The following is a 50,579-nucleotide window of genomic DNA, read 5'->3' as shown; positions in this document are numbered from 1 at the left end:
ACGTCGCTCGAGAGCTCTTCAAAGCCCTCACCAGCCCAAACGCCGCTAACAACGAGGTTCCCGTTGCTGCTTGACAAACATAGGAGCATCGGAGCGGTTCAGGGCGATCACACCGCGCTCACCCTCAGAACCAATGTAGACAACGGGCTGATCGATGATCGCCGCATCGGGCCGTACCAGCCAAAAGCCGGTGTAGTCACCCGTCCCGGTCGCGCCGAAGAAGCGAAACTCGCTGCCATCGACCTCTTGGTTGCCGGTCCACAGCCGGAACCACCACGCCGTCCGATCGGACTCCTCGAACTGATCGTATAGCTCGAAGTCACAGCCGCGGGCCTCGTCGGTCTCTTCGTCCCACTCCCACTCGAAGCCAACCTGGGCCACCTCGGCCAGGGCAGTCGGCAATACGAGACCTTGAGATATGTCCGCCACCCCAAAAGATTAAACGATCAACGAAGGCTGCTGGAGACGTAGTGCTTCAAGCGCGGGAGCGCACGAGGATCGCCTGATCCCGCTAACAGGCGCTCCAGCGTGCCCAAGGTCGTTGCGCCCGTCACCATCAGCCGAGCCAATACCGACAGTTCCGCCGCCCGCACCACCAAGATCTACCGATCCGACCTCATCGTGGTCGGCGACATCGGCCTGCTCCCGCTCAGCCACAAGACAACCGAAGCCTTCTACCACCCGATCGATGCCGCCTACGAACGCCACCTCTCGCCACCCTCAACATCCATCCCTCCAGGTTCGACACGATCATCGGAAGACCATGGCCACCGCCACCGTCGCTCGCCTCATGCGCCACGCGCGCATGGTCGAGACCAGCGGTGAATCCCACCACCGGGCCGAAGCCCTCACCAGCAAGGGCGTCATCCCCCTGACCTGACCACCCGACAGAACCGTTCACGCCCGCCAACCTGGAGATCTCATAGCCACCACCCCGGACCGGGGTGGCCGCCCGCCTCCACAAGATCATGGCCGTCCACATCCAGTGATTAAGCCCGCATTACTAGACATACTGGACTCCAAACGACTCCCGCTCTCCTAAAGCGGGTGCCGCAGGTTCGAATCCTGCCGGGGGCACCAGGTTCGACCAGCAGCAAAGCGTCCTTGACCAGCGGAAACGCGAGTCAGGGACTTTTTGATGTGTCCGGTGGTGTGCGACTGTGGGTGATCACTTGCGGGTGATCGTGCCAAATACGTGCGCACGGCTGACGGCATGCAACACTCTTGCTGAGTCCCTCCATCAACCACTTGTGATCATCGCCCTCTCGCTAATCCTCACGGGAGTCCGCAATGTCCGATTCCGCAAAAGTGCTTCAGAACGACCCCCGTTCGCCGCTAAACACGCAGGTCAGCGAGAGTGCTCCCCGCGCACGCGGGGATGGTCCCGAGGTGACCGTCATGTTCACGCCGCCCGCGGTGTGCTCCCCGCGCACGCGGGGATGGTCCCGGTGATCCGCTGACGCTCGGGAGAAGCTCGCCGTGCTCCCCGCGCACGCGGGGATGGTCCCGACACCTGCGTGGTGTGCGGGGTGCACGTCGGGTGCTCCCCGCGCACGCGGGGATGGTCCCTTGTTCGGGCGCCCGTAGTGGGCGGTCAACTTGTGCTCCCCGCGCACGCGGGGATGGTCCCGGCGCCGGACACACCTCTTGATCGTGGCCGCCGTGCTCCCCGCGCACGCGGGGATGGTCCCATCGCTCCTCCGATACACCACCTGGGCCGACGGTGCTCCCCGCGCACGCGGGGATGGTCCCGTCGCCAGCTCGGGATGATCCTGGAAGGTATCGTGCTCCCCGCGCACGCGGGGATGGTCCCCTGTTGGCTTCGGTCTATGGCGGTATCCAGGTGTGCTCCCCGCGCACGCGGGGATGGTCCCGATCCACGCGGCCAAACAGAAGGGGATCACCCGTGCTCCCCGCGCACGCGGGGATGGTCCCTTGGCGTGCCACAGCCACAGGAGCCGCCACTGGTGCTCCCCGCGCACGCGGGGATGGTCCCTGCTCGAACGGCATCGCGTTCGCCGTAGGTGAGTGCTCCCCGCGCACGCGGGGATGGTCCCGGGCACGTAGCGCTCTGTGCAGCTATTCAGCGGTGCTCCCCGCGCACGCGGGGATGGTCCCGACCACGTAGTCCGGCCGAAGCTCCTTGATCAGTGCTCCCCGCGCACGCGGGGATGGTCCCAACTTTGATCTTGGCGCACACTACTCAGGACAGTGCTCCCGGCGCACGTGGGGATGGTCCCGACTTACCGATTACCCAACCGATCGCATAGAGGTGCTCCCCGCGCACGCGGGGATGGTCCCACGTCCGGCGCGCGGTCGGGGTGGGTGTCGAGTGCTCCCCGCTCACCCGGGGATGGTCCCTCCTCCCCCGATCGAGAGATCAAGAAAGGACCGTGCTCCCCGCGCACGCGCGGATGGTCCTGCACGCAGGATCCGTCGCGGAGGGGTCCGGGAGTTGTTCTCCGTGCACACGGGACAGCCACATCTTGCGGGGAGTGGAGCCAAGTTGCCTGCCACCCCGCCAATGATGCAGCCTGGGACGACTGAATCAGCAGCTTGATAACCAGAATGTCCGCTATGCCCTTTTCTATGGAAGTGCTCAATTCCGAGCCCAATCGCGGACAACGTCGCAGGTCAACGAGAGTGCTCCTCGCGCACGCGGGGATGGTCCTTCTCCGGTGTCACGGTGCGCGGAGACCTGTTCGTGCTCCCCGCGCACGCGGGGATGGTCCCGGGATTCGAACCCGTGAGTGTCGGCTTATGAGGTGCTCCTCGCGCACGCGGGGATGGTCCCAGCCCCTTCAGGTCGCACACCAGCGGGATCCCGTGCTCCCCGCGCACGCGGGATGGTCCCGAGACGTCGGCGAACCGATCCAGCGTGATCGGGTGCTCCCCGCGCACGCGGGGATGGTCCCAACACGCCCGAGGCGCAGAAGAGGCTGGTCGAGTGCGCCCCGCGCACGCGGGGATAGTCCTGCATGAAGGATCCGTCGCGGAGCGTCCGGGGGTGTTCTCCGTGCACACGGGGACAGCCACATCTTGCGGGGAGTGGAGCCAAGTTGCCTGCCACCCCGCCAATGATGCAGCCTGGGACGACTAAATCAGCAGCTTGATAACCAGAATGTCCGCTATGCCCTTTTCGATGGAAGTGCTCAATTCCGAGCCCAATCGCGGACAACGTCGCAGGTCAACAAGAGTGCTCCCCGCGCACGCGGGGGTGATCCCCCGGCTGCCGAGCATCCTTTGCGGCACGGGTCGTGCTCCCCGCGCACGCGGGGGTGATCCCGAGCGCGGGGCCAAGGCCCAGGCCAGCCTCCTGTGCTCGCCGCGCACGCGGGGGTTATCCCGCCTTCCGGTGCCGTTGCAGGCCGGGCACTCCGTGCTCTCCGCGCACGCGGGGGTGATCCCCCTTACCCCGGGCTCTGGCCCTTGGGAGTCCGGTGCTCCCCGCGCACGCGGGGATGGTCCCTCGGCCCGCGTAACGAGCTGCGCGAGCATTCCGTGCTCCCCGCGCACGTGGGGATGGTCCCTTGTCGATAACGCCAAGTTGAGCGGAGTCGACGTGCTCCCCGCGCGCGGGGATGACCCCACGGGCGACGTAGAGTCGCGCGGGCATCGTGATCAGTGTTGGCGGATGTTTCAGTTCCGCTGGAACAAGGTTCGGCACAACCGGGCCTTGAAGCCCTCGAACCGGGCGCATGGTGCGCGGTGCACCCTGCGGTGCTTTCTGCTCGCGTGGTGCTTGTGGCGTTTGTGATGGCGCTTGTTGACCTTGGCGTGCTTGGGCCGGAGCTCCTGCTCGGGTACAGGCCGGGAGATCCGCTTCGGCACTGGACGATCGCGCGTGGCGGCAGGGGATGGACTGGCCGATGGGGTCACAGTGGGCGTCGAAGGGGGTCGATCTGGTGCGACTGACATGGCTGCCAGCTTCGGGTGGGTCGGTTGCTGGGGCTGTTGAGCGACCTGGCCCAGCGAGTAGCCGAAGCCGCCACTGAATCCCATGGTCGCGGCGAGAGCGAGCGCCATCCATGCTGCTCGCCACCTTCGGCGTGGTCTGGCTGGTGTCCTGCGGACGTACGCACACGGTGGAAGAGTGTTCACCATCACCCCCGAGATCATTAACCGACAGTAAGTAGACGGTCACGCTGAGGGGTTGGTTGCGAGAATCGCGGACAGAATCAAGTGATCTACGGTTGCCCAATCTGATCTGACCGTCTGCTTATGGGAGCGAACCCGCGGAGCATGCGCTGCGTACGTCCTGGCGTCTCAGCATCTCAAAGCCGGGAAATGACAATGCTGGTGCGTTATGCGCCCCTCGCGGGAAAGGCGTGGCTGAGGGACAATCCGGACGTCCTCGTACGTACTGGAGACCCGTCATGACAACCCCGCCGTCGCCGACCCCCCAGGCGTCACCCGATCACCCGCCGGCCGACCGCCCGGCCCGCACCGACACGGCCCCGGCACCTCCTTCCCTCACGCCACCGGCGATGGCGCAGCCGCCCGACTGGGAGTACTCGGGGATCGATCCGAAGCTGATGCACGACTTCGAGCGCGACCTCGGCCAAGCGGAGAACATACTCGGCCGCCACGAGCCACAGATCCGCTGGATGCTGGAGAACCTCGACCTGGACACCTCGCGGCTGAACGCGATGCGGGAGCTCAGCAACTGGATTGGCGCCAAGCGGCCGGAGTTACGGCGGCGCAACGAGACGATCCAGGCCGTGACCACGGAATGGGGCACAGATACGACCGGCGGGCTGCGCCCGTTCGACGAGACGATGTACAGCGGGGCTTCCGGCGATCCGGACGTGTACGCTGCCGCGCTCAAGCTGGGTGAGGTCAGCCGGAACGGCGCGGTGGACGAGAAGACCATCGCCGAGTTGGAGAAGCGGGCGGGGGATGAAGGGTTCGCCACATCTCTGATGTATGCGCTGGGTACCGAGCGGTTCCGGAATCTCATGGCGGCGCTGGTGTACCAGAAGGATTCCAACAAGCGGCGCTTACAGGCGGCACTGGGCAAGGCGCTCGGTACGGCCAGCCCGCGGTTGAACACGTCATGGCGCAAGGAGTTGCTGTCGAATCTGCGAGTACCGGTGGATCAGCACGCACTCTCCGCACTCCTCCCCCACGGGACTTACGAACGGGATTTCCTGGTGGCCGCGGCCAGGACGCTGGAAGGTCTGGACCGCAAGACCTGGAATGATGCCGCTTCGGTGGGCATCCCACAGGATCCTATGATCGGCGTGATGACGGCCCTGGCCAACCACCCGAAGGCGGCTCAGGACTTCTTCGCCGGAGATCCCAGCATCATGAAGCGGTACGTCACCGAGCGGCCGATGTACGACAACGGAGCAGCTTTCGGAAAAGCGCTCGAAGCCGCGACCATGACCTACCGGGACCACTCCGGCACACCGCAAGAGCCGTCGCCCGGATTCATCTCGGCCAAGATAGCTTCGGAATTCATTCACTGGGAGGGCCAGCGTGTCCTGGCAGGCACCGAAGGCCCTTCCTTCGCGACAACCGGCACCACCGCGCGCATCCTGGCCGCCTACATCAACGACGTCAACCGCGTCGCCAAAGCAACTCGTGATGAGGATTCCAGCGTGTTCGGCGCCCACCGCGCGAATCTTCCACCAGAAGATCAGGTATGGGGAGCGCAGTTCAGGAAAGAGGATCTGCGCAAGGCCATGGAGGATGCGTTCAAGCACGACCCGAACGCATTGGGCACCGTCACGGCAGCGCAGACGGCATGGACAAAAGGCCTGCTCAATTATGCCGCTGCACAGGTGGCCGGCGGCAAAGGTGAGTCTGTTCTCAAGGCCAGCGCACAGGAAGCCGGGGCGGGCTTCGGGCTGATCACCGATGCCAGCGGGCTCGCCAAGATCCAGCAAGGCAAGGAGCTGGATGAGGCGCAGGAGCGGAGCATGAAGCTATTCATGGCGGTGGTCAACACCGGGCTCGCGATCCCGCAGACGGCCGCCGGAGCGGTAACGGCCGGCACTGTGGGCGCATGGAACAGCATGATCGAAGACGCCGCCAGGACGACGGAGAACGCCGACAAGGCAACATACAACGCCAACACAGCCAAGAGCCAGGCGAAGTTCTTGCTCGATCAGATCGCCGCCGATGCCATGCTCAAGAACGGGTTGTTCGGCAAGCCCGATCCGCCTGCCAGTACGCATCCGTGGAGTTCCCTGGAAGGTGCAGAAAAGGGAGAAGCCCCTCGGAAGTCACCCAACAACTTCTTGAAAGATGACGGGAACTCGCTCATGACAGTCCGTGAAATGACGCCGTACGATGACGACATCCACCCGCGGCTCGACGCCTATGAAAGATGGCTCTACGACGGTCTTGCCGGGCCTCCCTGGGAAAAGATCTCCGGAGACCTGGAAACGGGTTTCGAAAGAGGGTTCTCGGAGTTCAAGGCATCATGAGGCCATATCTCGCTCTTCCTGTCGCAACGCTGAGCGCACTGTCCCTGCTGGCTGCGTGTTCGCAAGATGAGCCTCCAGTGAACACGACACCACTCCCATCGGTTGCGGCTCCGCCATACCTCTGCGACTACATTCCACTCGACGCGGTGCGACTGATGACTGGCGTGCAGGACCCCGTGGTGAAGGGACGCTTCACCACGTCAGCAAACGAAGGCGAGAGCTCCGGCGGATGTTTCATCTACCAATCGAACGGGCCGAAAGTACTGGACGTGACCCTGTCTCCCGATGGCTCAAAAGAAGAGGTCGAGTGGGTGATCAGCAAAGGCGCCAAACCCCTACCGGAGATCGTTCCCGGTGCGATCGGCCATTATGGGCAGGACGGCAGCGCTGACAACACCCAAGCGTCCGCAACTCTGGTGCACGGCCTCGACCAAGTGATCGTGGAACTGTGGCGAGGCGTCAAAGGGCGGGACAACACCGCCGACGTGGTGGCCTTGATGAAGCTTGTCGGGCCGAAGCTGATCGTCGAGGCCAAGCCGAAGGACTGAGCCGATGCCCGCGATGGTGAGCAACCCGCTGCACGAGGCGCTCCAGCACGCTATCCGCACGGTCGGCCCGATGATCGAGCAGATCAATTCTGACGTCGAGAGGCCCTGCCGGATGTTCCGTTCCGGCAAGGTCTGGACCGGCCCCACCGCCAAGCAGTTCGACGCCCAACTCAACCTGTTCAGTACGCGAGCCCGAACCTCCGGACAGGCAATCATGGACGAGTTACGGCAGTTGCTGGGCCGTACTCCGAGTGAGGTGACCAAGGAAGAAGCTGACTCCATCAGGCGGAAGTACGGAATCGCATAACGCCAACACGATCACGTCCCCTGCCTATGACCAGTAGAAACCCGGGTGGCTATGCGCGAAGATCGAGTTTTGGGCGGTTGGGGCCGATCATTGACGCGTGATCACGCAAAATGTGCGCGCGGCCGGTGGCATACAAGACTCCACGCCACGCCTCGGACAGCCAGACGCGATGTCTCGCTGTCATTACGCCAGCCCTACCGGAAGTCCACAATGTCCGATTCAATGAAAGTACTCAAAAACGCCCTTGGCAGCTGCTAAATGCCCAGGTCAACGAGAGTGCTCCCCGCGCACGCGGGGATGGCCCCACGCTGGTGTTCTCGTTCCCGATTAAGGCTCCGTGCTCCCCGCGCACGCGGGGATGGCCCCGCGGATCCGGGATCTACGGAGCTGGACCGGCGGTGCTCCCCGCGCACGCGGGGATGGCCCCTTCGGCAACAGCGAGTCGTTCCGGTCCAACCTGTGCTCCCCGCGCACGCGGGGATGGCCCCGCACGGCAGGCATCGCCGCACCGCACACCGCGGTGCTCCCCGCGCACGCGGGGATGGCCCCCACGACTGCCGCGGTTCGAAACTGCCGCGGTAGGTGCTCCCCGCGCACGCGGGGATGGCCCTTCCTGGCGGGGGACCACCTCCAGATCGGGAATGTGCTCCCCGCGCACGCGGGGATGGCCCCTGGACGAAACGGCCCATGGTCTGGTTGGTCAGGTGCTCCCCGCGCACGCGGGGATGGCCCCCTGCCGGCCGAGGCCCGCGCCGCCGTGGACGAGTGCTCCCCGCGCACGCGGGGATGGTCCCTCGACCACCTGCTGGCCGAGTTCGCTGACGTCGTGCTCCCCGCGCACGCGGGGATGGTCCCGGCGGCGCTTTCACGCCGACCCTCGACTCGACGTGCTCCCCGCGCATGCGGGGATGGTCCCGCCGGTAACCGCGAGGCGAACAAGCCTCAGCAGTGCTCCCCGCGCACGCGGGGATGGTCCCAACGCGATCGAGGAGGGGATCACCCTCGAAGCGTGCTCCCCGCGCACGCGGGGATAACCTTGCCCAGGCACTCGGCCCAACGCAGGCCAGGACTTCACTCCAAGGCGTCAGAGATTCGGCGCTTGGCGATCTCGTCTTGGCCGACGATGCACTTGGCGTAGACGCGCAATAGCACGTCCACGCTGTGTCCTGCCCACTCGGCGACCTGGGGAGCGGGGACGCCGGCGTTGAGCCAGGTCGAGACGCAGGCATGGCGTAGGTCGTACGGCCGGGCCGCCAAAGGGGAGGCGAACTCCTTGTCCGTGAGTGCCGTTTTTCTCGCGGCCTTCCAGGCGCGTCGGTAAGTGATGAATGGAAGCTCTCCACCCTGCACTCCGTAGAAGACGCGTCCGTCCGGTCCTTTCCCAAACTCTGCGAGATGCGCCCGAAGGATGCGGACCAGCGGTGGAGGGATGGGCACCGTACGGGTGTGGCCTTCGGCGCGGTGCTTGAGCGCGCGTTCCTGCCTGGCGGTGCCGGTGTCGGTCCATTCCCGTCCGGAGTAGGGCGCGGCCTTGAGGAGGTGGAGCTCTCCCCAGGCGTTTGCCGGCTCCTCCATCTCGCTGGACTCCGGGTTCTTGACGAGAGGCGGGAGGGTGATGTTGTCGCGGCGCAGGTTGATGGCCTCCTCGGGGCGTAGGGCGGCGTAGTACATCAAGGCGAAGAACGCGACGAGGCGCTCGCCGCTTGGCTTCTGCGCCTTCACGGCGGCGAGCAGCGCCTTGGCCTGTGTGTGGTTGACGACGCTGCGGCGGTCCACTTCGTAGGTGCTGGCGGGTGGCTTCCACTTCAGCGTCTTGAGCGGGTTGGCGGGCAGTAGCTTGAGTTCTACGGCGTAGTCGAGGGCATTGGACAGCAGCATCCGGTGTTTCCGCACCGTGTTGGGTGCGGCGCGCTGGCCGTTCAGAAGGGACGTGGCGGCGTCCAGGAGGTCGCGAACGAGGCCGGGGTCGTCGGTGAGGGCGGAGACGGGCTTGGTGTTGTGTGCCAGCCAGCGCAGGGCGGTTCCGGCGTCCTCGGGCGCCTCCTTTCGTTGCTTGCTGTTGCAGGTCCAGCGGTGCATGGCGGTGCGGAGCTCGCGGTCTTCGGGCTTGCCACGCGTCGTGTTGTACATGGCCGGCGTGGCGGCGGTAAGCGCCCGGGCGATGTCCTGGCGGTACTTCGGCGCGGCTGCCTTCCACTTCATGTCCACGAACTTGCAGACGAAGTCGTACCAGCTCATCTCTGCCTGGTGCGTGCGACCCCAGGAGACGGGCTCTCCGATGGCGCGGCTGAACGCCTCTCCCCGGCGGGCCGCGGCTTGGAGCTCGCCGCGGTAGGTGTCGGCTTGGGCCGCATTGCGGAACGGCTTGCGCCAGGCTTTGCCGCCGACCTTCCAACGCACGTAGTAGGTGGTGGTCGTCTTGCCCTTGTAGATCTCGGTCTTGTAGACGCGTACGTCGTAGGTGATGTCCTTCATCAGGCGGCCTCCTCCATCGTGTCGAGCCAGCGGTCCAGGTCGGTCCGGCGGATGCGGAGATCGCCGTTGGGGAGCTTGAGGCAGCGTGGGGCGCGGCCCTTGGCGCGCCAGTCGTAGAAGGTCGAGCGGGAGATCTGGAGTTCGGTGCAGAGTTCGAGGAGGGTGAGCATCCCTCGTGAGTTCGGGCCGGTGGCCAAAGGGCGTCTCCTTGCGAATCAGGCGGTTGGGCGAGCGGCCCCGTGCTTGGTGGCTGTGGGCCGGGTGTCGTCGGGACGAAGAAAGAAGAAAGAGTCAGCTGGGCGCGGTTGGGCTTCTGTTCTCGCGGGTCAGATCCCGGGGTGGTGGTGATCGGCTCTGCTCACCTGGTGTCGGGCGAGGTTGCCGAGTTCTTTCGTGGGCGACGAAGGAAGATGCGATCCACGCCGAGCGCGTTTTCGCTGATGAGAGCTGAGTCATGTCGGTCATGAGGGCTTGTTTCTTCTTTCTTCGTCAGGGCTGGTACGGCGGTAGCGGACGGACGGGCGGCCTCCGGTGGGTGTGGTGAACGCCTCGTACTGGCTCGTGGCCGTGAGGCTGGCCAACAGTTCGGCGAGGGTCTGTTTGGGCACGTTGCGGGAGAACAGTGCACTGATCTCTGATCGGGTCAGCCCGGTGTCGGCGGCTTGATCGAGGGCGCGACGGATGCGGTCGATCTTCGGGTCTCGCATCTGCTTGTCGAGGACGAAGATGGCCGAGGCGATGGAGTAGCGGACCAGGGCAGCGGCAGCTTGAAGGTCGGCGGAAGTGATGTGAGCGCGGGCTTCGAGGGCGGCGTACAGAGCCGCGATGCGCAGGCAGTACGGGGCGGAGCGGCGGGTGAACTCGGTCCAGGCGTGGTCTTCGTCGTCGGCGGCGGTGAACTCCTCGTACAGCTCGGTCGACCACAGGGCACGGGCCTTCTCGTCGAGGGCGATGCGCTTGATCTGGCGAGCCTGCTTGATGGCGTCGTGGAGCTTGCCGCTGAGGCTGGCCAGGAGATCGGGTGCTACCCCTTCGGGGATGGGCAGGCGCTTGGAGCGCTCAACGTAGATCGGTAGAAAGCGGTTGTAGGAGCCGCCGGCCATGTCCGCCTCGGCCAGCCGCATGCGGAACTCTTTCGGCGTGATGTGGCCGATGATCGCGATGTGCGGGTTGGATGCCCGGTAGGCGTTGCGGGTTAGCACGGCGAGCGTGCGGCCGTCCCAGGCCTGGCGGAGCATGGTGCCGAGCGTGGAGCCCTCGCGCTTGGCGCGGGCCATGACGGTGGAGAACTCCGGCTCGGTGACCGACAGGCGCTTGTCCATCGTGCCGCCGGGGTCGTCCGGGCTGTCGGGGTCGCGGATGCGTTCGATCAGCCCTTCACCGGAGGACAGGCCAGTGACGCAGAGATCGGCGTAGCCGATGCCGGCGTGGTGCAGGAAGATCTCGGCGGTGTCGGTGGCCTGGCCTTTGCGGCCAGAGCCGGTGCGGCCGAACAGCAGCGGCCAGATCAGGAGTGGGTGGCGGGTGTTGCCGATCTGAACGAACGGGCCAGGGCCGATGACGGCGCCACAGGCCGACAGGGCGGAGACCAGGACGCCCGCAGGATCGGCCTCGGTGGACGGGTCGGCGGCCTTCACCAGCTCACCTGGCAGGCCATAGAACATGGCGGGGGCGGCGGCAGGAGCAGGTGCGGGTAGGCCGATGGTCAGGTCGCGGTGCAGGCGGGCGATGGTGGCATTAGCGTCGAGGTTCTCCAGGATGGCGTTGGCGTCGAGTGGGTTGGTCATGCGATCCCCCGGCGTGGCTGGCGTGCTCCGGAGGTGAGGCCGGAGCGGATGGTGGCCGTGGCCTCTCGGGGGGACAGGCCGATAGCTTGAGCGGCGGTGTGCAGGGCGTCCTCGGTCAGGCGGTGCGGCAGCAGGCCCGTGGCGACGAGCTGGCCGAGGGCGAAGGCTGCGGCGTTCAAGGTGTGGTTGCGGGTGCCCGGCGTGGCGTCGAGTACGTGCTGGAGTTCATTGCGGAGTGCGGCCAGTGCGTAGCCGGTCGATTGAGTGCCGAGTGTCGCCAACACGTCGGAAGCCGTGAAGCGGATCGATGGCTGTTCGGGGGCCGGTGGTGTGAGGCGTTCGGCGAGCCAGTGCGGCAGTGGTGCGGGGTGGATGGTGTGAATGGCGTCGTAGGTTCCCGTGCCGTCGGGCAACGTGACGAAGCTGCCGGAGCCGACGACGTACCCGCCGGTGGCGCGGGTGTCGATCAGCCAGCCGAGCCCTTGTCCCTTGGCACCGGAGGTGTTGCCGAGCGTCAGCCCCTCGGGAGCGGTGAAGTACAGGTGCGTGCCGCCGCGGCGGGTGCGGACCTGGAAGGTCTCCAGGGGTAGCGACTGGCCGGCCTCCTCGCACAGCAGGGCCAGGACGTCGGCCCCGTCGTTCACGCCAGGCTGGTTCCAGGGCGGTGGTGGCTGCTCACCTGCCTTCGGGGTGTCGAGGTCGATGACGACCAGGCGGGATGGACCGGTGGCGATGCCGATGTTGAACGCGGTGCCGCTCCAGAAGCGGCTGATGATGTCGGGGTCGGTCGTGTGGTGCTCCTTCCACTTCCAACCCTTGAGCGGTACCTTGTCCCCCGGTGTGAGCGGGAAGACGTGCCAGCCTCGGGCGGCGGCAGCCAGCGCGTAAGACCGCGCCTGGCGGGGCGGATGAGGTGTCATGCTGGTGGGTGCTCCTTGAGTCGGCCCTGCGGGGCCGGTGATCGGTTGGGGCATGGCCCCGGCGTCGTGCTTGGTGGCTGTGCGCCGGGGCCGCTCGTGGTTACCGGCCGTCGTGATGCAGGTGGCGGACGTAATTCCAGAGGTGGCGGCCGAAGCGCAGGCGTAGGCCGGTGGCGTCGCAGCGGCGGCAGTACCGCGCGCCGCCGCGACGGTGCGGGATGCGGCCTTTGCCTTCGCACTTGCGGCAGCGGCCGAACGGGCTCAGGTAGCACCGTGAGGCGTAGCAGAGGGTGCTGATGATCGTGGTGATAGCGACGAGGAGAGCAGGGTGCACGACAGCCTCCAGGGCCGGTTTTCGGGCATGGTCGAGGAGAGCCGCTAGCGTGCTAACGGCCTGGCCAGGGCTTGTTTCTGGTGCTAGCGGGGGTGCTAGCGCTAGCAGAGTTGGCTACTAGCGCTAGCAGCCCCGTGGCGGTTCAGCCGGAGCGCTTCTGACGGTTACGCTCGGCGATGGCCTCGGTGAGATCGTCCAGACGGATGCCGCGTCGGGTGACGGGCTTACCGTCGATACGGCGGCCGATATCGCCCACGCGCAGCCCGTGCGGCTTGAGGGCACTGGTGAGTTGTTCGGACTTCCAGCCGGTGTAGACGTCGGGTCGGAGTTCGGTCAGGCGGGTGCACAGGGCTTCGTTCCAGGCCGCGTTCTCTCCGGCGGGCCAGATCTCGGCGAGGTCGGCCAGGACGTTGAAGACGGGTGCGTCCTCGCGAGCCTGGGTGCCGGGCTCGGGCAGGGTGCCGGCCAGGCCGCGGAGCCGCTTGGCGCGTTCGATGACCTTGTCGGCGTCGTTGGTGTCGAGATAGTAGGAGCGGCGGGCGGCGGGCTTGCCGAGGCCCGCGAGAATGCCCCATCCGGCCTCCGCCACCGGCTGGAACACCGTGGCACGGTAGCCCTGCTTGTACATGGAGGTGCCGAGGATCATGTCGTTGGCGGTCTGGTCGGCGACGCTCATGCAGTAGCGGGTGTTGACGTTGCGGGTGATGCCGGTCGGCAGGCTGTCCTTGTCCGGGATCTGCGTGCCCAGGAGCAGGATCACGCCGAGGGCGCGGCCGAGCTTGATGACCTTCTCGCAGATCTCCCCGGCTTCCTTGCCGTACTGCGGGTGCAGGAACAGCTCTTGGATCTCGTCCACCGCCACGATCAGCGGGTGCAGGCCAGAGCCCTTGAGCGAGGCCAGTTCGGGAGTGACCTTGTTCTCGGGAGCCTTGCCGAGGGCGTGGTAGTGGGCTATGCGCTTGGAGCGGCGTTCGCACTCCTTGTACAGCCAGGCGAACATCGCGGCGCACCGGGCGATCGTCTCGTCATCGAAGCCGTTGCCGTACTCGGTGCAGACCGGTTCCAGGACCTTGAAGTCTCCTACTCCCTTCAGTTCGTAGATGCGCAGCTCGGCGCGAGGGTCGAGGGCGGCGGCCAGGACCGCGAGCCTCAGTCCGAACGTCTTGCCGGAGCCGGGCTGACCGCCGACGAGCCAGTTGCGGAACACCAGCTCGGCGTTGACGGTCTCCATGCGCGGTGTCGTAGCGAACGGGAACGGCTTGAACACGTCGACCTGGCCGTCTCGCAGTAGCGGCCAGGGCGGCTGCTTCATCTGTGAGGCGGGTTCGTAGCCGACCCACAGGGCGAGGCGGCCGGGGTGGCCGGCGGCCGGTTCGGGCCAGACCTGGTCCATGGGGAGCCGCATGGCCGAGGCGAGGCGGCCTCGGCGGGCCACCACCTCCGCGGCTTCCACGCCGAACGGCAGGTCGATGATGGCCAGGTGGCCAGGGCCATCCCGATGGATTTCCTGCGGGAAGCTGATGGCGTTCGGGTCCTTGCTGACAGCCTGGGTAATGCCGGAGATACCGCAGTGCAGCAGCGCGCGCCGTACCAGCTCGGCGGTGAGCTTGCGGTAGCGCGGGCCATCGCTCACACGGTCGGTGATCGGGTTGTCGGCGGGTCGTCCGGCTCGGGCCAGCAGTGGTACGCCCAGGACCAGCGCGCCGAGGCGCAGCCAGCCGGGCACATCGGCAACCAGGAAGGCCAGCACGCCCACCAGGGCGACGATGGTCAGGGCCAGAACGATCGACCAACGCCAGCGGGACTGGCGTTGGCGCTGCCTGTCCAGCTTGAGCCACATCTCGGCGTCGTTGCGATCGGCGGCGTACTGGCGAAGCGCCCAGTTGCCCTCTTCCGCCGTCGCCCAGTGCAGCAGCCGGCCGATGGACTTGAAGACGCCCGGGATTGCGTACCAGAGCATCTTGACCAGGTACTTCGGCGAGCGAGCGCCGTGGTAGCCGAGGACGTATGCGGCGTCGCGGAACTGCCAGGCGATCATGGCTCGGATGGACTGCCAGGTGCGCAGCCATGCCGGGATGATCGGCGCACGGCGACGCTTGACCGAAGTGGCGACCGGTGCGGCGTCCTCGTCGGGCGGGTCGACCGGCGGGCCGATGACCCGGTCGGTGATGGCGATCGTCTCGCGGTCGAAGAAGTCGTCGTCCGATGCCGGCTCGTCGGTCTGGCGCGTACGACGTCGGGAGTCGAGCGGTACGACCTCCGCGTCGCTGTCTTCGGTCTGAGCGCGGTCGGTCCATTCGAAGCCGTCGAGTTCGTGGCCGGGTGCCGGACGGCGGTCGAGCTCGTCTGGGTCGTAGGTCAAGATGAGTACACCTCGTGTGCCTTGGCGGTAGCGGGGTGGCGGGGCGCGGCCACTGTTCTTGGCGGAGTGGAGGCCGTGCCCTGCTTCTGCGACGGCGCACGGTCGGACCGCGCTTCGTCCGGTTGTTCGTCCGCGGTCGGGGCCTCCGGTCCGTCCGCCTCGGCGTCGGCGGTCGGTCCGGCGGTCGTGGTCCGGTCTGGCGGTGATTCCGTCCGTAGGCGGGCCAGGAGTGCCCCGGCGCGGTCGGTGGAGACAGACTGGCCGGTCTGCCGGATGGCGTCGCGGAGCCGGTCGCGGGTGAGCGGGATTCCGCGCGTCTCGTGGTCGGCGGCGACCTGCCAGCCGAGCGGCATCAGATCGTCCACGTCGGCGCGAGATCGTTTTGCGGTCTTCTTCGCGGCCCTGTGCTTGGGTTTCGGCGGCAGCGCGGGACGCTCGGCTACCGGTGCGAGTTGGACGCGGTCAGGCGCCAGCTCGCCGAGCCGGTAGAGCGCTCGTTCGCGGCGCGTGGCCTTGAAGCGCCACAGCCAGCCGTACCGGTCCTGTAGGTCGGTGCGGGCGAGGATTCGGTCGCGCTCACGGTTGAGGGCGTTCGGGTAGGAGCGGATCTCCCACAGCACCATCCGACGCCACAGGGCGAAGGTGGACGGGAAGGCGAGCAGCCACCGGGAGAGCCGGATGGATTCCATGTGGTCGGGCTTGGCCAGGTCGGCGCGCTTGCGGATGGCGTACGCACCGACCTCCACAGCCACGACCCACAGGCCAGGGAGCATGGCGTGAGCGACGATCCCGAACAGGGTGTCCTCGCTGGCCACGTTCAGGTAGACAGTGGCACCGGTCAGCGACCAGGGCACCAGCCGTAGCAGGCGGAGGCGCATGCCGAGTCGAGCTAGGACGATGTCCAGCGCGGAGAAGACGGCGATGCCTAGGTCGATACCGAGTGGAACGATCCAGGCGAACCAGCCGAAGGACGTCACAGCCGCCTCGGCCACTGTGGCGAAGCTGATCACGAACCCGAGCAGACCCAGGCCAGCCACGGCAGCCGCGGTGACCGAGATGGCGGTCTGCTCGCCTTCGCTCAGCGGGCGTGGTCCGTAGATGGTGGCGGTCATCGGCCCCACCATCCCCGGCAACGCGGGCAGCCTGGGCGGTCGCACCAGTTCGCACGGTGGCTGGACCAGATACGGAGCACCTTATCCGGCGATCCGGCCGCGTCGACGGTGAAGCGTACGGCCTGGCGCAGGCGCAGACGTTCCTGCGAGATGCGGACCAAGTCGCAGGAGAGGAACCCTGCGGTGAACGTGATCAGGTAGAGCAGAACGGTGATCATGCGGCCCTCCTCATCGGGGCTTGGATCTCGTGGTCGAGGTCTGCGGCGAATACGCCGCGGCGGCACGACGCGCAGTAGAACTGGACGGGGCCGCCGTCGAGCTGCGCCTTACAACGCGGGCAGCAGTTGATGGGCCACGGCGACAGGCGGGCGGTACGGGTCGGTTCGTGCATGGGACCTCCCTTCAGATGCCGGGCTGGGAGCGGGCGAGGATGCGGCACATGCGGCAGCCAGGTAGGCAGCGGGTGCCGTGTGCGGCACAGAGCTCGACCTGGCGGCGGACGCCGCAGCTACGGCACCGGTACGCACTGCGCGAGCGCTTGCCGCAGTCGGCGCACTGGAAGCGGGCCATCAGGCGGCCACCTTCCGCAGGTCGCGGAGTTCAACGGCAGTGAGGCCCGCCCAGATGCCGACCTCCGGGAGTACGGCCAGCGCGTAAGCCAGGCAGGCACCGCGGGCCGGGCATCGGGCACAGACGGTCTTGGCCTTCGCTTCCCGGGCGTCCCGCGTGTCCTCCGGCTCGGGCTCGAACAGGTCAGGGCCGGTGAAGAGCTCGGCATCGCTGCTCTCGCAGGCCGGGTTGGCGTTTAGCAGGTCGTCGCGGAGATCGGACAGTGCCTCGTCGCCCAGGACGGCGGTCACCTCGTTCATCGCCGCACTCCCAGCAGGCCGGCGAGGGCCTCGGCGACGGCGAGCCGGTGGCAGGTCGGGAAGACGGGAGGCGTCGGAGCCTCCTCGTCGGGCGCGATCTCCTCGGCGCCGCCGCAGACGAGGCAGATCCACTGGATGGACCTCCAGGTCACGCCGCGCATGGGCAGGTCGGATGTGGGCTGAATGTTGCTGGACCCGTGGGTCATGATGAAGACACCTCTTCTAAGGGGTGCCGGGGTGCGGATCAGGTTTGGCGACTTTGGGCCGCACCCCGGCTTCTTTGTTTGGCGTTTCAGCCGAGACCGCTGCTGAAGGTGGTCAGGGCTTGGGCGATCGTCAGTACGGCGTCCACGGCGGCGTTGACGGCAACTGCGGCCTTGTACGGCTGAGTGATCACAAAGAAGGCCGCGAGGATCATCAGCACCGTGGGCATGAAGCGTCGGGGCCGGAGAGCAGGCATTTGGTGGTGATCCCTTCTGGTCGCGGTCGGGCCTGTCTCTCCTGCCGACAGGCCCTCAATCTGAGATCCTGTCCTGTACAGGTATAGAACAGGCTTGGCAAGTCCGTCAAGCTTCTTTCGGGGCTCGCCGTGTTCGTGGCACCAGAAAACCGCGCAGGTCAGGGGGTACGGCAGCGTTCAAAAGACGGTGCAATTGAGCGAATGGGGGTGCACGGCAGCCTGGAGGGGGTGCAAACTGTCGGCGACATCTTGATCACCCAGGGTTGCTAACCCGCTGCGCGCCGGGAGTGCCATGAAGCTCCGAGAGCCGAATCACCAGCTCGCAGCGGTCATGACGAGAGCCGCATGCTCTAACAAGGCCCTCGCCCGGCGGGTACAGGACGTGGCCGTGAGCCATGGTGCGGACATCCGCTGCGATCACGTGTCGGTGAAACGCTGGCTCGACGGAATGCACCCCCGCGGAATGACTCCGCACTTCATCGCTGAGGCCCTCAGCCGGAAGCTCGGCGAGCGCGTGAGCGTCCGCGACATCGGCATGATGTACGCCGAGGCGACGCCGTTCAAGGCCGGCCAGCGCAAGCAGCAGGCCGACGGACTGACCGATGGGGTGACGGTCCTCGTATCAGGCGACCTCTCGGCCAACCCTCAGGTGGTCGAGAGCGATGTCTCCACGGACTCCTGGAACGACTCCATGGTCACGTGGTTGGTGAACCCCGTACCGATCCCAAAGCTCCTGACGGAGGGACGGCTGGTCACCGCGTCCAGCGTCGAGGCCGTACGCGAGACGACGGCGATGTTCGCGAAGCTGGACTACCGGTTCGGTGGCGGACACGCGCGGTCCACAGTGGTCCAATACATCGCCATGGAGGTGGAGCCGCTCCTCAAGCACGTCAGGCCGGACACGGCGCTCGGCAAGCAGTTCCTCTCCGAGACGGCGGCCATGCTGCGCCTCGCGGCCTGGATGGCGTACGACACCGGACGCCACGGCCTGGCCCAGCAGTACATGACCAAGGCCCTCCACCTGGCCCGCGAGGCCGACAACCGCATGCTCGGCGGCCGCATCCTGGCCGGCATGAGCCACCAGGCCAACTACCTCGGCCACTACGGCATGGCTGTGAACCTCGCACGAGCCGCCCAGATGGGCGCCCAGAACGCGGCCACGCCCACAGCCATGGCGTTGTTCAGCGCCATGGAGGCGCGAGCGCTGGCATCTCAGGGCGATGAGGCCGCGTGCAGCAGGGCGCTTGGAGAGGCCGAGCGCTGGTTCGGGCGGCGGACGCCCGAGGATGATCCGGTGTGGCTGCGGTACTTCGACGAGGCCGAGCTGGCGGCGGAGTTCGCGCACTGCTTCCGCGACCTCGGCCATCACCACCGGGCCCGCGATCGGGTGCTGGAGAGCGTGCAGCTCTCCGAGAGCCTCTACGTCCGCAGCCTGTCCTTCGTGCGGACGATCCTGGCCACGAGCCACGTGGCCGACGGCGAGCTGGAACACGGGCTCGCCGTCGCGCGCGAGGTGGTGACCACTGTTGCAGACCTGCGATCGGCCAGGACTCGCCGCTACGTACGGGACTTCGTCAAGCAGCTCATGCGTTTCGGGAACGATCCAAGAGTGCGCGAGTTCCAGACGTTCACCGAGACACGGCTCGCCCGAGCCCGTTCCGAGTCGAGCGCGGAGCGGTAGCCGTTCAGAACGGCCTCCAGACGCGCGGGAGGAGGTCGTGCCGCAGCGATGCCACACGCCGATCGAACTCTGCGCGGATCTCCGGGCTCTGGTCCACGTTCTGCATGAGCCACGTGGTCATCGTGGTCTCCCGGATCCGGCGCAGGGTGTGGAAGCCCGCCCATTCGGTGATGTCGAAGCCGTACGCGTCCACAGCCTGTGCGTACTCATCCGTCGACACCCACCGGAACCCCCTGAACGGGATGCCGATGCCCGTGCAGAGATCCCACTCACGCGGCCCCCAGGCGAACGCCTCGAAGTCGAGCAGGATCACGCGCCCATCCGTACGGCGGAGAAGGTTGTTCTTGTGCCCGTCGCCGTGGATGTGGCCGGCGGGCAGAGCGAAGTCGAGAGTGTTGTATTCGACGTAGAGGTCTTTGACCCGCTGGCGCAGGAACTCAAGGTCCTCATCCCCGACGCTGGAGGCGTTGTCCAAGCGATCCTCCACGCGAGCCAGCGGATCGAACAACGGCAGCACCAGATCCACCGGCTTCGGAACGTCGTGCAGTTGCCTGAGCATCACCACCAGATCGGCGAATCCTGGCGCCGGCCCGCCACTGTCCATGTACAGCCAGAACGTCACCACCCGACCCTCGTGAACAGCCGCCTGAGGACAGTCCGGGAACAGGCGCACACCCGGGAAGTCGGCTTCTTCCAGCCAGTTCGCAACCGCCACTTCCTTCCGGACATCGGAGAGGAGATCCACGCTCCGAGCGATCCTCACCACCACCGGTGCCGACACGAGGCGATAGAGCGCGTTCTCGCCGAGCCGTATGGGCACCGCCCCGCGGCTGTCGAGTCCGGCGTGCTCGCAGGCCGCGACGAGCGCTCTGTACGCGTCCTGCTGGCAGAAGCCTCGCGTGGTGGGGGTCTCGGTCATGGATCAGCCCTCTCTGCTCGTGTTGCTCGGTGGCGAACTGGTGGCCACGAAACGGCCCTTGCTGGGGATGACGACGATCAGGCCCTCCTGTTGAAGCAGTTCCAGGGCCTTGCGTACCGTGATGCGCGCCGTGCCGAACCTTTCGGCGAGGACAGGTTCACCAGGCAGTCGGACATCAGAAGGGAACTCTCCGGCTTTGATGGCGACGCGGAGTTGGTTGGCCACGTCCTCGTAGCGCGTGGCAGGCTTCGCGCCTTCTGCGGCCTGGCCTTGCACTCTGCGACCGCGACCCATCTGGCTCACGACGAGGCCTTCGCGTTCCAACTCCGCGAGTGCTTGCCGTACGGTGCCGCGAGCGACGCCGTACGTCTGCATGAGCGCCGTCTCGGACGGGATCATCCCGCCCGGCGGATACTCGCCGCTGGCGATCCGCTGGCGGAGATCACTGGCCAACGTGGCGTAGGCGGGCTGAGCTTTGCCGTGAGTCATGAGGCTCCCTTGCCGAGCAACAACGGACTCAAGGCTAGGGCGAGCACGGCTGCGCGGTAATGAGCGCCATCTCGGTGGACAGCGTCCCTTCTTGTCTGCCCTACGGCCAGTCCTGGACTGGCGCAAGCGATCTCGCCGCTCGCGTACCGCGCTGAGCCGCGCGCGGCGTGCGTCGTGTGGCACTGGAGGCAACGCCGTCAACGGGCCTCACCCGAGAGAAGCAGGCGCCAAAGAGGGGATGCTTGAGCCCATCGCCAGGGGCCGGCGTAGGCGACGACGGAGGGAGCGCTTCGGTCGGTGCGGCGGAACAGATACGTACCGCCAGTGCCCAGCAGCTCGTAGGCGACCTCCGAGCACGCACAGGTGTAGTCGAGAACCCGCTGGTGGGTCGAATGATGGTCCTTGAGCCGGTCCCCTATCACCCAGTCAATGGAGATTCTCGGGGCGGTGACTCGCTCTGAGGGGTGGGCGGAGAACCCTGGACATGGCCAGTCATCCATCCGACGACCTGACGCTTTAGCCATTGAGCTGACCTCTCACCTCGCGGTGTGGCAATGTTCCTGCACGTAGATGCTTATGAGCATATGCCTACTAGACCATATGAGGTAGTGGTGTTGTGATGATGATCTACTGTGATCGACTTCGGTTCCGATCGACCAGTGCACCGCCAGCTCGCCGACATCATCCGCGAGGACATCGCAGCGGGGCGACTCAAGGCTGGCCAGGCACTCCCCTCAGAGACTCGACTAATGCAGCAGTACGAGCTCGGCCGCGTCGCCGTACGTCAGGCGCTCGGGGTGCTGCGCGGCGAGGGGCTGATCGTCACCGTGAAGCGTGAAGGCTCCTACGTCCGCCCGCAGGTGCCCGTTGAACGGGTCGCGGTGGAGCGCACAGCAGAGGTGACGGCCCGCATGCCGTCGCCCGACGAGCGGAAGGAACTGGACATCCCCGAGGGCGTTCCGGTGTTCGTCATCAAGCAGCCGCGTAAACGAAACCGAGTCCTGCCAGCGGACCGAACGATCCTCGTTTGGGACATCCCGTCTCAGGGGGACCCTGGCTAAAGCATCGGGGTGCAGCGCATCGCGGCACATATAGAGCAGTCCCAGGTGTACAAGGAGCGCTCTCAGTACAGCTCTGAACGCCACTGCGTGTGGACTATCTCCGCTCGGCTTCGCAAGGCGGGGATCGCAACAACGACGCGCGACATGGGCAAGGGCCCATCCCCGCGCACGCGGGGAGCACTCCTCGTCGTCGAAGTCGCCGTCGTCCTCCGTGGGACCATCCCCGCGTGCGCGGGGGGAACATAGGTACAGCAACTCCGACAGCGCGAGTGTCAAGGGACCTTTTTCGCGTGCCCGGGTAGCGCCCTTGTTGACCGCACTGTGGCCTCCGAGACGGAGTTGCCGCTCCGCGTTCCACGCACTCAATCTTGGATGAGGGGATCAGCTAGTCTGCGCTGGAGCGAGACTAAGGAGACCGCAGCCGTAAGCCTTGGCACGCCCGATGCCGTTGATCATCGCAGCGATAAAGGCAGCCGAGTCGGTGACAACAAGGTGTCCGTCATAGCGGACCGGATCAATGGTGACGCGCCGTTCCGCCCGTCTCTTCCCAACCAGCCTGGGGACCGGATTCGTGGCCACATCGGGCGCGCCCTGCCGACTGGAGGGGATGACGAAGCCATGCTGCTCCCCCTTGCCGATAAGCCATTCAACCTGCTGGGCAGGCCGCCTGAGCGGGACACGCTTCCGTTGCTCCTTGCCGTCCTCGACACGAATGCAGCGAGTCGGGTTGGCCATCAATCGGAACGCGAATTTCCGTCCTGGCGCGATGGCGTCGAGTACGGGCTGCAGGGAGCGAACCTCCGCCGGCCTTAAGAGCAACCCTTCGGGCAGACGGCCCCAATCAGGAGCCGTCTGGCTTTGGACATATTGCACCAAGCCGCCATTCGCGACGGTGTCGAGCCGCCAAAGCACGCCATGCTGGCTGCGGTACGTCGTAGTCGGTGGCAGCTCCGGGTACGCAGACATGATCGTTCTATGCATGTCATGAACGTCAGCGACATCGCGAAGAAAGGCGCGAGACCGCTGGTTGACGGTGAGCTTAGTCAGAAACACAACTTCTCCCCCGCAATAATCAGGTCGTCAGCCAGCGGGACCTCTCCGGTCCGGACGGTGCGCGGCGCGAAACGCCGGTTGCCATCGACAAAGCTGAGGGGATGGTCATGACGGACCTGCGCGTCAGGGATGTCGGGCGGACACTCCACGATGGTGCGGAGCCCAGGCCGGCTCGTCCGCCGTTTCATCGAGGCGCGGGCCTGGGGCGAACTCTCCAGCCACCCGTACCGGGCTAGCACCTCCTCGGCCGTCCGAGATGCTGGCCCTTCTCCTCTTGCAAGGAGCGGCCGAGCTGGGACGTACGCCTTGCGCCCAAAGGACAACCGCCAGTGGGGCCGTTCCACCGCCGCGGCCACTCTGGTCAGCAATCGCCCATCGCCCTCCAACACCACCAAAAAGAGCGCATCGGCTAGGTAGTATCGCCCGCTGACAACTGTGCGATGTCCCGTGCCCTGCGTGGTCGGGACGTTCTGCGTGACGTGGTAGTCGCACTCGACGATGCCCTCGCGGTCGACGCGCACAGCCAGGCGGAGCCGAGCCAGTTCGGCAAGGGCGGCGTCGTTGTTGCGATCGATCCCTAATGCTGCGCACAGCAGGCCCAGGACGCCCGACTTCGTCGGTTCGGTCATCGTGTCGCGGATAATCCCGCGCGACCTGATGCCCCATGACTGCATCGGCGCGTCGAAGCACAGTGCCAGCGACGTAGGACCGTCATGCATCATCCGCCGTTCTCCCCGGCACCGACGAGCACGCCCTTGGTGAAGGCGTCGAGACTTCCGACGACTTGCAGGCCCTCGATGGTGGGGATTTCTCCGGAAACGGACGCGGCCACGGCCGTACGGATCTGTTCACCGCCGTAGAAGCTGCGAAGCTTGCCGTAATGTTCAATGAGACGCCTGGTTGAACTTTCCATGATGTCGTTATCGACGACTGGCTTGAGGAAGGCGTTCGCCAGATTCCATGCGCCGCGTTCACGCACCACGCTCAGCAGGGTGTCGGGCATGGTGCGCGCCGCCATGGAGTTCTGTTTGCCGCTCGGCACAGCATTGATGAACGCCAGGAGCCACGCTCGGGCAGCGCGCTGCAGGAGATCAATGTCGCCTTGCAGGTTCTTCGCCAGTTGGGTCAGATCGACGTTGGCGTATCTGTAGTAGCAGGCGGAGTTGAAGTCGATCGTGCCGAGCATGTCGGCCCCGGACTCGGCATCCTGCTTCAGGTCATCGACTGCGGTGTAGAAGTCGAACTCGGTGGCGACGACGTGCGTCGAGATGGCGTGGGCGACCTGTGAAGCGGCATCGACGTTCAAATCCCTGTTGTCCGCGATCATCCGCCCGAACAGGGCGATGTCTGCGGCTCGACCGGCGTCCAGAATCCGACGAGCCTCAGCCTGAGCAGCCTTGTCCGGCTTGATCTTCGCCTGCTGGGCTCCCGTCTTGGCAGCGGCGAACGCCTGCAAGGAATCCCAGCGTTCCTGGCAGTAGCTGATCAGGTGATCGATCGACTCCTGCCCGACGTACAGGAGATACTCCGTGAGCCCTCGGCCGGGGTCCAGCCCGAAGCCGAGTTGCTGCAAGGCAGCCATTGCTACGCCTCGCGCCTCCTCACGATCCCGTTCCTCCTCAACGAGACCGTCCACCACACTGTCGAGTAGACGCTTGGTTCGAACCCCTACCTCAGAGCTGTCCAGTCCGTACTCATTGAACAGCAGTCGTGCAGCGCGCTTGATGCTCTGGCTGGAGATGCGTCCACGGACATGCCCGCCGAACGTGGCTGTCTTTGGCTGACCCACGTCGTCTCGGTTGAGGTTGCTGACAGGGAAAGACTGGAGCAGGTGCAGCTCGATAATCATTGAGTTGTCTCCGGGGAATCGATGGTGGGCTGGTCCGAGCCCTTCGGCGTCGGCGCCGAAACCGGCATGTAGAACTCCCGAGCCCACATGAGGCGTACCATGCTCGCTTTGTCGCCACGGTGGTCCTTACCGAGCAGGACGATCAGGTCGTCCAGGAGCCGCCCGTAATGGACTGGAAGGTCATGCGCTGAGAGCAGCCTGACTGTCTGGCGCAAGTGGTGGGGCAGGGTCTGCTTATCCTTGGCCAGCAACAGAGACATACGCCGTCCGACTGCAGGGCTTTCCAGCTTCCTCTGCAGCCTCCCGAGAGACGCGCCAAGCGAGCGTGGCCCTCCCCCGCCCCTCCAATTCAACGGGTGCAGCGCAAACAGGCCACCTACAAGCAGCCACGTGTCGACTTCCGAGCTGTCCTGAGGCGGGTCCTGCTGAAACACAATCTCGTACGCCTGATACTGCCTGCCCTCAACAAAGCTGTGGCGCAGTCGCGCGAGCACCCTGCGCGCTTCCGACGCCCTTTGCGGGATATTCGAGCGCAACGCGTTCTCGAGGCCATAGAGGTACTTGATGTACGCGTCCCGCCGTATGGCGAACTGATCAGACATCCAGCTCCTCCGATCCAACGGCATAGGCCTTGATCTGGGCATGGAATAGGCGTTCCGCCTTTCGCATGCGAGACTCGAAGACGGCGTAATGCTTCCCGAGCACGATCATGGTCCGCCCCTCTGCCGGCGACCCGGCGACCCAACGATTCGCCGCCGCCATAGCAATCTCGATAACGTGCCGACCCCATGCTCGAGTAGCGGGCCCTTCCGAGCGACCAGCCGTACGAACCCTGCCCAGATCGATCAAGAGGGCTCCGAATGGCCGGGATAGGCGTGGCCAGTAGCCATGGCCGATGTCCGAGACGGGCTCGTGCCGAAATTCACGACGGTATTCGGCCTGAAACGAACGCAATGCAGAGCCCACCTCGTCAGCAAGAGCGATCGCACAGCCGATCAGCGCACCAAGGCTCTCGTCACGTGCTCGAAGCAGTGGAACAGGTGCGGGAACCTCCTCTTCCAGCCACGTCTCGACGACCGTCGCCTTTGAGTCCAGATGCTGTCCGAAGACACGGAGGGTGTAAACGGCATTTGCAGGCATGTAGTTGCTCCCAGCCAGCTCCGCTATCTGATCGAGAGCAGCGGGACGCTGTCGGTTCGTACCCTCCTCCCAGACGTCGGTCAGAAGGAGCTCGACGCTGTGGCGCCAGATGCCACGCAGGGGATTCAGCCTCACAGGCAGCATGGGGGCGTCCCGCTTGAACCGTCCTTTAGCGTCGGTGGGCCGCCGGAAGGCCGCCATCAACTCCTCATCCGGCAGCTGTGCGTCGAGCCGTGTCCCAGGCGTGATGACTACGCCGTCCACCACCCTGTTGTTGCCTGACCCTGAAGTGGACAACAAAACCCGCCTCGACGGCCAAGTCAGCAGGTCTGTCCAGCCTCGTACAGTGCGCTTGTCCGGTCTCGGCGATGGTCCAGTCTGCTCCTCCCAGACCGGCCTGTCATCGGGGGTGGTCATCCTCGGCTTCTCGTAGTCCGGCAGGTAGACCAGAGTGTTGAGAAGGATGGTCTCCTTGAGGTTCCTGCCCTCCACCAAGACGACTCCGAACCAGTTGCAGGGGGCTCGCTCCGATGACTTGTCCTTCTCGTACGGGGTCTTCATCCCACCTGGATCGAAGGCCTGGAGGGTGACCAGCCACCGGGCCGCCTCATGCGGCGTCAGCACAACCGTGTCCCCGGACGTGGTGTGGTCGAAGAGCGTCACGTTGTTGCCGACCGCGCGGTACGGGACGAGCTTGGCCGCAGTGGCGGGAGTCAGGGACCTCAAGTCGACACACTGCATGAATGGCACTTCCGGGTGGAACAGATCGAACCGATCCCGGTGACGCTCTAGATACTTACGTAGCGGATCAGCGGGGATGTTCTCTGCCTCCCACAGGTCTCGCCAAGCCCTCTCATTGGGCGGACCGTAGGCACGATGAAAGACCGCCAAAACAAGCCGATAGAGAGCCGCCGTCATCGTGGGGGCTTCTGCCGAGATTCGGCGGATCATGTGCGCCTCTGCGATGACGTCTACGAGCCCCTTCGCTGTGGCCCTACCGTCGAGTCCCACTACGGGAATCCAGGGTTGGGTCAGCAAGTCGAACGATGACGATCTGCCAAGCGGAGACTCTTCCTCGGCGTCTTCGAGCAAGAAGCCGAGGTCATCGCGATAACGCAGCGCATGGCCGCCTACTATGCACCGGTCCTCGGCCAGCAGTAGAGCCCTGTGCTTATACAGCCATGGAGATCTCTGGAAGAGAGATGGTACGGGAGTCGCGGCGATCGCTCGTACCACTTCTTCGGGTATATCAGCTGACACGGTCAGTTGGACGGAAGCGGCGAGCAGTAGTCGTAACGCGTCCTCGTTAGGAGAATCAGGCGCGGTCAAATCGACTGGACCGCCGCCAGAGACCGGAACAGGCCGACCATCCTGAGACACCCGGAACAGCACGACCTCGACGAGAGGGACGTCGTCGGAGCGCTCCACTGTGTGTATCACCTGTTTCGCGTTCGGCCTGCGTGCTTGCTGTGCTTGGTCAGCTCTCCGAGATGAGTGACCGCATTGGGGTGCGGCAGATACATCAGCCGAGCATTGCGCTGAGCCACCTGGCGTGCGCGTGTCATCTTCTCTGCCGCGATCTGCCACGACTCCTCCCATCCGGCCGGGCAGGGGATCGCCTCCGCTAGACCGTAGACTGCGTCTACCAGTGCGGGAACCTCATCAGGCAGGTTCAGGAGGGTTCTCTCCCGTAGCAATGCCCAGGTTCGCAGAAGCGTCATCGGCGCGTAGACCGTTTCGAGGTACGGGGGGAACTGAGGTCCATCCTCCGTATCGACCACACCAGTGATCGCCAGAACGAGTTCCCCGCGCGTACCCGTCCTTGTATGGCGGTGAAGTCGGCCGGCTCGTTGGATGAGCCAGTCGATGGGCGCCAGGTCAGTGACCATCGCGTCGAAGTCGAGGTCCAGCCCTTGCTCCAGGACTTGTGTGCTCACGACGATCGCCCGGGGCCGTGATCCGTCCTTGCCGAAGGCGGCTTTCAGTTCGGCTTCGACGGCGCGACGCGTGCCAGTGGCCAACCGGCCGTTAATCATGAACAACCGGGGGCGCGTTTCCGCCGGAAGAGCAGCAACCCGCTCTTCGAGAGCCGCATAGGTGTCAGCAGCCCTACGAACGAGGTTGTGCATGACGACAGCGTTACCACCGTCCGCCACCTGCTCCAGCACCCAGTCAACGACGTCTTCATCCTGAATCCGAGTCAGGCGAAGCGGGCGATTGACGTTGAGTTCGGACACGCCAGCAGCCTCCACCACCGGCTTACCGGCGCCAGCGACCGTGACCCTTGGATAGACCGCGAATGGCTCCAATTTCGGCGCCTCCCGCGGCAGGCATCTCAGCAGACCAGACTGCCAGGCTGCTACTAATTCCTCCCGTCGAGCTGAAGGCAGGGTGGCTGACAGCATCACCACAGACGTCCCTAGCCGACCAAGCCAGGCAAGCAGTCGATCGAGCAGCGTGGACATGTAGGTGTCGTACGCGTGAACCTCGTCGATGACGACAACCTTGTTGGTCAACGCGGCCAGTCGCACGAAAACGTGGCCCGATCGGATGACCGCCTTCAAGGCTTGATCGATCGTTCCAACGCCGACTGGGGCGAGCAAATTCTTCTTCCGGGTGAACCACTCCTGCGCCTGGATATCGGAGTCGTCCTCGTCGTCCCGGCCGACGTCGGTGGGGTTGGCAGCTCGTTCATTCAGGTGATCCGTGGCCGCAGAGTGGACCAGCCGAACACTCATCTCCCGGTCCTGGCCAAGTTGGTGTAGCAGGTCCTCCAGCTCAGTCAGCATCTGGTTGCTCGTCGCTTGGGTTGGCATGCCGACGTACGTGCCCAGGAGGCCAACGCCGTCCATCAGGGCTGCTGCAGCCTGGATTCCCGCTTTGGACTTACCTTCTCCTGTAGGAGCCTCCACGATCACTAGAGTCGATTGGTCGCGGCCGGCCGTTACACGCTCAACGACAGCCTGGACCGGCCGCGGCCGGTCCTTGGGGAACAGTTCGATAAACGAGGTGGGCGGCTCCCAAGAGCGCATCTCAAGCCGTTCCACGGCTTGAGATGCCAGCTCATTTGCTCTCTTGCTGTATTCGAGGAGATTGAGTATCTCGGCGTGAGGGAAGTTTCTGACGTCAGACGCAATCCAATCGCTGATAGTGGTCAGAGCCGCAAGTCCAACAGCGGCGGCGCTGCTCAGGTACACGTCCTGCCACGGCTCTTCTCCGAGAACCGGCATGCCACGCACCGTGATGATCTCGCTAACAAGCTCATCGCGCCAACGTTCCCAGGTCGGGCCGCCGTGATTGTTCACCTCTCGTTGCGCTTGCCGTAGCGCAGTGCCGTCAGGGAAGTATCCGTGGTGCCCGCCGAGCGCGACGGCGACTCCCTCGGCTGTGGCGGAGGGCGCTCCCCAACGGAGGAGGAGGTCCTTCATGTGCATGGCCGTCACTAGGCCATGAGAGGTGTCGATGCGCCGCCCGAGCCCTGCCTTCTTTTGAACCCGCTTCAGATCCGCAGCTGCCGATTCATCGAATCTTGCCAAGGCAAGATCGATTTTGAGGCCCTGAAACGTTGGGCTCTGCTTCCCAAGATCATGAAGGCCGCACAGCGTCGCGATCCAGCTATCGACTTGCCCCAGCGGCTCGAATGCAGCACGTAGCTCGTCCCGACATCTCGGTCCCATGAGCCTTTCCAGCAGCAGCTCAGCTACTGCAGCCGTGTCGAGGATGTGGTGGACGAGAGGACGAACCTGGTCTTTGCCCGCTTTACCCCAGGCCGCCCAGATGGCCGCATTCATCGTACGATCCGATTGAGCAGGTCGACCGCCTTGAGGAAATGTGCTTCGGCGACCACGAACGCGGCGGAGAGCGGCACGAGAGAGCCGCCAGAGCCCTTGAACAGGTTGTTGACCACCAACCACGTAGGTGCACCAGCACAGAGGGCTACGATGGCCGCGACGAACAGGATGATCAGCATTCGTAACTGCTGTACCTGCCGGTCGTCAGAGCTGTTCCCCTTCGATAGCCTGGACATTGCTTCCTCCTGCGACTCTGGTGGGCATGGGAGCTTGGGTGGCCTCCGAGTGCAACGGGGGCCACTCGCATTTCGGGCCTCGCATGGGCCATACCTGGTACAACCGGGCATGATCACTTACCCGCCCGCATCCCCGCAGGAGCGGGGAGATCTCGCCTTCAGCGCCCTCCAAGGGTCCATCTCCAACAGCAGAGATCAGGCGCCAGCACGGCCTTGCGTGGCCGCTAGGCCAGAGCTTACGATCCAAACGCCTCGCGCGCCAGTGGTTCCACAAACCCGCGTCGCTATTGCACCATCCAAGTTGACTCGGCTGGCAATCGAGGGCAGGCGCATCACAACCACACCCGACATGACGGCTCCCTTGAAGGCGGGGAGCCGATCCGCCTGCCGCGGTAAGACACGTGACAATGGGAAGCATGCGGCACGGTCAACGGAGCGCATGTGCCAAATGCGTGCGCATCCTGCCCCCTGCCAGCCAAGTTAAGAGTCCTTGAGCTGGGGAAACGCCCCACACGCCTACCTAACTCCTGATCCGGGTGCCGCAGGTTCGAATCCTGCCGGGGGCACCAGGTTCGACCAGCAGCAAAGCGCCTCTGACCAGCGGAAACGCGAGTCAGGGGCTTTTTGATGTGTCCGGTGGTGTACGGCTGCGGGTGATCGCTTGCGGGTGATCGTGCCAAATACGTGCGCACGACTGACGGCATGCAACACTCTTGCTGAACCCCCTCCACCAACCACTTGTGATCATCACCCTTTCGCAAGCCATCACGGGAGTCCGCAATGTCCGATTCCACGAAAGTGCTCCCCGCGCACGCGGGGGTGATCCCACGCTGCTCGCGTTCGCGCTCGGTCTCGCCTCGTGCTCCCCGCGCACGCAGGGATGGTCCCGCCTCGAAGGAACTGCCCGCGCCTGACTCGCTGTGCTCCCCGCGCACGCGGGGATGGTCCCGGGACCCCGGTGATCGTGGACAACAACATCGCGTGCTCCCCACGCACGCGGGGATGGTCCCGGCAGCATGCTGTTGTTTCCGGTGAAACCACCGTGCTCCCCGCGCACGCGGGGATGGTCCCGTCGTGGCGCCGAAGTTAGAGTTGCCCGACGTGTGCTCCCCACGCACGCGGGGATGGTCCCATCAGGCTGTACGCGTGATCGCCGAACCTGGTGTGCTCCCCGCGCAAGCGGGGATGGTCCCTCAGCGGCGTTGCCCTGGCGAGATACGGCCACGCGCTCCCCGCGCACACGGGGATGGTCCCAGGCCGCGGCGGGCAACCTGGATGGTGCGCACGTGTTCCCCGCGCACGCGGGGATGGTCCCAACAACGACGTGTTCGCAGCGACGATCAACGGGTGCTCCCTGCACACGCGGGGATGGTCCCTGCTTGAGCCACCACTGGTAGGTGGTGCCGTCGTGCTCCCCGCGCACACGGGGATGGTCCCACGAGCAGGAAGTCGAGTACGCCCGGGTCGTCGTGCTCCCCGCGCACACGGGCCAAGGAGGACGCGGTGCCCATCGTGGTGCAGCTGCCGACCGGCCAGGAGCTGACGGCCCGAGCCGCGGCCGACGGCTTCCTTGACGCACTGCCCAACCTCAACACCGTCCGTGCCTACGCCGTCGGCGCCGCTCGCCTGCTACCCCGCCTGCTCAAGGGCCGCACCCGAGGTCCGGTCTTCGTCACCCACCGCTACCCCGGCCCCAGCAAGGTCGTCAGCCCCCACGACGTCTGCCCCGCCACCGGCCTGGCCCGCCTGTCCTACGGTCAGGCCCGCGCGCTGCTCAACGAGCACACCGCGCTCGGAGGCCCCGGCACCGGAGTTCCGCCACTCGGCGTTGACCCCCTGGGCGAAGCCGGCGCTTGCCTGCTGACGCTGATGGCTGAATCCCGGCACAAGAAACCGGAGAAGCTCCGGCGCTACTTCAAGCCCTCATCGGCAGCCATCGCCGAGATCACTAGCCTGCTCGCTCCCCGGAGCACCAGCTGACCTCCCCCGGCTCGCTCAACCAAGATCGCGATTGCGGGTTTGGGCTTACCTTGGTTGCACCCCCGGCCGGGCAGCGACGCCGCCCCGGTGATACATCGAGCGAAGGCTACGGGGCCGGCTGCAGGCAGTGGTGGATCGGCGAGAATGCCTACGTGGGGTGGGGACGTAGCCAGGTCACGCCCCGGGCGGCCTTCAAAGCCTGGAAGGAAAGCCGTGGCCACTGGCTGAACATGGTCAAGCCAGAGCACAAGGAGATGCGCGTCGCCGTGGCATCCGGGAGCGCCGACCCTGATGCCGGGTCGACCCGGCCGGCTCTCACGTACGTACAGATGTTCGGAGGCTGCGAGCAGTGACGCAGCTCGTGCTCTCTGCGCACGCGGGGATGGTCCCTTGTGCACCTGCCCGAGGACCGGCACGAGGGAGTGCTCCCCGCGCACGCGGGGATGGTCCCAGGTCCTCGGTGCTGGCAACTTCCCGGCCGACGTGCTCCTCGCGCACGCGGGACGGGCTTGTCGGCTGCTCCCGGCCAGCCCCCGGATGCGCTCTCTGCGAACGCTGGATGGCCTTGTTTTTCGCCGCTCTGGGTCAGCGCAGTGATCGCATGCTCCCTGGGCACGCGACGAGTCCGTTTGGGCAATCCAGAGTTGACTGCTTGCGAGCGCAGCAACAGCCCGAACAGATTGGCTGTGCCAAATACGTGCGCAACCTCGCCCCGCGTACTCCTGCCCCACCCCTCCGAGCTGGGAAAACATCAGGAACGCTCGCCTGACTCCTAAAGCGGGTGCCGCAGGTTCGAATCCTGCCGGGGGCACTCTTCTCCACCAGGCGTTTTGGCTTCTGACCTGCGGTTTCTTGACCGCAGGTCCTTTGCTTACCAGACCCTAGATAGGCCGCCGAGGGCAGCCATATGCAGCCGTAGGGCCTTGATCAGGGGACATGCGGGGGATGATCTTGAGGTCACTTCCTTAGTCAACTGCAGGCAGGAAGATGTTGAGGCTGCGTTGCTCGCCTCCCTGAACAGGGAGGCTCGCCGCATCGAGAGTTTCGGCTGACAGGGCCGTCGAGGAGCCGGCAGCCAGCCATCGCCAACACATGCCTGAACTCCCCGAGCGTTGCCCGGTATCCCAGTCGCACTACTGATGGAACTGCGTACCGCGAGATGGACCAGTATGGGACCGTCGCGTACGACAGGGAGAGCAAGCAGCTTGGGAAGCTCCAATATGGGAGCGCGACTGCCACAGCTCAACGATATGCGATGTCGAGATTCGCGGAACCCGCAAGCCCAGTTCGCCCTAGTTAACCACCATATAGCAGGGCTTGAGCGTCCTGATGGGGATGTTGGATGCTAAGTGACACCTGGTCGCACCTTGCAAGTACTAACATGACCGGCTCGTGCGCAGGACGGCCAGGAGACGTGGCCCGCACCACCCATCACCGCGCCGACCACGTGGCCCAGATGCAACGTAGAGGATACTCATCCTACGCAAACCGCAGACGCTCAACCTAGCGATCGATCGCCTCTAATAACGGGCACAAGAATGCATGGCCTCGAGGTCCTCGGGCGGAGATTCCGTCTCGGCGCGGTACGCTGCTTCGCCAGATCCGACGCGTATATCTGGCTCACGAAGAATTTGCTCCATGCGCCAGCAAATACGACATTCAACCTGATCCTCGACCAGAGCATCTGCGGCGCACAACAGCCAACTCTCTGCCCGTTGCATCAGGCCGAAATCCCAAGCATCCACGGGCATGGCGTGCAGCATGTGCAACACGGCGAGCCGAGCACAGAGAGTCCCATCGCTACCTTTGGGCACCCATACATCCATTGGGCACAGTCGAGTCAAAGGATGTTCGCGCACACGAACCACCATGACCTTATGCCTATAACCACCAGCGAGCATATGCGACTTATTGTGATCTCCCAACTCTCGCCCCTCATGCCAATAGGCGCCATCATATTCTACGATCAACAGCCATCCATTTTTCAGTTCAAAAGTCATATCAACATCGAACCGACAGCTCTTATTGCTAGCTTCAACGACCTGATTCCGCCTGCCATTTCCGATGACATAGTTCAAAGGGGCAAACAATTCTGCCTCAATCTTGGAGGTCCCCGGATTTGCTTTATCGGCACAGTAGCCGTCTCCGCAGCGGGCTGCGTAGCGGCCTTGCCGTCCGTATCGAGAAGCCATGCAGCGCAGGCTAGCCCACGGCACTGACAATTGAGCCTCCCCAGCTTGAACAGCATCATCAAGCCAGGTAGATGGACTCCTACACAGTCGGGGTTATGATCTTGAAAAGCTCCCTCAAGGAGGCTGACCGTCTTGGGCCTAGCCCGACTTGTTGATCGCGCTGCACCTCAAACGCCGCCACGCGATGCGTGCAAATGAGCGGGTCGGACAGATTCGAATCCTGCACGAGGCACTCACACATGCAGCTCCAGCAGTCCCGAGAGGAACTCTTGCGTCGCTGAATCGACCGAGTACACGGCGGTGCCCATCATGCCGCGAGTCAGCAGCACCTTGTAGGTGTTGCGGATCAACCGGTCCGCCTGTTCGTCGCTGACTCCCCTTCGCATGAGCGCCGGATCCTTGCTGGCGCTGCGAACAGTGACCAACCTGCCGTCGCGGTAGACGAGGTCCGGGCCGAAGATCACACCGTTCCAGTCGTACTCGAAGCCCTGCGCCGTGTAGACGCACCCCACCTGCTCGAAGCCGCCAGCCGCCGAGGCCCACAAGGCACTGGCCGGCGCGTTCCCCACGGCCCTGTCACCCTTGACGTTCCATGGTCGCGCCCAGTCACCGATCCGCACGTCGGCGACCAGGCTGTCATCCCCATTCGGCGCGCTCCAGGGCCAGCAGAACCCGGCTGTCATCCGCGCCGAGTAGCCCGCTTGAAGCCTGGCTCGCAGCGTGGCCTCCAACTCGTACGGAGACTCGGTCAGGGAGACAGCGAAGTGGTCGTCCCCCTTCCACACCTCTGGCGAGTCGCCGTCCAAGCCCAGGAGGCGCAGCACCCACTCCTCGTACTTGCGGCTCCCGCCGCAGCGGAACTGTGCGTCCAGGTCGACCTGGTGCACAGCGAGGCCGAGTGAATCAGCGTAAGTGGTGATGTCGGCGACGCGCCCCATCTCGCCCGGTCGTACCACCTGATGCTCATCCAGCAGGAAGACCGGCACTCTCGCTGCGTTGATCAGCTCATCCAACTGCGGCCGGCCCGTTCGCTGGTCCGATCTCGTGAACCTGTTGGCCGAGGTCTCGCGAATGCGGTGGGCCTCGTCGCAGATCAGGACATCCAACTCGTTGGGCTTGGCGGTCATGAAGTTGTTGAAGTACTTGAACATCGCCTTCAGCCGGGTCGACCCCTTGGCGACGACGCGCCTCATCGTCTCGGTAAAGGAGCGTGAACCGGTGGCATGCAGAGCCGAGTATCCACGGTCGGAGAGCTCACCCAGCAGGGACAGCGCGATGACGCTCTTGCCAGAACCAGGTCCTCCGGTGATGATCACTACCTGCTTCGAATTGCTCGCTCGAGCTTTCTCCACCGCGTGCAGGACTATCTCGTAGGCCAGCCGCTGCTCGGCCAGCAGGACGAACTGATCGCGGTTCTTGATCTCGCCGGCAGCGACCTTGAGTAGTTGCTTGGACGGCCGGATGGAACTGGACAGCAGGCGATCGGCCGCGGCAGCCCCGGGCTCGGGCGCGAACTGCGCCTTGAGGTAGTCGACGAACTGACCGCGACGTGTCTTGCTGAAGAGCCGGGTGCGTTCGTCCTCGACGTGGTCGTAGAGATCGTGGATGTCCGGGTCGCTGGCGTTGTGCAGGTAGGCCACCCCGCGCACGGCGTTCCGGTGCTGGTCCAGGGCTCCGACGAAGTCGGCCAGATATTCGCAGTAGCTCCGCACCTGCACGACTGGATGAAGCTTGGGCCGCGGGCCCATGCCGGACACCAGGACGAGCTCAGCGTCGTCCTCGTACAACTCGGCTTGGCTCCACTGTTTGAGTTCGACGATCAGGTAGGAGTCGGCTCCTGTACGCCGGTCGCGCCCGGCGAGAATGACGTCCGCCCGCTTGCTGGTTAACGGCAGCTGATACTCGATGAGCATCTCGACGCCACCGAGCCCAGCTTCGACCAGATCTCGGGCCAAGATCGGGATGCTTCGGTCCCAGGACCTGCGTTCCCCTCTGCCTGGATTGATGCCTTGGGTGGCGCGCAGGTTCTCGGCGATCACCTCGCTGAGAACACGTTCGGGCACCGACTCAGACACCAACTGGACAAGGCTTTCCGCCGAGTGCCGGAAAACGGCCACGGATCTACCCCCAGGCAGCACGAAAGACTCGTGCGGTATGGGGGCGTGTCCGCTACTGGGGCGGAAGCCCGTCGGGCCGCATCACCGATACGTCAAAGATTAGCGGGATCTTGCCTCGATCCACTCCCTGATAAGCCAACGAAAGCCTCGACTGGAGCAGCCCGCATCACCTCTCCGCAATTCGAGGCGCCGGATCACTTGTTACGGCCCGATGATTCGGAAGGCACTGTCCGAGGTACGCAGCGGGTACAGGACGGACTGTTGTCGACGGGAGGTTCCCACCTAGGGTGTCATCGTGCAGCGCCTTGCCCTCTTCGACCTCGACAGGACGCTCATTGACCTCAACGGCGCGTTCCTGCGGTGGGCCGAGGAGTTCGCTGAGCAACATCGTTTGGAGTCTGAAGACATCTCCTGGCTCACCTCCCTGGATCAGGGCGTACACCCTCACCGAGACGTCTTCTTCACCCAGGTGCGCGAGCACTTCGCGCTGCTGGCACCGGTCGAGGAGCTATGGGCAGGCTACCGTCAGCGGATGCCGTACCTCGTGGAGTGTTACCCCGGTGTCCTGGCGGAGTTGGGTGACCTGCGGGCCGCGGGGTGGCGAGTAGGGATCGTCACAAATGGCATGGCGGACAACCAGCTCGGCAAGCTCCGCCGAACCGGCCTGGCTGACGTGGTCGACGGCTATGCCGTGTCAGGGGTTGAGGGTGTCCGGAAGCCGGATGCTCGTCTCTTCCAGATCGCCGCTCAGCGGTGCGGCGCCAGCCTCACCGAGGGCGGTTGGATGGTGGGCGACAACCTCGTCGCGGACATCGCAGGTGCTCAGGCTGCGGGTCTGCGTGGGATCTGGGTCGATCGAGGTACGTGGCCAGGGCATGAACATCGGGCCGATCACGTGGTGGCGGACGTAGCCGAGGCCATTGCCATCATGCGTGATACGTATCAGCCGGGATAAATGTTGAGCTTATGCCGTATGAGCAGTTCGGCTCGACCGCGCCACGACGGCCCTTTATCGTCATATTGATCCCATAGATAGCCGTCCTCAAGGTCCAAGGATCCAGGATGATGGCGACCCAGGAACAACTCGCCGCTGCGCGACGCACGATCGAGCAGTTACGTGACCAGCACGCCAACGACGTGCGCAAGCTCATCGGCCTGCTCGAAGACGGCGCGATGAAGGGCAAGGCCGCCGACAAACTGCTCAAGGACTGCCAGGACTGGGAGGCAGCCTACCGAGGCTTCTTCAACCGAGCTCTGGCACTGGTCGAGTCTGTACATCCCGATCCCGCCAAGCCAGCAGACCCCTTAGGACTGTGGCCACCACCCCTGAATCTGCCGTGGAAGGCCGGCGGATGAGCCCATCTCCGAACCGGATCGGCATCGACCCAGCCCTGATGACTCAGCTCATCGGCGAGATCAAGCGCCTCAAGCAGGCGTGGCCGGACGCGGATGCGCAGATTGCCAGAGCCCTGAGCTCGATCGGCAGCGGCATGACCGGACCTGGCACACTCAGGGACGTCGCCTTCCAGATCGCCCAGCAGATCCCCGACCTCCAGCGCCGCCTGGACCTCATCATCTCCACCCAGGAGATCGGACTCGACAAGGGCATCGTCTGGGCAGAGGAGACACTCTGGGTGTCGAACTCACCGGCAAGCGGCGCCGCAGCGGCCAAGACCGTAGCCGATCAGCTTCGCAAAGCAGCCAAGGACACTGCTAGCGGTCAGGGGACGCTCTCCAAGGAAACCTTGGATCTGCTGGAGCAGCACCAGCACGATCCCTACTTCGCGGTCGCCTTCGCCAAGGAGATGCCGCCGAAGGAGCTGAAGGCGCTACTGGAACGTCTGTACCTGGCGCACCGAGGATCCTTGGAGGACGACTGGACAAAGCCGTCGTCGTCCTCCGTCATGGACCGTCTGGCACGAGCTCTCAGTGTGACGTTGGGAACGGCCTCGCGCGGAGTTGGCGAGATGAAGCTCCCCAAGACCTATGTCGACGAACTGATTGCTACCGACGACGATCCGATGAGCGGCCGCATGGCCGACGAGCTCCTGCGCTACGGCACCTTCGACGACGCGTTCCTCCGCGAGGTCGCCAACAAGGTCTTCGACAACGCGCAGAAGCCGCCATCCCAGCAGCAGGACATCATCAAGTTCGGGCCCGGCCTTGCAGCCGCTCTGGGGAACAACGCCAGAGTCGCTCAAGACTTCTTCACCGACCCCGCACGTAAGCCCCTGTCCTTCCTGATGCGGGACAACTTCTGGGGCAGCGGCAGCGGTGAACTCGGCCGGGCCATCGAGGCAGCCACGACAAGATTCCGCGACCAAGGCCAACCTCCCGGGACTTCACGAGGGTACAAGTCGGCCTTGATCGCGTCCTGGGCCGTCCACTTCTGGTCAGACCGGCGAGCGCAGGCCAACCTTCCCGATACGCGACAGAGCGCCGCCCGCGTCTTCTCTGCCTACATGGGCGATGTCCATCGAGCTGCTATTACTGGTTTCCCAGAGCCCATGGGCGTAAATCCGCAGCCTGACTCTGACCCGAACCTTCCTGGCAAGCAGCCTTATGGAGCCATGTTCGACGGCGGCGCGGTCAAGACTGTGATGACCTGGGCTTTCAAAGATCCACCCGCACTGAAAATCGCAGTCGAAGGCCATGGCGAGTACAGCACAAAGGTTCTGGATGCCCAAGGAAAGACGATCCGCGAGAGGGTCGACACCGCATTCACCGAATGGCGAAGCACTCATCCGAATGCATCCAAAGACGAGCAGCAGGCATATCGCCAGAAGCTGTTGACCGACAACATGAACAGCAACCCAGGAAAGCTGTTCAACGCGCAGACCAATGCCCTCGGCAAGTCGCTCCACCTCATAGTCGATGCGGGAAATTTGACCAATATCAACGAGGCAGACCAGAAGGACGAGAAAAGCAAGGCATTTAAGGATGGCGTGTCCAGGACGCTCAAGCTGGCACTCACTCCAGCAGGAGACTGGGTCGTCGCCGGCTACGAATTTCTTGAAGGCCCGGTCAGTGACAGTATCAAGCCTGCTGAAGGCAAGGCCGCCCGCAGCAAGGGAGAGGAAACCCTCCGCGAGAGCCAGCGCCTTTTCAAAGACTTAACGGCAAATGTAATGATGCGCTACGGGCTGTTCGGAGACGGATCAACAAAGGGCTCCGCACATCCTCACGCATCCGAGAACTACGCCAAGGGGTCAGAGGGCGACTTCCTCACCAACGACCAGATTATCCCCCGTAGTCAGATGACTTGGCAGCAGCAGTTTGCTTACAATGAGTGGCTTAAGAGCCCTCCGGCCTCTGCCGTCTTCCACGAGATCGACCGAGCTGTCTGGGAGGGGTTCCAGTTGGATGTTCCTCCATATCCGGAGGCAGAGGAATGAGAATTCGGCCGGCTCTAGCCTTATTGACTGTCACCCTCATCACGACAGCAGCGTGTTCATCGCCTTCCCCGGTAGATCGCCGTCCACTCGGCAGCGTGACAACACCGCCTGTGGAATGTGGCTTGCTTTCCAGCCAAGCTATTGGTCGAGCCATTGGATTTAGCAACTTCTACGCGAGTGGCTCCACATCAGCGAACGATTTCTCGCATTGCGTCGTCAGCAAATCGCCGAGCATCCGAGATAAGGCTTCGATGACCGTGGAGCTACATAATCCCTTTCCTTCAACTATGCAGAGTCTGGAAAATGGGAAAGTAAGGGACAGAGGAGTCGCCCTGCCGAACGGTATCGGCCCCGGCTACAGCGCATCAATAGTGGATACAGACGGAAACATCGTTGGAGCCAAGGCCTTCGCCTGGACACAGGACGGCACCAAAGTGCTCGCCATCCAGATCGTCAAAGGAGCACCAGGGCGAGATCACCAAGCGGACGCCATCGAGTTCGCCCGTCAACTCCGTCCCCTTCTCTTGACCTCGACCTCGTAACGACCGCGCTATCCGTGGAGAAGGTGACACGCCCGATTACGGATGAGGAACTCTGAGCGGGCCGGCGGAAAGAGCTCGTCACAGTTCGCGGCGATCAATGGAGCCTCGCGCCTCCTGCTGCTCTCCTGAGGAACCACGGGCCTGGTATCTCTCGGGCGCTGAGGGGGCGTCGCAGGCGTCGTGTGCTGCGTCCTGGGGGCATCTTGGTAACGCGGGCGGGGCACAGTCGAGCCCTGTGATCGGTGACGGTCCCGTGTCCGTTCCGCCTTGTCCTTCGACTGCTTGCGATCTTTCCGCGGCGCCGCCGAGGGCGAAGACGTATCGGGGGCGGGCGTGTGCGTCGCTGGCGAGGTGAGCACGACCGGGCGTTCAGCAAGGCTCGGGCGAGGCGTCGACATCGAGGCGGCCTTCGTCGGAGGCGAGGCGTTGTCATTGCCCCATGCACCCGACCAGGCGCCGAGGCTGGCACAGGCCAGGAGGCCGGCGATGAGCACCGACCAGGTCAGATGATCTCGATTTCGCAGGTGTGATCGCTCAGGTGGGGCAGGGGTCGAATACGTTCGCCAGTCGAGAGAGTCGGACGCGGTGAGGTGCCGGGGCCGATCCGGAAGCGGCAGGCCGTACGGTGGGCGCCGCAGCCGGCGGAGATCTTGGCGTGTGGGGTGGTCTTGATCTTCGCGCATGATCCTCCCTACTCGCTGCCCGTGCCTGTCAGCGTGCCGCAAGGCACCCACATCCAACGGGAACGACTCGGCAAAGACAGCGTTGCAAGACGAACCGGCCCCGGGACGCTCGGGGCCGGAGATGGATGAAGGGCTATTGGTCCAGGGCGTCGTTGATCTTTCCGTTGATCTGCTCTTGCTGGCCGTCCATGCACTTCGCATAGACCCGCAGCAGGACGTCAACGCTGTGTCCGGCCCGCTTGGCGACTTCCGGGGCCGGGACGCCCGCGTTCAACCAGAGCGACACCGCCGCGTGGCGGAGGTCGTACGGCCTGGCCGCCAGCGACGAGGCGACCTGTGCCGGGCTGAGGGCGAGTTTGCGGGCTTCCTGCCAGACGTAGGAGTGTGCCGAACTGGAGTAGGTGCCACCGGTTCCGGTGCTGAAGATCCTCCCGTCCTTTGCGGTGCCGAACTCGGCGACGTGCTCACGGAGCATGGCCACCAGGACGGGCGGGATCGGGATCTCCCGCGTCTCCTTGTTCGCGCGGTGCTTCAGACTGCGCGACTCGTGGGTCTGGCCGGAGTCGGTCCAGCGCTTCGTTGCCTGGGGTCGCGCCTTCTCCAGGACGATCAGACCCCAGCCCGTCTCGGGCAGCGTGCAGTTCGTCAGCCGCAGGTCCGCCGCCTCCTCCGGCCGCAACGCCGCGTAGTAGATGCAGGCGAACAGCGCCTTGAGGCGAGGACCGCGCTTGCGGCCCACCTTGGGCACGGCGTCGAGGAGTTGCCGGGCTTGGGCCGGGTTGACCACGGTACGCGGGTCGACGACCGTGACGGCCTTCGGGGCCGTCCATTTGATCTCGTCCAGCGGGTTGCTGCTGAACACCTTCTCCTCCACCGCGTGCTCCAGCAGGTGATGGAGGATGGCGCGCTTGCGCCGCACCGTGTTAGCTCCTGCTGAGGCGCCGGCGAAGGTGACCGAGATGGCCGCGAGCGCCGTACGAAGGACATGCGGCTCCTTCAACGCGGGCAGCGGGAGGGACGCCCGCTCCAGCCAGCCCAATGCCGCAGTCTGCGCCGTGGTCAGGGCAGGGCGCCTCTTCTCCGGGATGAGCGCGTAGGTCCTCAGGACTTCCCGCAGTTCCTCGGTTGTGGGACGCCGCGGCGCGTCTGTCACCAGGGCAGGAACCAGCGACAGGAGCGCGTAGGCGTCCGTCTCCCGAGTGCGGGCCGCCGACGAATTCCAGCGGCGGAGCACGTACGCCTGGGCGAACTCGAAGAACGTCGGACCGGAGGACGCACGCGCCAGCATCGACACCGGCAATCCGGTGGCGGTGTCGAACTCCTCCCCCGCCTTCGCCGCCTGCCGCAGGTCGGACATGAAGGCGTTGGCCAGGCCCTTGGTCCGGAAGCTCTTCGATTTGGGCTTGCCCGCGACGCGCCAGCGAGCGATGAACAATGGCGTGTCGCGGTCCGTGCGGTGCTGGATCGTGCCGAGCTTCACGTCGTACGTGGCGTTCACACCGTCTCCCGTCGTGAGTCCAGCCAGGTCATGAGGTCGCTCCGCCAGACGCGGAGTTCGAGGTTGGGCAACTGGACGCAGACCGGCGCACGGCCCAGTTCGCGCCAGCGGTAGAAGGTGCGGCGGGAGACTCCGCCGAGTTCGGCGAGCACCTCCGGGACGGTCAGCAGCTCGTCGCGCCTACTCATCGGTCATCACCGCCGGCCCCGGGAGACGGGTGCCGGTGAGTGCAGCCGCGAGAGCCTGCTCTCCGATGGAGAGCCCTTGACCGGCGTACTCCCAATGGGCGATCACAAGGACGGTGTCCTCGTCGAACAGCGGGAGCCGTCCGGTGCTGACCTCCTCGGCACGCATGTGCTCCTCACGCGCGGCGCGGAGGTCGCCGAGAGTGGTGGAGTAGCGGCGGCTCTTGGTGGAGAAGTGGCCGCGGAAGCCGAGCATGTGAGCCCAGTGAACGAGCCTGAGGTCGGCCAGGCCGGAGTGGCTTCCCAAGCGCATGCACGCCGCGATCAGTCGGCGCGCGTGCTCGCGGACGGGCAACTCGTCGAGGTTGTCGAGAGGCTGGACACGCCGGTCCAGGGTGCCGACGCATTCGGCGGCCTTGGTGGCGTACTTGGCGATATAGGCGGCAACGGCCTGCTCAGTAAGATCGCCGTCCATCGTGATGCGGCGGACGTCGAGCTGTGTGCCCCAGCGGAACGTCCGGCTGAGCGGCTCGACCTCCGTAGTGACGACCTCCGCCGCGTGCTGGGCGGCTTCCGCCAGCGCATCGGCGCTCGCCCAGGCCGGTGGCGGCGAGGACGGTCCGTTAGGGCCGTCAAGGCGAATCACCGCGTGGAAGTGGACGACGCCTCGACGCTGGTACTCGGCGACCTTGGCGAAAGAGATCATCACCTGTTCGCGCAGGGCCTTGACGGTCAGACCGTTGAGCCTGGCGAAGCGTCGGCGCAGAGCCAGGGTGAAGCGCCGCCACAGCTCAGGACTGACCGCGTTGAACAGAACGGAGCCGTCGTAGTCGTAGCAGTCGGGGCAGAGCGGCTCCCCGAGCCGTTGATCGTCGGCGCTGTGCCGATCGGTGCAGGACATGACCTGTCCGTGTGAGCACGTCTCGGCGTCGCGGCGGGCGTGGCAGGGCAGGACCTTGCCGTTCTTCTCGCGCCGAGTATGGACCGCTCCAAACGATGGCGCGGTGAGAGTGACGAACAGGCACGGGTGGCTGCCGACGGTCTCGGGCACGCCCTTGCCACCGACGAGGCCGGCGCGGACGAGCTGGTAGGTGTCGGCCCGGTAGACCTCGGCACAGGCCGGGCAGCGGGAGGCGCGGCGGGTCTTGCACGGGACGCGCAGGACGCCGTTGGGTTCGGTGCGGGTGGTGTAGCGGTGCAGGAGGTCGCCGGTGGCCTGGTCGTAGTGTTCGACCTTGCCGCGCAGGTGGATGGGCTGGCGGCAGCCTCCGGTGCGCTTGATCTGGTTGGCCCAGCGGTCGTAGTCGGGTTGGTGGAGCCGGTGGATCATCCCGGCCACAGCGGGAGAGTGGGCAACGTGGGGCAAGATGGGTTCCGTCCTATCCAGTAACGCTGGCGTGGATGGCCCCCGGCCTGGCGGACGTCTTGGCGGATGTGTGGCCAGGCGGGGGGCGCTACGGCGTTATGCGCCGTGGTTGTCGATGCCGCTGCCGTCGCAGTCGGCGCAGGTCTGGTCGTCGGTGAGGCCGGTTCCGTTGCAGGTGCAGCAGCGGAAGTGAGCCAGTGCGGCGTCCATGGTGATCACCGGTTGTCGCGCGGGATGACGCGGACGTAGACGCGGTACTTGCGCGGGTGGGCGCGGTCGGGGAACGCCCTGGACATCGCGGTGACGGTGAAGACCTCGCGCAGGTGGATCATGCCGAGCGTGATCTCCGTGCGGTTTCCTTCGAGGCGGATACGCATGTTGCCGGTCTCCTAAGCGTTGGGCTCGATGCAGCCCTGGTAGCTGCTCTCGGCGTCATGACGGGCACGGGCGGCGGCGGGGATCGCCACAGCGCGGTATGCGACTGGTCCGAAGTGGACCGAGGTTGCGTAGTGGCCGTACGGGGAGTTCTCGGACTCGATGCGGGAGCCGAGGAGTGCGGCGATCCGGTCGATCTCGGCGCATTGGTCCTCGTCCTTGCCGCTGTCCGGGAAGTAGCGAAGGGTGAGGCCGGACGAGACGGGCACGTCCGGGTGGGCTACCAGGAAGATGGCCAGGTTGAGCAGGCCGTTGATGAGGGCTCTGCGGTGGTCTTGCATGGGTCTCCTTCAGGCGTTTTCTGGTGTGCTCCGCAGGGTGCGGAGCAGGTCCGAGGCGAGTTGGTTGGACACGCCCAGGCGGGTGCGGAGCAGGTCGCGAGTGATGGGCTTGCCGTGCTTGGCGTGGTGTTCGGTGGCGACGCGGCGGGCGAAGTCGATCAGCTGCGGGTCGGGCGCGGGTCCGTCGTCCTGGCCGTCCTCGTCGGCGGGGACGAGGGCAGGACGGTCCGCAGGTGGGACGGCTTGCGTCCGGTCCGGGACGGACGGGGACGCCGTCGCCCAGGACGAGGACGTCTGCGGGACGTCCCTGGACGGTTCGGTACGGGTGGCGGTGGCGCGGCGTTCGAGCATGGAGACCGCGACCAGGAAGGCGCCCGCCGGGGTGGCGGCGGTGATCCAGCCCCAGACGGTCGGGGCGGCTTGTTGCAAGTTGGCGGCCAGCGAGAGGACGATGCCGCCGGTCAGGACGAGGACGGGCCAGGAGACCAGGCCACGCCGTACTTTGCCGGTCTTCCTGTCGTGCTGGCGTTCGCGGGCGGCCATGACGCAGGTCAGGTCGATACAGATGGCGATGGCCCAGGCCATCCAGCCTTGCTGGCCGTTCTCGGTGGCGGTGTCGCGGATGTGGGTGAAGGAGCCGGCGCCCGCGATGGCAGCCAGGATGAGGACGGGTCCGGTGTCGAGCAGCCAGGCGGCGAAGCGGCGCATCTCGTTCCTCCTCTCGATCGGTCAGGCGGTCTGCGAGTCCGGCGTCTGGTGAGGCTGTGCCGCCATGACCTCGTCCCAGGACGGCGCGAGGCCGGCGTGGGAGCGGGCGGCGTGTTCGGCGGCGAGTTCACTGACGTAGAAGGAGCGGGCGCGGTACCACTGGCCGTCCTGTGAGGCGACGATGGCGACGCCAGGTGTCTCAGCGGCGATGGCGCGAGCCGAGTCGAGGGCGGCGGGGTCGAGGTCGCCGAGGGTCATGGTGGCGGTCTCGGGATCGTTGACCCGGTGGCAGATCCGTCCGGAGCACTGGGCCCGGAGCGCGGTGACCCCGGGGCCGAGGTCTGAGCCGATGCGCTGCCCGCAGCAGAACAGGTAGATGCCGAACGCCCGCCCGAGCTGCGCCACCCGCAGCAGCGCGGTCGAGGTCTTGGCGATCTCGTCCTTCTCCGCCTTGTCTGCCATCAGGTAGAGCTCGGCGAGCTCGTCGACCAGGACCACGACTGGTATTGGGCGCATGCCTGGCGGGAGCTGCCAGATATTGCGCGCCGAGGCCATCCGGCACACGCCCATCCGATCCATCATGAGCGCCACCAGGTCATCCAGCAGCCCACCGCACTCGGCTCGGGTGGTGGCCAGAGCGGACAGCCGCGGCGCGTACGGAGTGAACTCCACCCCGCCCTTGAGGTCGAAGCCGACCAACGCCACCGGCTGCGGTGCCAGGCCAACGATGAGCGCGTTGGCGAGGTTGGACTTGCCGGACTGCGTGGCCCCCGCGTTGATCCAGTGCGGGACGGTCTTGAAGTCGACGACCCACGGCCCGCCCGTCTCCAGCCGTCCCACGGTGACCTTGAGCAGTTCGGTGGAAGGTGGGAGTTCGTCGACCTTGACCAGCGGGTCACGCATGGTCGCGGCCAGGCGTACCCGTCCCGGCTTGTCGGACGAGACGCGCACGGCGTGCACGCCCCAGGAGTGCGCCAGTCGTTCGGCGACGTCGGCATAGTCGGCCGGGATCTGCCCTTCCAGGGTGTGCAGAGTGACGCGCCACCCATGCCGGGTGGGCATGGGCAGCCACATGAACGGTGCGGTGTCCACGGCGATGCGCTGAAAGCGGCGCCTGACCCGGACGACACCGGTCGAGGCCACCAGGCCCGGCACGGTGGTGAACCAGAAGCGCTGCCGCTTCTTGGTCAGGCCGCAGCCGAGGGCGACCTTGCGCCAACTAGTTCGCACGCTGATCGCGGTCAGCGGGAAGCCGATCACGAGCCAGAAGGAGCGGTAGTGCCAGCGGCGCCAGGCCCAGAGCCCGGCCGCGACGGCGGCCAGGACTCCGAGCACCGTGTAGAGCTGGTCAGACACTGGTGGCCTCCTGCTGCGGGAGCAGGGCGGTGGCCCGGTAGGAGATGCCCCAGCGTCCGGCGATCTCCCAGACGTAGCCGAGCAGGCCGACGGCGTTGACCTGGTCTCCGGCGGTGATGGGCGGTTCGCCGGTGATGCCGATCTTGACGAGTTCGATCCGGCCGAACTCGTCTTCCACGGAGACAGTGACCTCGTAGACGGTGTTGCCGTTCTTGTCGGTCTTGATCTCGCCGGTGTCGCGGTTGAGCACGCGAGGACGCGGGGCCTTCACGCAGGTGATGGTGAGCTTGCTGGTGTCCACAGGAATGGGGACGGTGCGCATGGTGTGCTTCTTTCGTTCGTTCGGACTCTTGGAATACATAGAACGCTTAGGATTCTAAGTTGTCAAGGGCTTCCACGAAGACTTGGTTGGCATGTCGTGCGGGCTGTGCTGAACTGGAGGGGCACGCAACCCTCGTGGAAGGCACCGGATGGTCGAGAAGACCGGTCGCCCCGGCTACCTCCAGATAGCCGACGACCTTCGTACGCAGATTAGGACGGGCTCACTCGCACCCGGTGCTGCGCTGCCCTCGACCGCCCAACTGTGCCAGCGTTACGACGTGTCCGCCAGCGTGGTCAAAGCGGCCATCAGCGTGCTTCGCACCGAGGCCCTGATCGTCGGACAGCAGGGCAAGGGCGTGTTCGTCCGCGAGGACGCCGCAGCGTCTGCCGAGGCGCCGGCCTCGTCGGAGGTCATGGAGCAGCTCGCTCAGATGCGGAGCACTCTGGCGACTCTCGGCGAGCGGATCGCAGATCTGGAGAAGGCCGTGTTCCAAGGACCGCAGCGATCTCGCTGACCCGGCAGGCCAACTCCTCCATTTCCGACCGAATAGCCTGAAGTTCGTTGATGATCCGCTGATTTTCGGTCACTCCCGGCACCCCTTTTCTAATCGGTCACTATCCCGGCGGGGATGCCGTTAGTTCATCGCGTCTTGACGCTGGTGAGTATCACGAAGCGTTAGCTAAGCTTCTTCATTGCTGCCTGCACGGCGGTTACACATGCGCTTACACATTGCGCTCCCCTCAAAGTGCGCAAAAAGGATGCGATGAAGACATTTCACCGCCCCGGATGGCGACCTCTAATCCTGCGCCAGCACCGCGAAGCACACGGGCTCACCCTCGAAGCTGCAGGTAACCAGCTTCGCCAGGTCGCCCGCCGACACGGCCTGAGCGCCCCAGCCGCGAATTTCCAGACACTCTGGGCACACGAACAAGGATCGGTATATCCCGGTCCTCACTACCGAAGAGCGTACTGTCTCCTATACCAGACAAACGAAACCACGCTGGGTTTCCGGCTACCGCTCCCCGGTGAAATATCCGAAGTGGAAAATTCCATCTCGGATTTGCCTCAACCCACCGACCCCGCCACTGACAACGCCGCCGCCCAGGTGATCGAGAACACGCTGCTCAAAGTCGCAGGCACCCCGTCCAACGCCGAACAGAACGCACTTCTCAGCCGCGTCGTGGACGCCTGGCGCCGCCGCCACGGGCAGGGCAGCCCCAAGCCCATCCTCACCCTCGTCGGCGGCTACGCCGGATCCGGCAAGACCGAGTTCTCCCGCTTTCTGTCCGACATCACCGGCTGGGCCTTTCTGGACAAGGACTCCCTGACTCGCGCCATGGTCGAACGCCTGCTCATCTCCCTCGGAGGCGACCCCCATGACCGGCACACCGAGCTCTACCTGAGCGAGGTCCGCCCCCTGGAGTACCGATGCCTGATGGAAACCGCGTTCGACAACCTCAAGGTCGGAACCTCGGCGATCCTGTCGGCGCCGTTCATCGCCGAACTCGCCGACCCTGACTGGGTATGCCGCCTGACCAACCGGTGCGCGGCCAGGGGCATCGACGTGGCGGTGGTGTGGGTGCGCTGCGACGCCGAATCCATGCACGAGTACATCGAGTTCCGCGGAGCCGCCCGCGACGCTTGGAAGCTCAACAACTGGGAGTCGTACGTCAGCGGCCTCAACACGGAAAGCAGCCCATCCACAGCGCACATCACCGTGGACAACCGGCTCGGCGCCGCGATCAGCCTGGCGGACCAGACCCGTGAAACGCTGAAACGGATCCTCACATGATGGGCGTCGTGCTGTACGGACCGCCTGCCAGTGGCAAGAGCACCACCACCATTGCCCTCACTGAGGTCGACCCACGGTTCATGCTGGTGCGCAAACTCAAGGCGGGGAACCGGCGCGGCACCGAATACGACTTCGTCAGCGCGGAGGAACTGGCCAGACTGCGGGCCGAGGGACGGCTGATAGTCGAGTCCCAGCGCTACGGCAACACGTATGCCATCGACCGCAACCAGGTCGACCAGTTCACCGCCACCGGTCAAGTGCCGGTCGTTCATCTGGGCGACATCTCCAGTATCCGCCGGCTGGTGCAGGCCGCCCCGTGGCTCGTCGTCCTGCTCTGGATTCCGCGCGAAGTATGCGAGCAGCGTTCCCGAGAGCGCGGGGACCACGACACCACCCATCGGCTCCAGGCATGGGACGAAGCCCTCGCCGATTTGCGTGCCAGCGGCAACGGCCTGTTCGCCCATCGGGTCCGTACTGACCAGGTCACTCCAGAGGAGATCGCCCAGCAGACGGCCGACGCGTTCTTTGGGCAACAGGTGATGCCGGGGAGTCACCAGGCCTGACCGGTCAGAATCTGCAACCACAGCTCCCGAGCAACCCGCGCTTGCATCCACGTACTCTCTTGGACCTTCGTAGGGTCCTCCGCGGTGAACTTCCGGACGAACCACAAGCCGGCCGCCGTACAGAGCTCGAACATCGGGTACGTGCACATGCACGTGTGCTCGCGAACCCGCAGCAGATCGGCACGGCGCAGGGCCTGGACCCAGTCCACCCGGACGGCTTCCGCGTGAGGGGCGCGCACATGCAGGCCGTGATAGTCGAAGTGCGAGGCCGGACGGCTCACGACCTCACCACCATCCGGGCCTGATCCTCCAGCAGTGAAACGAGCGTGTCCACATCGTCCGCGCTCACCGTCTGCCGCAGCCCCTCGTAGATGTCAACGTTCCGGAGGTGGACACCGCGCAGGGTCGCGTAGAACACGCCTGCGTCACTACAGAAGATCGACCAGGCAGGGAACTCGGCGCGAAGTGCATCGATGTCGTAGCCAGGTGTTGCCATACGGGCAGCGTAGAAGCTGCTTGGCAAGCCTGTCTACCCCTATGGGTCCCACGGGATAGCTAGGGCTAGCGATAGGTCCATATAGGCGACTGAAGACCCGTGGTGCCCCCTTTCTACCCTTGGTGTTCGTGATTGACTTCGAGCCGGACCGCCCTCGCTGGCAGCAGATCGCCGACGTGCTCCGCACCCGCATCGGCGATGGCGAATACCCGCCAAAGTACCTCGTCTCGGAAGTTCGCCTCGTCCAGGAGTTCGGCGTAGCCCGCGACACCATCCGCAAGGCAATCCGCCAACTGCGCGAAGAGGGTCTGATCTACACCGTGCCGAACCTCGGCAGCTTCGTCAGCCCGCCGACCGACGGCGAACCTGTCGAAAGCTGAACACCGCAACTCACCGTCGATAGGCTTCCGTAGCGTGAGCAGGCGGATCGACTACCAGGACGACCCGAACGCGCCCGAGCCGAACAGCCTCGTACCGTCCGTCAACGTCGTTGTCACCAACGAGACCGGCGACCTTCTCCTGATCCGCCGTACCGACAACGGCAACTGGGCCCTCCCCGGCGGGGCAATCGATCTGGGCGAGTCCATCCCAGCGGCTGCCATACGGGAGACGAGGGAGGAGACAGGGATCACGTGCGAGATCACCGGCATCGTGGGCACCTACAGCGATCCCAAGCACGTCATCCTCTACACCAGCAACGGCGAGGTCCGGCAGGAGTTCTCCATCGTGCTCACCGCCTGCGCCATCACCGGCATCGTGGGCACCTACAGCGATCCCAAGCACGTCATCCTCTACACCAGCAACGGCGAGGTCCGGCAGGAGTTCTCCATCGTGCTCACCG

51 protein-coding genes and 2 CRISPR repeat arrays are annotated in these 50,579 nt (G+C 65.2%); of the genes, 17 read left to right on the top strand and 34 right to left on the bottom strand.

Features of this window, described 5'->3' with window-relative positions; all coding sequences use genetic code 11:
* Window positions 1-45: 45 nt before the first annotated feature.
* The gene (locus ACWDX9_RS21205; RefSeq protein WP_449956447.1) at window positions 46-402 is read right to left on the bottom strand and encodes a hypothetical protein; all 357 of its coding nucleotides are present in this window, start codon (window positions 400-402) and stop codon (window positions 46-48) included.
* 126 nt (window positions 403-528) lie between these two features.
* Between ACWDX9_RS21205 and ACWDX9_RS21200 the strand changes: the two genes are divergently transcribed.
* The 4 genes from ACWDX9_RS21200 (at window position 529) to ACWDX9_RS21185 (ending at window position 7,289) form a co-directional block, all read left to right on the top strand.
* Complete coding sequence (locus tag ACWDX9_RS21200; protein ID WP_449956444.1) at window positions 529-825, top strand: hypothetical protein; 297 nt, start codon at window positions 529-531, stop codon at window positions 823-825.
* A 532-nt stretch (window positions 826-1,357) separates the two neighbouring features.
* Window positions 1,358-2,422: a CRISPR direct-repeat array (repeat unit 29 nt; unit sequence GTGCTCCCCGCGCACGCGGGGATGGTCCC).
* A gap of 1,954 nt (window positions 2,423-4,376) precedes the next feature.
* The gene (locus tag ACWDX9_RS21195) at window positions 4,377-6,434 is read left to right on the top strand and encodes a hypothetical protein (protein ID WP_449956441.1); all 2,058 of its coding nucleotides are present in this window, start codon (window positions 4,377-4,379) and stop codon (window positions 6,432-6,434) included.
* A gap of 155 nt (window positions 6,435-6,589) precedes the next feature.
* Window positions 6,590-6,982, top strand: a complete 393-nt coding sequence (locus tag ACWDX9_RS21190) for a hypothetical protein (RefSeq protein ID WP_449956440.1) — start codon at window positions 6,590-6,592, stop codon at window positions 6,980-6,982.
* A 4-nt stretch (window positions 6,983-6,986) separates the two neighbouring features.
* Complete coding sequence (locus tag ACWDX9_RS21185) at window positions 6,987-7,289, top strand: hypothetical protein (RefSeq protein WP_449956437.1); 303 nt, start codon at window positions 6,987-6,989, stop codon at window positions 7,287-7,289.
* 276 nt (window positions 7,290-7,565) lie between these two features.
* Window positions 7,566-8,327: direct repeats of the CRISPR family, unit length 29 nt; unit sequence GTGCTCCCCGCGCACGCGGGGATGGTCCC.
* A 33-nt stretch (window positions 8,328-8,360) separates the two neighbouring features.
* On the opposite strand, the gene ACWDX9_RS21180 is transcribed toward ACWDX9_RS21185, so the two are convergent.
* From ACWDX9_RS21180 to ACWDX9_RS21125, 12 genes are all read right to left on the bottom strand, one after another.
* Window positions 8,361-9,764, bottom strand: coding sequence for a tyrosine-type recombinase/integrase (locus ACWDX9_RS21180; RefSeq protein ID WP_449956434.1), 1,404 nt, complete (start codon window positions 9,762-9,764; stop codon window positions 8,361-8,363).
* Window positions 9,764-9,961, bottom strand: coding sequence for a helix-turn-helix transcriptional regulator (locus ACWDX9_RS21175; RefSeq protein ID WP_449956431.1), 198 nt, complete (start codon window positions 9,959-9,961; stop codon window positions 9,764-9,766). Before ACWDX9_RS21175 ends, ACWDX9_RS21180 begins: the two co-directional genes overlap by 1 nt.
* A gap of 264 nt (window positions 9,962-10,225) precedes the next feature.
* Complete coding sequence (locus tag ACWDX9_RS21170; protein WP_449956428.1) at window positions 10,226-11,551, bottom strand: hypothetical protein; 1,326 nt, start codon at window positions 11,549-11,551, stop codon at window positions 10,226-10,228.
* Window positions 11,548-12,471, bottom strand: a complete 924-nt coding sequence (locus tag ACWDX9_RS21165) for a bifunctional DNA primase/polymerase (RefSeq protein WP_449956425.1) — start codon at window positions 12,469-12,471, stop codon at window positions 11,548-11,550. The genes ACWDX9_RS21170 and ACWDX9_RS21165 overlap by 4 nt, the downstream gene beginning before the upstream one ends.
* Window positions 12,472-12,571: 100 nt before the next feature.
* Window positions 12,572-12,805 carry a hypothetical protein gene (locus ACWDX9_RS21160; protein ID WP_449956422.1) on the bottom strand — a complete coding sequence of 78 codons (234 nt, stop codon included), beginning with the start codon at window positions 12,803-12,805 and terminating at the stop codon, window positions 12,572-12,574.
* 142 nt (window positions 12,806-12,947) lie between these two features.
* Entirely contained in the window at window positions 12,948-15,167 is a 2,220-nt protein-coding gene (locus tag ACWDX9_RS21155) for a cell division protein FtsK (protein ID WP_449956419.1), read from the bottom strand.
* Window positions 15,164-16,279 (bottom strand): DUF2637 domain-containing protein, encoded by a 1,116-nt coding sequence (locus ACWDX9_RS21150; protein WP_449956416.1) that lies wholly within the window; start codon window positions 16,277-16,279, stop codon window positions 15,164-15,166. Before ACWDX9_RS21150 ends, ACWDX9_RS21155 begins: the two co-directional genes overlap by 4 nt.
* Complete coding sequence (locus ACWDX9_RS21145; RefSeq protein WP_449956413.1) at window positions 16,276-16,497, bottom strand: hypothetical protein; 222 nt, start codon at window positions 16,495-16,497, stop codon at window positions 16,276-16,278. Before ACWDX9_RS21145 ends, ACWDX9_RS21150 begins: the two co-directional genes overlap by 4 nt.
* Window positions 16,494-16,670, bottom strand: coding sequence for a hypothetical protein (locus tag ACWDX9_RS21140; protein WP_449956410.1), 177 nt, complete (start codon window positions 16,668-16,670; stop codon window positions 16,494-16,496). The genes ACWDX9_RS21145 and ACWDX9_RS21140 overlap by 4 nt, the downstream gene beginning before the upstream one ends.
* 178 nt (window positions 16,671-16,848) lie before the next feature.
* Window positions 16,849-17,148, bottom strand: coding sequence for a WhiB family transcriptional regulator (locus ACWDX9_RS21135; RefSeq protein ID WP_449956407.1), 300 nt, complete (start codon window positions 17,146-17,148; stop codon window positions 16,849-16,851).
* Window positions 17,145-17,354, bottom strand: coding sequence for a hypothetical protein (locus ACWDX9_RS21130; protein ID WP_449956404.1), 210 nt, complete (start codon window positions 17,352-17,354; stop codon window positions 17,145-17,147). Before ACWDX9_RS21130 ends, ACWDX9_RS21135 begins: the two co-directional genes overlap by 4 nt.
* 86 nt (window positions 17,355-17,440) lie before the next feature.
* A complete protein-coding gene (locus ACWDX9_RS21125; protein ID WP_449956402.1) occupies window positions 17,441-17,572 on the bottom strand; it encodes a hypothetical protein in 132 nt (43 codons plus the stop codon).
* Between the two features lie 499 nt (window positions 17,573-18,071).
* Here ACWDX9_RS21125 and ACWDX9_RS21120 point away from each other — a divergent pair, with 499 nt between their 5' ends.
* Window positions 18,072-19,289, top strand: coding sequence for a hypothetical protein (locus tag ACWDX9_RS21120; protein ID WP_449956399.1), 1,218 nt, complete (start codon window positions 18,072-18,074; stop codon window positions 19,287-19,289).
* Window positions 19,290-19,293: 4 nt separating this feature from the next.
* On the opposite strand, the gene ACWDX9_RS21115 is transcribed toward ACWDX9_RS21120, so the two are convergent.
* Together ACWDX9_RS21115 and ACWDX9_RS21110 are read right to left on the bottom strand one after the other, a co-directional pair.
* On the bottom strand, window positions 19,294-20,208 hold the full coding sequence (locus tag ACWDX9_RS21115) for a phosphotransferase enzyme family protein (protein WP_449956396.1): 915 nt from the start codon (window positions 20,206-20,208) through the stop codon (window positions 19,294-19,296).
* A gap of 3 nt (window positions 20,209-20,211) precedes the next feature.
* Window positions 20,212-20,697, bottom strand: coding sequence for a GntR family transcriptional regulator (locus ACWDX9_RS21110; RefSeq protein ID WP_397238075.1), 486 nt, complete (start codon window positions 20,695-20,697; stop codon window positions 20,212-20,214).
* 632 nt (window positions 20,698-21,329) lie between these two features.
* Here ACWDX9_RS21110 and ACWDX9_RS21105 point away from each other — a divergent pair.
* Window positions 21,330-21,758: a GntR family transcriptional regulator gene (locus ACWDX9_RS21105; protein WP_449956392.1), complete on the top strand. Its 429-nt coding sequence runs from the start codon at window positions 21,330-21,332 to the stop codon at window positions 21,756-21,758.
* A 381-nt stretch (window positions 21,759-22,139) separates the two neighbouring features.
* On the opposite strand, the gene cas6e is transcribed toward ACWDX9_RS21105, so the two are convergent.
* The 7 genes from cas6e to ACWDX9_RS21070 are packed head-to-tail and all read right to left on the bottom strand — an operon-like array spanning window position 22,140 to window position 29,770.
* On the bottom strand, window positions 22,140-22,811 hold the full coding sequence (cas6e, locus tag ACWDX9_RS21100; RefSeq protein ID WP_449956389.1) for a type I-E CRISPR-associated protein Cas6/Cse3/CasE: 672 nt from the start codon (window positions 22,809-22,811) through the stop codon (window positions 22,140-22,142).
* Entirely contained in the window at window positions 22,802-23,533 is a 732-nt protein-coding gene (gene cas5e / locus ACWDX9_RS21095) for a type I-E CRISPR-associated protein Cas5/CasD (RefSeq protein WP_449956387.1), read from the bottom strand. Before cas5e ends, cas6e begins: the two co-directional genes overlap by 10 nt.
* Window positions 23,530-24,660, bottom strand: a complete 1,131-nt coding sequence (gene cas7e, locus ACWDX9_RS21090; protein ID WP_449956384.1) for a type I-E CRISPR-associated protein Cas7/Cse4/CasC — start codon at window positions 24,658-24,660, stop codon at window positions 23,530-23,532. The genes cas5e and cas7e overlap by 4 nt, the downstream gene beginning before the upstream one ends.
* Window positions 24,657-25,262: a type I-E CRISPR-associated protein Cse2/CasB gene (gene casB / locus ACWDX9_RS21085; RefSeq protein WP_449956381.1), complete on the bottom strand. Its 606-nt coding sequence runs from the start codon at window positions 25,260-25,262 to the stop codon at window positions 24,657-24,659. Before casB ends, cas7e begins: the two co-directional genes overlap by 4 nt.
* Window positions 25,255-27,228, bottom strand: a complete 1,974-nt coding sequence (gene casA / locus ACWDX9_RS21080; protein ID WP_449956379.1) for a type I-E CRISPR-associated protein Cse1/CasA — start codon at window positions 27,226-27,228, stop codon at window positions 25,255-25,257. The genes casB and casA overlap by 8 nt, the downstream gene beginning before the upstream one ends.
* Window positions 27,229-27,236: 8 nt before the next feature.
* A complete protein-coding gene (gene cas3 / locus ACWDX9_RS21075; protein WP_449956376.1) occupies window positions 27,237-29,591 on the bottom strand; it encodes a CRISPR-associated helicase Cas3' in 2,355 nt (784 codons plus the stop codon).
* Window positions 29,588-29,770 (bottom strand): hypothetical protein, encoded by a 183-nt coding sequence (locus ACWDX9_RS21070; RefSeq protein WP_449956373.1) that lies wholly within the window; start codon window positions 29,768-29,770, stop codon window positions 29,588-29,590. Before ACWDX9_RS21070 ends, cas3 begins: the two co-directional genes overlap by 4 nt.
* A gap of 1,560 nt (window positions 29,771-31,330) precedes the next feature.
* Here ACWDX9_RS21070 and ACWDX9_RS21065 point away from each other — a divergent pair.
* Window positions 31,331-31,807 (top strand): hypothetical protein, encoded by a 477-nt coding sequence (locus ACWDX9_RS21065; RefSeq protein ID WP_449956370.1) that lies wholly within the window; start codon window positions 31,331-31,333, stop codon window positions 31,805-31,807.
* Between the two features lie 152 nt (window positions 31,808-31,959).
* A complete protein-coding gene (locus tag ACWDX9_RS21060) occupies window positions 31,960-32,160 on the top strand; it encodes a CAP domain-containing protein (RefSeq protein ID WP_449956367.1) in 201 nt (66 codons plus the stop codon).
* Window positions 32,161-33,327: 1,167 nt separating this feature from the next.
* On the opposite strand, the gene ACWDX9_RS21055 is transcribed toward ACWDX9_RS21060, so the two are convergent.
* A complete protein-coding gene (locus ACWDX9_RS21055; RefSeq protein WP_449956364.1) occupies window positions 33,328-33,999 on the bottom strand; it encodes a hypothetical protein in 672 nt (223 codons plus the stop codon).
* Between the two features lie 233 nt (window positions 34,000-34,232).
* Entirely contained in the window at window positions 34,233-36,116 is a 1,884-nt protein-coding gene (locus ACWDX9_RS21050) for a DNA/RNA helicase domain-containing protein (RefSeq protein ID WP_449956362.1), read from the bottom strand.
* Window positions 36,117-36,411: 295 nt separating this feature from the next.
* On the opposite strand from ACWDX9_RS21050, the gene ACWDX9_RS21045 reads away from it, so the two are divergent.
* The 4 genes from ACWDX9_RS21045 to ACWDX9_RS21030 all read left to right on the top strand — a co-directional run bounded on the left by ACWDX9_RS21045 (window position 36,412) and on the right by ACWDX9_RS21030 (window position 40,053).
* Window positions 36,412-37,071 (top strand): HAD family hydrolase, encoded by a 660-nt coding sequence (locus ACWDX9_RS21045; protein ID WP_449956359.1) that lies wholly within the window; start codon window positions 36,412-36,414, stop codon window positions 37,069-37,071.
* A gap of 107 nt (window positions 37,072-37,178) precedes the next feature.
* Window positions 37,179-37,472, top strand: coding sequence for a hypothetical protein (locus tag ACWDX9_RS21040; protein ID WP_449956356.1), 294 nt, complete (start codon window positions 37,179-37,181; stop codon window positions 37,470-37,472).
* A complete protein-coding gene (locus ACWDX9_RS21035) occupies window positions 37,469-39,511 on the top strand; it encodes a hypothetical protein (protein WP_449956353.1) in 2,043 nt (680 codons plus the stop codon). The genes ACWDX9_RS21040 and ACWDX9_RS21035 overlap by 4 nt, the downstream gene beginning before the upstream one ends.
* Window positions 39,512-39,606: 95 nt before the next feature.
* On the top strand, window positions 39,607-40,053 hold the full coding sequence (locus ACWDX9_RS21030; protein ID WP_449956350.1) for a hypothetical protein: 447 nt from the start codon (window positions 39,607-39,609) through the stop codon (window positions 40,051-40,053).
* An 816-nt stretch (window positions 40,054-40,869) separates the two neighbouring features.
* On the opposite strand, the gene ACWDX9_RS21025 is transcribed toward ACWDX9_RS21030, so the two are convergent.
* From ACWDX9_RS21025 to ACWDX9_RS20990, 8 genes are all read right to left on the bottom strand, one after another.
* Complete coding sequence (locus ACWDX9_RS21025; protein ID WP_449956348.1) at window positions 40,870-42,234, bottom strand: tyrosine-type recombinase/integrase; 1,365 nt, start codon at window positions 42,232-42,234, stop codon at window positions 40,870-40,872.
* Window positions 42,231-42,422 (bottom strand): helix-turn-helix transcriptional regulator, encoded by a 192-nt coding sequence (locus tag ACWDX9_RS21020; RefSeq protein WP_397230379.1) that lies wholly within the window; start codon window positions 42,420-42,422, stop codon window positions 42,231-42,233. Before ACWDX9_RS21020 ends, ACWDX9_RS21025 begins: the two co-directional genes overlap by 4 nt.
* Window positions 42,415-43,749 (bottom strand): replication initiator, encoded by a 1,335-nt coding sequence (locus tag ACWDX9_RS21015; RefSeq protein WP_449956450.1) that lies wholly within the window; start codon window positions 43,747-43,749, stop codon window positions 42,415-42,417. Before ACWDX9_RS21015 ends, ACWDX9_RS21020 begins: the two co-directional genes overlap by 8 nt.
* Window positions 43,750-44,000: 251 nt before the next feature.
* Complete coding sequence (locus ACWDX9_RS21010; protein WP_449956345.1) at window positions 44,001-44,162, bottom strand: hypothetical protein; 162 nt, start codon at window positions 44,160-44,162, stop codon at window positions 44,001-44,003.
* A gap of 12 nt (window positions 44,163-44,174) precedes the next feature.
* Window positions 44,175-44,501, bottom strand: a complete 327-nt coding sequence (locus ACWDX9_RS21005) for a hypothetical protein (RefSeq protein WP_449956342.1) — start codon at window positions 44,499-44,501, stop codon at window positions 44,175-44,177.
* Between the two features lie 9 nt (window positions 44,502-44,510).
* Complete coding sequence (locus tag ACWDX9_RS21000; RefSeq protein ID WP_449956340.1) at window positions 44,511-45,209, bottom strand: DUF2637 domain-containing protein; 699 nt, start codon at window positions 45,207-45,209, stop codon at window positions 44,511-44,513.
* Between the two features lie 21 nt (window positions 45,210-45,230).
* The gene (locus ACWDX9_RS20995) at window positions 45,231-46,565 is read right to left on the bottom strand and encodes an FtsK/SpoIIIE domain-containing protein (protein WP_449956337.1); all 1,335 of its coding nucleotides are present in this window, start codon (window positions 46,563-46,565) and stop codon (window positions 45,231-45,233) included.
* Window positions 46,558-46,887: an SCO3933 family regulatory protein gene (locus tag ACWDX9_RS20990; protein ID WP_449956334.1), complete on the bottom strand. Its 330-nt coding sequence runs from the start codon at window positions 46,885-46,887 to the stop codon at window positions 46,558-46,560. Before ACWDX9_RS20990 ends, ACWDX9_RS20995 begins: the two co-directional genes overlap by 8 nt.
* Window positions 46,888-47,035: 148 nt before the next feature.
* Between ACWDX9_RS20990 and ACWDX9_RS20985 the strand changes: the two genes are divergently transcribed.
* The 3 genes from ACWDX9_RS20985 (at window position 47,036) to ACWDX9_RS20975 (ending at window position 49,242) form a co-directional block, all read left to right on the top strand.
* Entirely contained in the window at window positions 47,036-47,401 is a 366-nt protein-coding gene (locus ACWDX9_RS20985; protein ID WP_449956331.1) for a winged helix-turn-helix domain-containing protein, read from the top strand.
* Between the two features lie 546 nt (window positions 47,402-47,947).
* A complete protein-coding gene (locus ACWDX9_RS20980; protein ID WP_449956329.1) occupies window positions 47,948-48,679 on the top strand; it encodes an AAA family ATPase in 732 nt (243 codons plus the stop codon).
* Window positions 48,676-49,242 carry a guanylate kinase gene (locus ACWDX9_RS20975; protein WP_449956326.1) on the top strand — a complete coding sequence of 189 codons (567 nt, stop codon included), beginning with the start codon at window positions 48,676-48,678 and terminating at the stop codon, window positions 49,240-49,242. Before ACWDX9_RS20980 ends, ACWDX9_RS20975 begins: the two co-directional genes overlap by 4 nt.
* On the opposite strand, the gene ACWDX9_RS20970 is transcribed toward ACWDX9_RS20975, so the two are convergent.
* The gene (locus tag ACWDX9_RS20970) at window positions 49,230-49,523 is read right to left on the bottom strand and encodes a hypothetical protein (RefSeq protein WP_449956324.1); all 294 of its coding nucleotides are present in this window, start codon (window positions 49,521-49,523) and stop codon (window positions 49,230-49,232) included. The genes ACWDX9_RS20975 and ACWDX9_RS20970 overlap by 13 nt on opposite strands.
* Window positions 49,520-49,738: a hypothetical protein gene (locus ACWDX9_RS20965; protein WP_449956321.1), complete on the bottom strand. Its 219-nt coding sequence runs from the start codon at window positions 49,736-49,738 to the stop codon at window positions 49,520-49,522. The genes ACWDX9_RS20970 and ACWDX9_RS20965 overlap by 4 nt, the downstream gene beginning before the upstream one ends.
* 128 nt (window positions 49,739-49,866) lie before the next feature.
* Here ACWDX9_RS20965 and ACWDX9_RS20960 point away from each other — a divergent pair, with 128 nt between their 5' ends.
* A complete protein-coding gene (locus ACWDX9_RS20960; protein WP_449956318.1) occupies window positions 49,867-50,118 on the top strand; it encodes a GntR family transcriptional regulator in 252 nt (83 codons plus the stop codon).
* Between the two features lie 34 nt (window positions 50,119-50,152).
* A partial coding sequence (locus ACWDX9_RS20955) for an NUDIX domain-containing protein (RefSeq protein ID WP_449956315.1) occupies window positions 50,153-50,579 on the top strand: 427 nt, incomplete at its 3' end.

The sequence above is a fragment of the Nonomuraea sp. NPDC003201 genome (assembly GCF_053590415.1).
Note: the sequence above shows the minus strand (reverse complement) of the source record. Positions and strands in the feature narration are given on the sequence as shown.

What these genes read in the sequence shown, in the direction of transcription:
- ACWDX9_RS21185 (WP_449956437.1), top strand. Translation starts at nt 6,987, where the DNA reads ATGCCCGCGATGGTGAGCAACCCGCTGCACGAGGCGCTCCAGCACGCT.
- ACWDX9_RS21170 (WP_449956428.1), bottom strand. Translation starts at nt 11,551, where the DNA reads ATGACCAACCCACTCGACGCCAACGCCATCCTGGAGAACCTCGACGCT.
- cas7e (WP_449956384.1), bottom strand. Translation starts at nt 24,660, where the DNA reads ATGATTATCGAGCTGCACCTGCTCCAGTCTTTCCCTGTCAGCAACCTC.
- ACWDX9_RS21055 (WP_449956364.1), bottom strand. Translation starts at nt 33,999, where the DNA reads ATGGCTTCTCGATACGGACGGCAAGGCCGCTACGCAGCCCGCTGCGGA.
- ACWDX9_RS21135 (WP_449956407.1), bottom strand. Translation starts at nt 17,148, where the DNA reads ATGAACGAGGTGACCGCCGTCCTGGGCGACGAGGCACTGTCCGATCTC.
- cas5e (WP_449956387.1), bottom strand. Translation starts at nt 23,533, where the DNA reads ATGATGCATGACGGTCCTACGTCGCTGGCACTGTGCTTCGACGCGCCG.
- ACWDX9_RS21150 (WP_449956416.1), bottom strand. Translation starts at nt 16,279, where the DNA reads ATGACCGCCACCATCTACGGACCACGCCCGCTGAGCGAAGGCGAGCAG.
- ACWDX9_RS21130 (WP_449956404.1), bottom strand. Translation starts at nt 17,354, where the DNA reads ATGACCCACGGGTCCAGCAACATTCAGCCCACATCCGACCTGCCCATG.
- ACWDX9_RS21190 (WP_449956440.1), top strand. Translation starts at nt 6,590, where the DNA reads ATGACTGGCGTGCAGGACCCCGTGGTGAAGGGACGCTTCACCACGTCA.
- ACWDX9_RS20975 (WP_449956326.1), top strand. Translation starts at nt 48,676, where the DNA reads ATGATGGGCGTCGTGCTGTACGGACCGCCTGCCAGTGGCAAGAGCACC.
- ACWDX9_RS21120 (WP_449956399.1), top strand. Translation starts at nt 18,072, where the DNA reads ATGACTCCGCACTTCATCGCTGAGGCCCTCAGCCGGAAGCTCGGCGAG.
- ACWDX9_RS21000 (WP_449956340.1), bottom strand. Translation starts at nt 45,209, where the DNA reads ATGCGCCGCTTCGCCGCCTGGCTGCTCGACACCGGACCCGTCCTCATC.
- ACWDX9_RS21165 (WP_449956425.1), bottom strand. Translation starts at nt 12,471, where the DNA reads ATGACACCTCATCCGCCCCGCCAGGCGCGGTCTTACGCGCTGGCTGCC.
- ACWDX9_RS21005 (WP_449956342.1), bottom strand. Translation starts at nt 44,501, where the DNA reads ATGCAAGACCACCGCAGAGCCCTCATCAACGGCCTGCTCAACCTGGCC.
- ACWDX9_RS21070 (WP_449956373.1), bottom strand. Translation starts at nt 29,770, where the DNA reads ATGCTGATCATCCTGTTCGTCGCGGCCATCGTAGCCCTCTGTGCTGGT.
- cas3 (WP_449956376.1), bottom strand. Translation starts at nt 29,591, where the DNA reads ATGAATGCGGCCATCTGGGCGGCCTGGGGTAAAGCGGGCAAAGACCAG.
- ACWDX9_RS21035 (WP_449956353.1), top strand. Translation starts at nt 37,469, where the DNA reads ATGAGCCCATCTCCGAACCGGATCGGCATCGACCCAGCCCTGATGACT.
- ACWDX9_RS21040 (WP_449956356.1), top strand. Translation starts at nt 37,179, where the DNA reads ATGATGGCGACCCAGGAACAACTCGCCGCTGCGCGACGCACGATCGAG.
- ACWDX9_RS20990 (WP_449956334.1), bottom strand. Translation starts at nt 46,887, where the DNA reads ATGCGCACCGTCCCCATTCCTGTGGACACCAGCAAGCTCACCATCACC.
- ACWDX9_RS20965 (WP_449956321.1), bottom strand. Translation starts at nt 49,738, where the DNA reads ATGGCAACACCTGGCTACGACATCGATGCACTTCGCGCCGAGTTCCCT.
- ACWDX9_RS21180 (WP_449956434.1), bottom strand. Translation starts at nt 9,764, where the DNA reads ATGAAGGACATCACCTACGACGTACGCGTCTACAAGACCGAGATCTAC.
- ACWDX9_RS21110 (WP_397238075.1), bottom strand. Translation starts at nt 20,697, where the DNA reads ATGACTCACGGCAAAGCTCAGCCCGCCTACGCCACGTTGGCCAGTGAT.
- ACWDX9_RS21140 (WP_449956410.1), bottom strand. Translation starts at nt 16,670, where the DNA reads ATGCACGAACCGACCCGTACCGCCCGCCTGTCGCCGTGGCCCATCAAC.
- casB (WP_449956381.1), bottom strand. Translation starts at nt 25,262, where the DNA reads ATGTCTGATCAGTTCGCCATACGGCGGGACGCGTACATCAAGTACCTC.
- ACWDX9_RS21020 (WP_397230379.1), bottom strand. Translation starts at nt 42,422, where the DNA reads ATGAGTAGGCGCGACGAGCTGCTGACCGTCCCGGAGGTGCTCGCCGAA.
- ACWDX9_RS21195 (WP_449956441.1), top strand. Translation starts at nt 4,377, where the DNA reads ATGACAACCCCGCCGTCGCCGACCCCCCAGGCGTCACCCGATCACCCG.
- ACWDX9_RS21145 (WP_449956413.1), bottom strand. Translation starts at nt 16,497, where the DNA reads ATGATCACCGTTCTGCTCTACCTGATCACGTTCACCGCAGGGTTCCTC.
- ACWDX9_RS21015 (WP_449956450.1), bottom strand. Translation starts at nt 43,749, where the DNA reads ATGATCCACCGGCTCCACCAACCCGACTACGACCGCTGGGCCAACCAG.
- ACWDX9_RS21115 (WP_449956396.1), bottom strand. Translation starts at nt 20,208, where the DNA reads ATGACCGAGACCCCCACCACGCGAGGCTTCTGCCAGCAGGACGCGTAC.
- ACWDX9_RS20985 (WP_449956331.1), top strand. Translation starts at nt 47,036, where the DNA reads ATGGTCGAGAAGACCGGTCGCCCCGGCTACCTCCAGATAGCCGACGAC.
- ACWDX9_RS21010 (WP_449956345.1), bottom strand. Translation starts at nt 44,162, where the DNA reads ATGCGTATCCGCCTCGAAGGAAACCGCACGGAGATCACGCTCGGCATG.